The following is a 57,671-nucleotide window of genomic DNA, read 5'->3' on the forward strand; positions in this document are numbered from 1 at the left end:
TCAAACTCTCCATAAAAGTAAAGTTTGAAAGCTCATTAGCTTTGCTAGCGTATCATCTATAAGATGATATCTATTGTTTGTCCTTGTCACTAACATAAGTTAGTGATCAAAGTTTATTGATTAACGTCTTGCTTGTTCAGTTTTCAAGGTTCATATCTTGTCGTTGTTTTGACGACTTAAACATCTTATCATTTTATTTTTTCTTTGTCAATAACTTTTCTGAAAAAGTTTTTTGAAGAAAAAAAGATGAGATATTAGTTTTTCAATCACGTCTTAGCGACATGTATTACTATACCTCATCTATTTTAATAAATCAATAGTTTTTCTGAAATAATTTATTGATTTTTGATTCGTCGATCACAAAAAGTGTAATACCAACAATAACAATAACTCCTCCAATAACTTGGGTAGTAACTAAATGTTCGTTGAAAATGAAGTAAGCAAGAATCGATGCCCCTACAGGTTCAAATAAAATGGCTATTGAAATTACATTAGCTGAAACCCATTTAAGCGCCCAATTAAATAAATTATGTCCCAAAAGATTTGGTACAATCGCTAATAATAAAAACCATATCCAATCCATCCTAGGATATGGACCAAACGATTCTCCTTTGAAAAGGATATAAAAGAACAGTGTAATGGTGCTCGCTGTATAAACAATGATTGTATATGTAGTCAGAGATACCCTTTTTCTAACTTCTTGTCCAAATAACATATAACCTGTTACTAATGCACATGCGATTAGAGCTAGCATATCTCCATAGAATGCTAATCCCCCCACTTTAAAATCGCCCCAGCTAATTAATACACTACCAGCAATTGCAACGATTCCTGAGAAGACGGTTTTAAAAGCAATCGGTTCTTTAAAGAAAACAAATGTACCAATAATAGCGAATAACGGCTGCAATGTTACAAGAACTGTTGAACTAGCTACGGAAGTATAGCGTAAGGACTCAAACCATAATATAAAATGAAAGGCTAAGAATATCCCTGCAATAATAGAAAAAATCCAATCTTTCTTTTCAATATCAATAAGTTCTTTTCGATAATAAATTAAAAAAGTTGGTGCCATCAATAACACCGAAAACAACATTCTATAAAATGCAATCACGCCGGAATCTGCTTCTACTAATTTCACTAAAATAGCGGATGTCGAAACAGAAATGACCCCGATTAATATTGCAATTAACGGATGAATTTTTGGCTTATCCACCCTTTCACCTCCAAAATACGTGTAGCACATTTTCCCATGATAATTGTACAATAGGATCATGTTGTCTTTCATTTTGACACTTTAATTTTTTCGGCGCAAGCTGAATTTCGGGAGGAGGAGATTATCATCAATACTATAGTTGAAAATTCACTTACATATGAAACCATTTTTAAGCTTATTATTGCCGCACTTTTAAGTTTAGGTATTGGTATTGAACGGGAACTAAAAAGAAAGCCCGTCGGTTTAAAGACAAGTCTCGTCATTGCTACTTTTAGTTGTCTATTGACGATTATTTCAATCGAATCCGTTTTTCACGCAAAACCTGTTCCCGGCATTACCATATCCATGGATCCTCTGCGTCTAGCAGCTCAAATAGTCAGCGGCATCGGTTTTTTGGGAGCTGGTGTCATTCTTAGGAAAGGTAATGATAGTATAAGCGGACTAACGACTGCTGCAATGATTTGGGGAGCAGCAGGAATTGGAATTGCAGTCGGTGCCGGCTTTTATCTTCAGGCAATTACCACTGTTATCCTAGTACTTATTGGTGTAGAAGTAATTGCCCCTCTCTTTTTTAAAATGGGACCGAAACGCCTTCGGACAAAAGATGTTTCACTTATGCTCTACTTAAAAGATGCAAACGATATAAAAAATATATTAAAATATCTTAACAGTCACCATATGGAAGTGGATCATATTCGTATAAAGGATGTTCGATTGTCAAACAATGAAATACACCATCAAGTAAATCTTCGTTTTTCAGCAGTATCGAAACAACTAGATACAATTTCTTTATATAATGAGATAAAAAAACTTCCTTATACAGAAGAAGTGGAAATCGAAATATTGTCTTAAAGGGGTTAAATGATGAAAGATTTATGGAAACTTTTAAAGCACGGAAATAAACCTTCCCTGCTCGCAGCTTTTGTTAACTTATTTTTAGGAATCATTAAAGCTGTTGCATTCTTTTTTACAGGGAATGTCGCAATGTTCGCAGAAATGATGCACTCTTTGGGCGATGCAGCTAATCAGTTCTTTGTCTATGTTGGTTCTGCTCTATCAAAAAAAGCACCAACTCGCCAGTTCCCGAAAGGATTCGGACGTGTCGTTAACTTAGTATGTTTAGGTGCTGTCCTTATTGTTGGAATTTTATCTTACGAGACAATCGTAGAAGGATGGCATCAAATTCAACATCCAGTGGAATCCTCTAAAATGTGGATTAGTTTATCAGTATTAGCAGTCGGAATTATCATGGAAGGTTCTGTATTATTAAAAGCTGCCTTAGAAATTTCCCATGATGCAGGGTTGAAAGCAAATCCGATTACAGCCCTACCAATAGCATTTACACATTTAGGTAGTGCAAAACCAGCTACAAAATTAGTATTTATGGAAGACTTAGTTGCAACATCTGGTGGTGTTCTAGCTTTTTTAGCGGTTCTAATCTCTCATTTCACAGGATTTTTACAGGCTGAAGGTATCGCTTCCATTCTTATCGGAGTAATGATGTTCTATGTAGTAGGTGTTGTATTTTTAGAAAATGCGCGTGGTGTAATAGGTGAAACAGATGAAGAAATGCTTAATCACATTGCACATTTAATTATGGATGATCCGAATATCCATGATATAAAAAAATTGGTCGTTCTAAAAGAAGGAGAATACCTTCATGTTGAACTAATCGCTGAGGTTGATCCGACATTAAGTTTTGCCTATGTAGATGACATTCGTGATCATCTAGTCGAGTTAATATCTGCACAAAAAAATGTATCAACAGTTCATATATCATTTGATGAAGATAATGGAGTTCCGGAATGGAATCATGTTAGTGATCGACCTGATGAATTAGGATAATAATGGTAAAATGCGAAGAGATGTTTAAACTCTTCGCATTTTTATTTTCTATTATTGAATGATTTTCAGTATAAAACCACAAACTAGTTATGGAGGTGATTCAATGAGTGGATTACAGAGATTTGCTCTCTGCGTACTTGTTATCGGGGGACTCAATTGGGGACTATTAGGTATTTTTCAATTCGACGTTGTTGCTACACTATTCCGTGATGGACAAGCAAGTTTTGGAGCTCGAACATTATACACAATCATTGGGATTGCAGGCCTTATTAGTTTGAGTACATTATTTACTCCTTATAGAGTACCGCACCGTATAGTGAAAAAGGATAATGTTCGTCCTTTGAAAAGTGTATAATACCCTTCTTCAAAGACTAGCTTTTTTAAGTTTAACGAGAAAGTGCAACAATAAAAACCGGAGAACAAAATTTCAATTGTTCTCCGGTTTTTTTATTTGCTATACCCAACCTCTGAAACGAGATGCTTCAGCAGTTTTACGAACCCCAACCATATAAGCAGCTAAACGCATATCAATATTGCGAGTTGTTGCTACATTGTAGACATTGTCGAAGGCTTCTACCATTTTCTTCAACAATTTTTCATTTACTTCATCTTCTGACCAATAGTAACCTTGGTTATTTTGAACCCATTCGAAATAAGAAACTGTAACGCCACCAGCACTCGCTAGTACGTCTGGTACCAATAAGACACCGCGGTCATAAAGGATTTTAGTAGCTTCTGATGTAGTCGGACCATTAGCCGCTTCTACTACAATTTTCGCACGAATATTATGTGCGTTTTCTGCAGTGATTTGATTTTCAATCGCAGCTGGAACAAGAATATCACAATCTAGCTCAAGTAACTCTTGGTTTGAAATCGTATTTTCAAACAATGTTGTCACTGTGCCGAAGCTATCACGGCGATCTAGTAGATAATCGATATCCAAGCCATCTGGATCATGTAATGCGCCATAAGCGTCCGAAATACCGATTACTTTTGCACCTAAATCATTCATAAATTTAGCTAAGAAGCTTCCTGCATTACCGAAACCTTGGATAACAACACGTGCACCTTTAATATCAATATTGCGACGTTTAGCTGCTTCTTCTATAATAATTGTTACACCTTGAGCAGTTGCACGGTCACGACCTTGCGAACCACCAAGAACGATTGGTTTTCCTGTGATGAAACCTGGTGAGTTGAATTCGTCAATACGACTGTATTCATCCATCATCCAAGCCATAATTTGAGAGTTTGTGAAAACATCAGGAGCTGGAATATCTTTTGTTGGTCCAACAATTTGACTAGTTGCACGAACATATCCACGACTTAAACGTTCAACTTCTCCCATTGACATTTGACGTGGGTCACAAATGACACCGCCTTTACCGCCACCATACGGTAGATCAACGATACCTGCTTTTAAAGTCATCCACATAGATAAAGCTTTTACTTCTTCCTCTGAAACTTGAGGGTGGAAGCGAACGCCACCTTTAGTAGGTCCTACAGCATCATTATGTTGCGCACGGTAACCTGTAAATACTTTTACAGAACCATCATCCATTTTCACTGGAATACGTACTTCCAACATACGAAGCGGTTCTTTTAAAAGTTCATACATTGCTTCGTCATAGCCAAGTTTTTGAAGAGCTACCTTTATAACAGCTTGAGTAGATGTAAACAGGTTTAGATTTTCTGCCATTTGATTTTTTCGCCTCTTTTATTTTTAATAGTGGTTAAAAATAGTACTAAGTGCAAACATTGTAACATAGTTCAACGACTATGTTGACTATTTATATTTATTTTTTAAAGACTTCACGAATTTTATCCAATGCCCAGTCCAATTCTTCTTTTGAAATGATTAATGGAGGAGCAAATCGGATAACTGTATCATGTGTTTCTTTACATAATAAACCATATTCCATCAACTTTTCACAGAAAGGACGAGCTTCTGTATTTAGTTCCATTCCGATAAACAATCCACGACCTCGTACTTCTTTAATCGCTTCGTTCTCAATTTTATTTAATTCGTCTACGAAATATTGACCTAGTTCCAATGAACGTTCTGCAAGTTTTTCATCGCGTAATACATTTAATGATGCAATCGATACTGCACATGCCATCGGATTACCACCAAATGTTGAACCATGAGAACCAGGGTTGAAAACGCCAAGAATATCTCTACTTGATACAACACATGAAATTGGGAATACTCCACCACCTAGAGCTTTTCCTAAGATATACATATCAGGATCTACATCTTCCCATTCACAAGCAAACATTTTCCCAGTACGAGCAAGACCTGCTTGAATTTCATCAGCTATGAATAAGACATTATTTTCGCGACAAAGCTCACGAGCTGCTTTTAAATATCCAGCTGGTGGAATAACGATTCCCGCTTCTCCTTGAATTGGTTCAACGATGAATGCCGCTGTATTTGGTGTTATAGCAGCTTTTAATGCTTCTAAATCACCATAATCTACAAGTTTGATACCTGGCAGTAACGGTCCAAATCCACGACGGTATTCAGGGTCGGAAGTCAATGAAACCGCTAACATTGTACGACCATGAAAGTTTCCGTTACAAGCAATTACTTCAGCTTTACCATCTTCTACACCTTTAATATCATATGCCCAACGACGAGCAGCTTTAAAGGCTGTTTCAACGGCTTCAGCACCTGTATTCATAGGTAGAACCATTTCTTTTCCTGTAAATTCACTTACTAATTCATACCATGGTCCAAGTTGATCACTATGGAATGCACGCGAAGCCAACGTTACTCGATCAGCTTGATCTTTTAATGCTTGAATAATTTTAGGATGACGGTGACCTTGGTTTACAGCAGAATAGGCAGATAGCATATCCATATATTTATTTCCTTCTGGGTCTTTCACCCAAACGCCTTCAGCTTCAGAAATAACGATTGGAAGTGGCAAATAGTTTTTTGCACCATATTCATTTGTTTGAGCGATAATTTTTTCAGAACCTGTTAATACCATTTAAATTTCCCCCTTAAAATACCCTTCATTTATACAACTCTTCTATTCTTCGCAATTAATTTTCAATAGTAAGCAGACAAAAACAGTCCCCTCTTTGCCTGCTTATTGAAATAGTAATCTATTAAAGCGTTTCTGAAATTGATTTAGATTGCATGTGTAATGTTAAGAAGTCTGGGCCACCCGCTTTAGAACAAGTACCTGACATGTTGTATCCACCGAATGGTTGGTAGCCTACAATTGCACCTGTACAGCCACGGTTAAAGTAAAGATTTCCTACGAAGAATTCCTCGCGAGCTTTTTCGATATGATCTCGGTTTGTAGAGATGACTGCACCTGTTAAACCGTATTCTGTATTATTTGCTACCTCGATCGCTTCATCGAAATCTTTTGCTTTTGAAATCGCAACAATTGGGCCGAAGATTTCTTCTTGCATTAAACGAGCATCATGAGCAACATCCGCAACTACTGTTGGTTTTACAAAGTAACCCACTGAATCATCAGCAGTACCACCAGCTACGATACGTCCTTCCTTATTTGCAACTTCAAAGTAGCTTGTTACTTTATTGAATGCTGCTGCATCAATAACTGTTGCCATAAAGTTATTGAAATCGGCAGGATCACCAACTGTTAAAGCATTGGTCAGCTCAACTACACGATCAACAACTTGTTCATAAACATCTTCTACGATAACTGCACGTGAACATGCTGAACATTTTTGACCACTGAAACCAAATGCTGATTTAACAATAGATTGAGCTGCTAATTCAAGATCTGCTTCTTTATCTACAACAATTGTGTCTTTACCGCCCATTTCAGCGATAACACGTTTAATCCAAATTTGTCCTTCGTTTTGAACAGATGCACGTTGATTGATACGAAGACCTACATCACGTGAACCTGTGAAACTTACAAAGCGAGTACGATGATGATCGACTAAGTAATCACCAACTTCTGAACCTGAACCTGGTATGTAGTTCACAACACCAGCTGGAAGACCTGCTTCTTCAAGAATCTCCATAAATTTATAAGCAATAATTGGAGTTGTTGAAGCTGGTTTTAATAATACTGTGTTCCCTGTTACCACTGCAGCAACTGCAGTACCTGCCATGATGGCAAATGGGAAGTTCCATGGAGAGATGACAACACCTACACCTAATGGAATGTATCCAAATTTATTATATTCACCTGGACGACTTTGAACTGGTTTACCGTCTTTAAGTTCAAGCATTTGACGACCATAGTATTCCAAGAAATCAATAGCTTCTGCTGTATCTGCATCTGCCTCAATCCATGGTTTACCAGCTTCCAAAGTCATAAGAGCTGACATTTCATGACGACGACGTTTTGTAATAGCTGCCGCTTTGAATAGAATATCTGCTCGTACTTCAGGTTTTACTTTGCTCCAAGTTTTAAATGTTTCATCAGCGATCTTCATTGCTTTTTCAGCAAGCTCTTGATTCGCTTTTGAAACAGTACCTACTACCTCTGTTTTTTTTGCAGGATTGTAAGATACAATTTTGTCTTCAGTTGTAATTTTTTCCCCACCAATAATCAATGGATAATCTTGACCAAGCTCACTTTGTACCTTTTTTAAAGCCTCTTGATATGCTTGACGATTTTCCTCTTTCGAAAAATCTGTTAATGGTTCTGTTGTGTACGAAATCATTTCTTATCCTCCCTTGTGATCAAAGCGCAAAAAATATTTGCATTCATTTGTCGTTTACACTTATAATAATGCAAAATATAATTGCATTTTTCAAGTAAAAGTTTTAAAAAAAATCTAAAAATTTTTCAGGTGATAAAAATGGATATGCATAAAGAGGAATTATTGCCGTTTTATGAATTTGCAACAGAACATGTTTCAGTAGGCATACATGCAGTTGATACAAACGGTAAAACAATTATTTATAATGAGAAAATGAGAGAAATTGAGGGGCTTCATTTAGCGGATATTCGTGATCGCTCGATATTGGAACTTTTCCAATTCGAAAAAGAAGATAGTACATTGCTGAAAGTATTACAAACAGCAGAACCAGTCCATAATGTAAAACAAACATATTGGAACCAGAATGGGCAAGAGATTACTACGATTAACGATACCTATCCAATAATAGAAAATAATAAACTTCTAGGTGCTATTGAAATCGCTAGAGATATTACTACGTTAGAAAAGCTTGTCTACCAGCCGCTACGTCGTTACGGAGAGCAAATTACTTTTAATACCATTACAGCAGTATCTGAACCAATGCGTGAAGTGATTGAAACTGCCAAAAAGGCTGCAGCTGCAAGACTCCCTGTCTTACTTATCGGGGAATCTGGTACAGGAAAGGATTTAATAGCAGAAGCCATTCATAACGCATCAACACCTGCAAATGAAAATTTCATCACCTATTTCTGTAACCGTTCAGATACTTCGATGATTGAACGTTTAAAAAAACAATTACAAATTAGTGATAGCAGTACTATTTTCTGTGAACGCATTGAATATTTATCACTTGAGTTACAACAAGATTGTCTTACATTGCTCGAAGAACATAGGCAAGATTCGCATTTATTTATCGCTAGTATAGGTGGAGATCCAATTGATTTGATTGGCTCAGGTGAATTATTGAAGGAGCTATACTATTTCTTTGCATCAGTTTCAATAATCGTACCTCCCCTTCGTAATCGAAGGGAAGATATTAAACCATTTATAAATGATTATTTAAAACGTTATGATAAGTTGTTCGGTAAAAGACTGAAAGGTATGTCCAAGGAAGTTGAACAATTATTTATGCAATATGATTGGCCAGGGAATTTAAAAGAATTAGAAATTTTACTTGATGATATGATGTCCATGGTGACTAACGAAGATTTGATTAACTATGACTTGTTACCACTTCACTTTAAATGGAAAGCGCAAGAGATTAATTCTTCAGAAAAAACCCCAGATTATTTTGTCGTTCAAAATGATAAAGAGCTTTTACCACTCGATGATTATTTGCGTGAGGCAGAAGAATATTATTTAAATAAAGTACTTGATATGTATGACCATAATATTACCAAAGCATCAGAAGCACTTGGGATGAGTCGTCAAAATTTACAGTATCGTATTCGTAAAATGAAAAAGTAAAGTGAAACTTCACTCATTGGGTTTTCTTCATGCTCTACTTTATATCCCTTGTCTTCACTTTAGACTTGAAGTGGGATCTTATTGACCGTTAATGGTGGTAAAACAAAAAGCTATTTCGCTTATTTTATGCGAAATAGCTTTTTGTTTATTACTTAATACCCGATTCTTCAATCCAATCACGTAATTTCACTTTTAGTGAGTTGAAGCCGACCGAATCACTTTCATCAACACGATCTTGAAGCGATTTGCGAGGTGTTAAGTCTTTTCGTTTCATTGGCGGACGTTCTTGCAGTGCACGGATTGATAAACTTATTTTTTTTGCATCTGCGTCAACTTCAAGTACCTTCACTTGAACTTCTTGACCAATGTTAATGAAATCAGTGATGCTTTTTACAAACCCGTACGTAATTTCCGAAATATGGACGAGACCTTGAGTTGTTTCATCCAATGCAACAAATGCGCCATATGGCTGGATACCAGTTACATTTCCTGTAAGCACATCTCCTACTTCATATTTTTTTGCCATTTGTCCTTCCTACTTTCCGTGACTTCTATATACATTTTTTCACGTAAATTATAGCATAGTCCTTTGAACTCGAGCAAAAAATCATAATATTAAATGCGAATGGCGCGATTGATCAACATCAAACTCTGATATACAGCTCGGAAAAATTAAAAATAAAATATTGCGATGAGCACTTGCTGTAATTGTGATAAGTGTGATTTTTCATATTTGTTACACAATTCCCATACAACCAAGTCGAATATTGTTGTAAAATAGAACAATCCTTATATAAAAGGAGGACGTAAATAGTGTCAAACAGGGATCAATTCGCGTCAAAAATAGGCTTTATATTAGCCGCGGCAGGCAGCGCTATTGGATTAGGCGCTATCTGGAAGTTCCCATATATGGCGGGTACTAACGGTGGTAGTGTATTTATATTACTTTTTATTCTATGTACGTTAATCATTGGTCTGCCTATACTGGTAGCTGAATTTATGATTGGACGACGTGGACAAACAGATGCCGTAAACTCATTTAAAAAACAAGCACCTGGTACTGCATGGTTCTTAACAGGATGGGCAGGCTTCATCTTTTAATCGATTATCTTATCTTTTTACAGTGTTGTTGGTGGTTGGATTTTAAGCTATATTGTGCGAGCAATCACATTTAATCTAACAAGTAATAGTCAAGATTATTATGGTGAGCTTTTCACTTCGCTTACAAAAAGCCCTTGGGAAGTAGTTATTGCACAAGGAGCATTTATGTTTCTTACTGTGTGGATTGTCCAAGGGGGTGTAAAGAATGGTATTGAAAAAGCAAGTAAATGGATGATGCCTATACTTTTCGTCTTCTTTATCGTACTTGCTATTCGTTCTCTAACCTTAGATGGAGCGATGGAAGGTATTAAATTCATGTTCGTACCAGATTGGTCTTATTTGAATGGTAAAACATTCTTATTAGCAATGGGACAAGCATTCTTCTCATTAAGTATTGGTGTTGCTGCTATGATGACATATGCATCTTATTTATCAAAAGAAGAAAAAATTGTCGGTTCTGCATTTAATGTTGCTTGGTTGAATATCGGGATTTCACTTCTTGCAGGTCTTGTTATTTTCCCTGCCGTCTTTGCATTAGGTTTTACACCCAATCAAGGTCCAGGTCTTGTATTCATTGTCTTGCCAGCGGTTTTTCAACATATTCCATTCGGTTCATTCTTTATGATTATTTTCTTTATCTTATTGTTATTTGCAACTGTAACATCTGCAATTGCAATGTTAGAAATTGTTGTTGCTACAGCTATGGGTAACAAATACAACGAACGCAAGAAATACTCTTGGTTATGCGGTTTAGGCATTTTCATCATCGGAATCCCAAGTGCTTTATCATTCGGTGTACTCTCCAAAGTACAAATTCTAGGGAAATCCATTTTTGATTTTGCTGATTTTATCACAAGTAATGTAGGTATGCTACTTGGCGCAATTCTAGTTTCTATTTTTGCTAGCTACAAAATTTCAAAGGTTGATGCTTCAAATGAATTAGCAACAAAACCTTGGCTATTCATCACTTGGCGAATTCTCGTACGTTATATCGCGCCAATTGCTATCATTATTGTATTTATCCAAGGTATGTATGCGAACTTTTTCAAATAAATCAATTTCACAATGCAAAATTCATATAAAATATACGAACATTTAATGATATCCAATTTTGTTCAGTGTGGAGCGAAACATCCAAATCTGAATATATGGAATTAATTCAAAAAATAAAATTTTCTCACTTTTGTCACTGATACTTAATTTTTCTACTTTAAAACGTGTTATAATAGATTTCACATAAATACGAAAATTAAGAGGGGTGCTTTATTTATGATGAAAGAGAATCTTCATACACAATTAGGCTTGTTACGTAAAGAACGTAATCTTACATTAGATGAGTTATCATTAAAAACTCGAGTAGGTGTTGAAAAACTAGCACACTACGAATCTGGTGAAGAAATACCTTCTGAACAGACATTATTAAGGCTATCGAATGCCCTTGAAGTACCAGTCTCCAACTTATTGGATGGTTTAGAAAAGAAATAACAATTTACTTAATAGAAAAGCCTATCCTTAAAACTAGTAAAATGTTTTAAAGATAGGCTTTTCACTTTTATTCAATGATTATAGCAAGATCATATTTAATATAGATTTTTATAAAATGCATTTTGCTTCGAATTTTATGGCTAAAAGTTTATACGATATATTAATACATTCTTCAATTGGGATCCATTGTTCAAAGGATTGTTCATAAACCCCTTGAATTACTTTTCCTAATACTGAAGGATCATCAATATTTTGCAGTGCCGCAACTACATCTGCAGCTTCTGTATCATAAGTAAAATCATCCATCCCAAATGGATTCCAATCTTCTAAAGTGTGTATGGCTTTTCTATTCATTTCAATATTTTTCATCGAATTTCACCTAATTTACTTTTCTATGATACTGGTTATGATAACATAATTGTAAAAAAAGAAAAGAGGGATATGCTTGAACAGTTTAGATCGACTAGAAAATAGAACTCAAACAAACTCTATTAAATGGGATAAAATTGCCTCCATTTATCAATTAGAAGATGCATCAGATATACTTCCAATGTGGATTGCTGATATGGATTTTTCCGTACCTGACGTACTAATTAATGCGCTCAAAAAGCGCCTTGATCATCCTGTATTTGGCTATACTTTCGAAAGTGATGATTGTACGAAAGCATTTACTTCTTGGGTAGAAAGGCGCCATAGCCTGCATATCGAACCAAAATGGGTTCTTTATCATCAAGGTGTCGTGCCGGCCATTGCTTCAATCGTTGAAACATTCACATCAGAAAATGATGCTGTACTTGTCACACCTCCAGTTTATCCACCATTCTTTTATGTGCCAAAACAATTAAACCGTACAGTGAAAGAGTGCCCATTAGTTGAAAGAGATGGAATCTATACTTTTGACTTTGTAAAATTTGATGAAATATCTTCAGCTAAAGACGTCAAATTATTTATTTTATGCCATCCTCATAACCCTGGTGGTATTGAATGGTCTGAAGAAGATTTACTAAAAATCATTCGTATTTGCGTTAAAAACGATGTTCTTATATTATCCGATGAAATTCATGCAGACTTGATGTTAGATGGAAATAAACACACACCACTCGCAAAAATTGCTGGCGATTTACAAAATCATATTATTACATGTATGGCTCCTACAAAAACATTTAATATAGCAGGTATTCAAGCCGCTATGATGATTGTTCCAGATAATCAAAAGCGAAGCACATTAAAAAAGAATGCGGTTATGCATGCTCAAATGGGATTAAACATTTTCGCTACCACGGCTGTAGAGGCTGTCTATTCTACTGAAGGTGAGAAATGGCTAGATGAACTCTTACCATACATCTCGACAAATATGGACTTAGTCATTGAAAAGTTAACTGCTGCAATACCAGAAATCAAAATTCATAAATCTCAAGCTACCTACTTGTTATGGATTGATTACCGCAATACCGGACTTGAAGAGGATGAAGTGATGGAACGCTTACTTACACTTGGAAAATTAGCGTTAGAACCAGGAACGAAATTTGGCGAACAAGGAAGAGGCTTCTTACGTATGAACGTTAGTTGTCCAAGAGAAACAGTCCTAGATGGCATCCACCGTTTTATAAAAGCTTTTGAAAAGTAAAAAAATCCTGTACTAGTTTCTAATAGCTAGTACAGGATTTTTTCATTTAGTGTTGATTTGAAGAAGACTGTTTTTCTTTTAAGATTTTTTCTTCTAATTCTCTAGTCTTTTCTAAGTCTTTTCTTGCTTTTTTTCTAAATAAATTAAAAACAAGGATACATAAAATAAGAATAATTGCCATCTCGATTACTGCAGGAATATATTCTGATTTATTTTCAGGAAAATATAGGAACTCGTTTAAAATCCAAAGATTCATGATAAATCCGTCTCCTTATTATTTTTCGATAACTTTAATCGATTTAATCACAACGTCTTCTACTGGTTTGTCTTGGAAACCTTTTTCAACATTAGCGATTTCATCAACAATATTCATACCTTCTACTACATGACCGAATACAGTGTGTTTTCCATCTAACCATGGAGTACCACCATTTTCTTTATAAGCATTGATTACTTCTTCTGGGAAGCCAGCATCTTGCATTTGGCCAATCATATTGGCAGGAACTTCTGACATTTGTACGATAAAGAATTGGCTACCGTTTGTGTTAGGACCAGCATTTGCCATTGAAAGAGCACCACGAAGGTTCATAAGTTCAGGAGCAAATTCATCCTCGAATGAATGACCATAAATACTTTCGCCGCCCATACCTGTTCCAGTTGGGTCGCCACCTTGAATCATGAAGTCTTTGATAACACGGTGGAAGATAATTCCTTCGTAATATCCATTTTTAGCATGAGTTAAAAAGTTTTCTACTGTTTTTGGTGCTTGTTCAGGGAATAATTTAATTTTGATGGCACCTAAAGTTGTGTTCATTTCTACTAATACTTCGTTTTCTGCTACTTCAGTTGTAAATTGTGGGTACATAATTGCATCTCCTTTTAAAAAAAATATTTGGTTTATCCAGAATTCCAGAAAAGTGATCGTATCACTTCCAATAAATACTCCACACTCTTCGCATAAATTCTTTCTTTTTTACTATATCCTGTCCTAGTCTAACATAAATACAAGTATTTTTCAGTCTACAACATTGAACTTCATCTTTTAGACATTTTATTTCATAAACAGTCTTATCAAAATCTCACTTCTTTTGTCCATCTCTTATTAGAAATGTGCTATTCTGTTAAATGGTAATGTAAAAATTCCATTTCTATACATAGAATTAAAGAGGAGGATATTTTTGAGAAAAGTAGTAGGCAGTCTTATTATTATTTGCAGTCTTCCTCTGCTATTTTTTCTTTTTGAGAAAGTTTCAACTGAAATACAAACGGCGAAAGCCTTTGATAAACAGTTTACAGCGAATATTCAATTAGATGCACCTAATGCGCTCATCCCTACTATTCTCAAGGATCGTAATAATAAGGTCTTTTCAGAAGAGTACACAGAGTGGAGACAGCCACTAGGACTTGCCGATATCCCTGAATTTGTACAGCAACTATTTATCACTAGTGAAGACACGAACTTTTATCAACATATAGGCTTTGATTTGACTGGGATTGCTCGTGCCGTTATGGCAAATAGATCTAGCGGTGAAGCTTCACAAGGTGGTAGTACAATCACACAGCAGCTTGTTCGTATGCGTTATTTGTCTCAAGAAAAAACATATGAACGAAAAATGCTCGAAATTTTTTATGCTTACGAACTTGAACGGAAGACCACAAAAGATGAAATTTTGAACATGTATTTAAACGAAATGTATTTTGGTAATGGTGCTTATGGTGTCAATGGTGCTGCAACTTACTATTTCAATAAACCAGTCTACAAATTGTCTAAAGCACAAATGGCATTTATAGCAGCAATTCCAAATAACCCATCGCTATATGACCCATTAAGACATTTCAAAAATACAAAAAAAAGACAAGAGCGTCTACTAGATAAATTAGTAGAAAAAAATGTTTTGTCAAAAAATGAAGCTGAAAAAATAAAAAAAGAAAAAATAGTTATCACGTTGAAGGAGAAAAAGCAATTATACCCAGCTTATAGCACTTATGTGATGAATGAATTCCGTTCACTTATTGCTACAAAAGAAGGATATAAAGAACAGTTACAGGCTGCAAAAACGTCTCAACAAAGAAAAGCAATTAATACAAAACTTTCGAAACGTGTCAATAAGCTTTTAAATCAAGGCCTAACAATCGAAACAGCATTGTCACCTTCCAAGGAATTTGCTGATACAGAAAATATTAATCAGATTTTGGGAAATCACGGTGATTTACAAGCTTCTGCTGTTGTTATTGACAATACTAATCGTGAAATCATTAGTATTTATGCAGGTAAAGGATATAAAAAATATGATTTTAACAGAGCTTTCCAAGGCGCTCGCCAACCCGGTTCAGCCTTTAAACCGTTAATCGATTATGCTCCTTATTTTGAAGAGACAAATGCCACTCCAAATACATATGTCAGCGGTGCTCTTTTCTGTATAGGAAATTATTGTCCTCAAAACTACGGGGGGCAAGTGCTTGGAAATGTAACAATCCAACAGGGTTTCCGAAATAGTTATAATACAGTCGCTATGCGATTGTTCCATCAAATCGGTGTAAAAAAGGCTTTTTCTTACTTAAAACCCTTTCAATTTGATTCGTTGACGAAACAAGATCGCGTCTATTCTGCAGCAATTGGTGGGTTAACTCATGGAGTAACGACAGCAGAATTAGCAGACGCTTATACAAGTTTTATCGATGGCGAATATCAACCTGCACATACAATACGAAGTGTAAAAGATAGTAATGGCAATGTACTTTACAAATGGGATAACAAATCAAAACAAGTTTGGTCGCCAAGTACTGTGTCTGATATACGATTCTTAATGTCAGATGTTGTTCAACATGGTACGGGTGTAGGGATTCATGTGAATGCTCCTTATGTAGGTGCTAAAACAGGAACAACCAATGATTATCGAGATTTCTGGCTTGCAGGATTAACTAACCGATATACATCTGCTGTATGGGTCGGCTATGATCGACCTCAAAATATGGAAGCCCTTGAAAATGAGAAAATTCATCATCGTATTTTCTCAAGCATTATGAGTAACTAACAAAGAGCTATTCGAAATGATCTTCACTTCGAATAGCTCTTTTTCTAAACAACTACAAACGCTAACTTTGCTTTGCTCTGTTCTATTAAGAAAATGGTAAGCTAGAGACAATGCCGTTATAAAGTTTAAATACGACATAAATAATTAATGTAAAAAAGACAAACCATATTACAATTTCAAAAAGCATAACACCAACTGTAGCGTTAAATGTCATATAATTACTTAATTTATATATAACATATACAAAATAAATAAAAGTTGTAGCAATAAAAATAGCTAATAAAATCCAGAACGATTGAATTCCAATAGCTGAAGCTAGAGAACCGAAGAAGAAGATAACATTCCCTCCACGAGCTTCATGAACTGTTTTTCCATCTAAGTCTTTTGAGAAAAAGAGCATCGCAAGTTCATGAATCGTTTCTCCGATAAGTTTTAATGCTGAGAATAACATGAAATAGCATAATGCAAATACAACTAATAGAAATATCCGCATTTGTATTTCAGATAAAAATTCACGCATTCCCGTATAAACACCAACAGATTTGAATAATACAATGGATTCTGTCACAGTAAATAAACCGAATGTTAAACTAAATAAAATAATCGTGATTAATGGCAAATATCCGTAGACATATGGATTTTTCATACTTAAATTCCTCTTTTTTATTATTTATTTCCTATACAATAATAGCTAAAAACGCCTTACTCTATCAAGGGGAATCAAGTAATATAATACTTAATTAGAGAAGATTGGATTTATTATTACCAGATCTTTTCCTGCATGACTATGAGAAACCTCTCTGAATTAACATCGAACGAAGGAAAATGCAAATGCATTTTCGTGGAGTCACCTCTTTCGCTCCATTAAAAATACTCTAAAGATGGGGTAAAAAAGAGTTCAATCAAAAGTAAACTGTTTGAATTTAGAATGATGAAATTGATTCAAACTAAATGAGAAACCAAAAAAACTTTTACCTACTAATTTTATGTAGGCAAAAGCTTTTTTTATTACCAGTAAGGTTTATATGGTGGATAATATGGTGGATAATATGGTGGACAGCAAAATGACTGATACGGTGGATACGGTGGATAATTTGGACGAATTGATGATCCGACTAGTCCTCCTAAAAAGCCGCCAAAGAATGGTCCTCCTATTGTCCACAACCCACCACCAAATGGAAATGGTCTAAAATAAGGTCGCATTTTCATCCTCCTCTCGCTCTATCATATGTAGAGCATAAGAGAAAGAATAGGAACCAGCCTAATCTTGCTCAGCTATACGCTCGATGAATGTTGCAAGTGTTCGCACCATTACACCAGTACCACCTTTTGGGCCTAAATCATATGCACTCCTTGCATCTGATGTCCCTGCAATATCCAAATGAATCCACGGTGTATCTCCGACAAATTCTCCAATAAATCCTCCTCCAAAAATCATATGTCCGTCACTACCTGGAGAGTTGTTAAGATCAGCAACATCACTTTTTCGAATACGTTTTTTATCATTTTCTGTCAAAGGTAATTGCCAAACAAATTCTCCTGTTTCAGAAGATGCATCAAGGAAGGTTTCAAAGAATGCTTTATTATTCGTTAAAGCACCTGTTTTATCATAGCCAAGAGCTGTTATTACGCCACCAGTTAATGTTGCTATATCAATCAGATAATTGGCACCCTGTTGTTTTGCATAGGAAACGGCATCCGCAAGAACTAAACGACCTTCAGCATCAGTATTTAGAATTTCAACTGTTTTACCACTAAATGTTGTAATGACATCATCCGGTTTGAAAGCATTACCAGAAATCATATTGTCTGTTGAGCCGATTACGCCAATAACATTTTTGTTCGGTCGCAATTCACCAATGATGCGCATTGCACCAAGAACAGCTGCAGCTCCTCCCATATCTCCTTTCATACCAACTAAACCTGTTTTAGATTTAATGGAATAACCGCCTGTATCAAATGTTACACCCTTCCCCACAAATCCAACTACATCTTCCCATTTGTCGGTTGCTTGATATTTTATAGTAATCATACGTGGTTCTTCTTTTGAACCTTTATTGACTGCAAGAATAGCGCCCATTCCAAGCTCTTCAAGCTGTGCTTTATCTAGAATTTCAACTTCGAGATCATAATTCTTAGCAAGTTCTACAGCATAATCAGCAAGACTGGATGCTGTTAATATATTACCCGGCTTATTGATTAGCGTACGCGCTTCATTAACCGCAGTTGCATAGATTTCACCTACTTCATAACCTGCTACAAGTTCAGCTATATCAGTATTAGAGATAAAGCTTACTTGTTCCAGTCGAGCATCTGCTTCATTTGATGTTGTTTTGTAATTTTCGACAGTATAAGCACCCATACTCATACCTTCAGCAGCAAAAATGACTGCATCTGATGCTGGGATTTCATCTGTTTCAAACGAATCCATCCATAACGTAATTGAGGATGTTTTATGCTTACGAAGTGTTTTCCCTACTAAACCAAAAGCTTCACGTAAAATATCTGGTGTTAGATCTTTACGATTCCCTAAGCCAACAAATACAACCCTTTTTACTTTTGCTTCCGCTGAAAAAACAGGTATTTTTGTTATCGCTTTTGCATTAGTTTGGATATCCCCTTCCTTGATCCATTGCTCAATTGGGCCACCAAAGAATTCTACAAACTGTTCCCAATTTGCAACATTATTTTGATTTTTTGAAACTCCAACAACTAGAACATCTGTTGTTGCAGATTTGAAATTTTGGAGCTCTTTATTGATAAGCATCGCCATACCTCATTTCAATTTATTATTTAATTATAACAAATTCATCTAATATACGAAATGTTCAAAAACTAGAGTAGCTTAATGGATGAACCTGAATTGTTTCTTATGTTATATTTACTTTAACAAGTAAAGGCTGAAAGGTGCTGATCATAATAGAAATTCTACACAACCTCCCTTTGATTGCTGCGTTACTCGGTATTTTGGTAGCACAACTTGTGAAAATACCGATTCATTTTATCGCAACAAAAGAAATTGATTGGGGACTTTTTACTTCAACTGGTGGAATGCCGAGCTCTCATTCAGCAGCCGTTTCAGCTTTAACAACGGCAATTGCCTTTGAATCTGGACTATCCTCACCACTTTTTGCGATCTCAGCCATATTTTCAGTAGTAGTGATGTTCGATGCAACAGGTATTCGTTACCAAGCAGGACAACAAGCCATAGTGATTAATCAGATGCGTAAAGATTTTCAAACATTTATCGTTAAAGCGAAGACCTTACCTGAAAAAAATGGCGAGGAGAAAATTGAAGATCTAAAAACACTTCTCGGTCATCGCCCTATCGAAGTATTTTTTGGTTGCTTAACAGGTATTATTCTTTCAATACTGATCTGTACCTTATTCTAAAAAAAGCAGCGAGCTATTATGCTCGCTGCTTTTATTTTAAAACATTTGATAACCCATTTTACGCAAAATCTTCATTACAATTCCTGAGACAATAGCTCCTGCCAATCCACTAGCAAGAATAAGAATATCCGCAGGTTGTAACGATACCAGCTTATGTCCTAAAGCGGGAAATGCTGTTCCTGCTTTGAAGAAATAATCTAGGAAACTAACATCATCTACTATGAAAATCACGACAATTGGATAAAGAATTGCCATGAACCATGTAGAACGAAGTAACATATTCAATAAGAATCCAATTCCAAAGAACATAACTAAGAAAATTAGCATGGATAGGATTAATTGGATAATAGAAAATCCACCTGTCATATGTTTGAAACCTCCATATTCTCTCACATAAGTGTAACTGATTGGAACAATGCTTTCAATGACTAGGTATGATTTTCTACGTTTTGTCAAATTCCTGTAAATTAAAAGAACAATTTATACTCTGTATAGCCAAATATATTATCACGTTCTATCTCTTCTATCATTGCGGGTCTTGTTTTTAAAGGTAAATCTACTAATTCTAATAGTAGCATAGAAGTTCGTTTATCTTCTTTCAATGCTTGAGGTGTCATCCATCTAGCTTCATATAATTCATCTAGTTGTACTGTAATTTGCTGTTCTTGTGTATTCGCTGTTAAGTAAAAAATTGCCATATTATCACTAATATCATTTCTTAAAACGCCTGTCCGGATCCCTAGTAAACCTTGCATGGATGCTTTAATACCTGTCTCTTCTTGTAATTCACGATGACAAGCCTGGTCAATAGTTTCTCCCGGTTTGACAAATCCTGCTGGTAAAGACCACATACCATCTAGTCCTCCATAGCGCTTCATCACGACAAGCCATTCTCCACATTCATTTTCTACTAAGCCTGCTACACCAAGCCAGATTCTAGTACGCTCCTTGCTGTCCAATCACATTACCTCCTCAAGACTTCATCCAGCTCCACATCCAAGACTCTCGCTGGTTTACACACCTTAAAACCGTTAGCTGTTGTCACTGGAGATCTTCCTTTAAAAATGATGCTTCAATACTTAAATAAAATGCTCCCTACAGTTATCATAACCGAAGGGAGTATGGACGGTACAACTATTTAAATAGATTTAGCTTGCCTTTTTTCCATACTAAACGTGTACCACCAATTAAATATAATGCACGATTATCAATCACCTTTTTCAAAATTGAAGCGGATTTACCAATGATTTCTTTACCAAATAAATTACCAATTGCATCTGAATTACCTAATGAGCACACAGTACCTTTTAAATTAGGTACAAAAGGTTTTGTTTCTTCACCTTTTATCAGTGCAACTAAGTTTTCTGCAACTGTCACAGCTTGTTGCATAGCAATTTGAGCAGTCGTTGGATATGGACGTTCTGTTTCTTTGTTCATCAAAAATGCACAATCCCCTACCATGAAAATATCAGGATAACCAGGAACTCGTAAATCGTCCTCAACAGCTACTCTTGCACGTTTAGAAGGTAAATCTGATTCTTCTACTATTCGAGAGCCACGTACACCAGCAGCCCATACAACTGTACCAGCCTTGATGAACTCAAATTGATTTGGCCCCTTTTTAATTTTGACACCTTCTTCAGTAGCCTGCACAACAGGCGTACCTACTGAAAAATCAATTCCTTTTTTGGTTAGAACGCCAATCGCATAATCCACAAGTTTAGGTGAAAACATAGGTAAAACAGCTGGAGCTGCTTCTACACAAATGATACGTACTTTTTCTTTTGGAACATCATATTCTTTACATAGCTCCGGAATTTTATTGGCTAGCTCTCCTAAAAATTCGATACCTGTAAATCCTGCTCCCCCAACAACAATTGTTAGTAAAGCATCATCTTTTTCTGCGTTTTCTTGAAAAGCCCATTCAGCAAATTGAGTATTAATGTGATCACGAATTTTCCGAGCATCATTAACATTTGTAATACCAAAAGCAAATTTGTCTAACCCTTCAATACCAAATGTTTCTCCCTCAAAGCCAAGACCTACGACTAAATAGTCATAAGTTAGATCGCCTATATTTGTAACTACCTTTTTATTTTTAATATCAATTTTTTCAACAGACTCTTGTACAAAATGTACTTTTTTATTTAGTACATCTTTAATTTCATAGCGTACTTGTTCAGGCCTTAATGTTCCCGCAGATGCTTCATGTAGCCAAGTAGATTCATAATGGTAAGAGTTTTTGTTGACAAGCGTAATTTCAGCTTCATTAGAGGCCAATTTCTTTTGTAAATTAACGGCTGTTGTTAAGCCACCATACCCAGCACCTAATATCAATATATTTGGTCTTTTCAAGTAAACCCAACCGCCTTTTTAATAATTAAATATCCGCATAATAAATTGAACATTCATGTATAGCTGACCGAAATCCTTATGTATCATTTATTCTAAATTGCTTATCAAATAATCTATTTATCAGCAATATTATCTAATTACTATACTATCTTTTTTATACTTGTAATTCAAATTATTCTTTGATTTAAGACTTTTTCTAATCCTCAAAAAAAATCCCCTTAGTGCAAGTCAAATATGAATTGACTTTGCTAAGGAGATTTTATAACTGATCAATTTATTTAGTTTTTTTAAATCAGCATTCTTCCGGTGTTCCAGCAACTTTCGCTGTGCGGAAGGAAGAACCACATCCACATGAAGCAATTGCATTTGGATTGTCGATTGTAAATTAGAATGCACACTTCAAAGAATGAAAAATGTTGATTTATCAAGGTTTTTTAATGTTTTTAGGGATTATAAATTACAATCATGATTATAAATCACATACCTCTATGATTGTAAATGTCGTTAATTAATTATTACCATTATATTGAAGTTCATTGTATTTGTCCACTAATATTAGTCATTTCTATCGCAAGTAATAATCAATAATCCTCTTTGTGTTTTATCTACGTTCATTATCTTCCATTTATAGTCCATTGCTGAAAATGTACTATTCACTTTTAATTTATCACGATTAGTTTCGTTATCTTGCACAGTTATTAAAATATGATTTTCTACAATCATTAGTTGAGTTCCAATAACAGCCATCGATTCATTATCAGCAATTATAAAAATGTTAATTGGATCAGTTTCAACTGTAATATATTGCTCATCACCATAAATATCTAAAATAGGATTACCATTTTCATCAACTAATAAAACTTGTTCAGTTTTGCCAGGGTATACAATTGAATAGTTGCAGTGTCGCATTAAAGCTTTATATTTATTTGCACGTTTTGTTACAGTTTCATTTACAATTAAATACTTTTCATTATCATATGTAATTAAATCACCTTGCTTAATTTGCTTAAGTGTATGTATATAACGTTCCTCATGGTTAGTTACATTAGAATGCGTTACTAATGCTTTATGTTGAGCATCATTAATTGAAACAGTATCCCCCATAGTATCAATTAAAAATTCAATATCGTTATTCATTAATTTCACCCCTAATCTGCAAATAGCATAAAGAAACTTGAATCACTAGTTGTATTAGTATCTTCAACTTGCAAATTATCAATTTTATTTTGTAACTGATCAATACGTTTAATTAAGTTTTCATGGAACGATGATACGCTCATATCATCTATAACATAGTTCTTCATTAAATTTATATCGTTGCTAACACTTTCCAATACACTCAATGCTGTCATATATACTTTCTTCTTATTTAATGGAACATTAGGTTGATATACTTCTGTAGTAATCAATCCATTTTCACTTAGATATACTCCCCATTCATCATCAGTTAAAGTAATCCCCTTAACTTCCATTTTGACACGTTCAATATTTAACATTTAATCATTCCCTTTTTATTTAATTTAATTGCAAAATAAAAAGCACATCACATTAGTGACATGCCGTTATAATTATTAATCAACATTTGTACTATCAAAAGTTAAAATATATCCTTCTGTTTCTCCTTCACTGATTCTAGGAACTATTGAATGAAGAATATATCCATCTTCTGAGTGAACTCTGATAACTCTATCTATTTCATCTGAATCCCTTTTTAACCCTCTTGATTTAACTATACATGTTGAATAACTTTTATAATTATTATACTTTTCATCATCCAACTCTTCATTAACTTTTTCGCTCATTTTATCACCTCCTTTATATCTACTAATTCGACATAAAGGGAGATATTTCCTTTTCAATTAGACAATAATTTTTGCTTTTGTTGTGTAAACTCTTCTTCTGTTAAAATACCTTCTCGCTTTAATTCGGCAAGTTTCTTTAATTCATCAGATACAGAAATATTAGTAATATCAGTTTTAGAAACTTCATTATGATTAGATTTATTAATTATATAAGATAAAAGATTATGCCAATGATATATCTTTTCTTCTTCATCACCCTTAAGTGTAAGCCCTGTATCATGAGGTGCTAAGAAATATATCTTATATGAAGATTTTTCAGTATTATTAATAGCAACTTGAAGTTCTAACTTATTAGTAACTGAAGTAGATTCTGAAGAACCACCTAACCCACCAATTACCGCACCAACTCCTCCTGCAATAGCTCCACCAATAAGTGCTCCGCCTATTTGACTACCTCTATCAGTTTTATTTATTGTTACTCCATCTTTTATTATTTCAGATTGAATTATGTCATCAAATGAATAAACATAATGTTTATAATCAAATTTACTCAAAGTCTTGGATAATTCTTGACCATAGTTTCTATGTTTATTTTCAACAATGCAAAGTTTCCTTTTATTTTCATCAATTCCAATGTATGATTCTAAATTTGGTGAAAAAAATTCTTGAGTTGCATTAAAATCTTTAATTGATTTAACAGTATTGATTAATTTTTGAATTATATCATTAGCAAAATTGGATTTCCTTCGTTGATCGAGATATAAACCCATAATCCCGCATGCACCAATACCAATTATGCAGAACCATGCAAATCCTGTACTTAATTCCTCACTACTATTTGCTACAGAAAATAAAATAACAGCAAAAAAGATCATTCCTAAACAACCAATACCTCCACCCATTCTCCAACAACCCCCACATTATTACTCAGAACAATTATATGGAAATATGGTTATTATTGTATATCAACTTTTTGACTATTAATAATAAATAGCAATGTGAAACACATCTTCTTTATTTCCTAAAAAGATACAATCAACATTACTTATAGGACTGTACAATGAATCAACTGATTGTGGTTTCTCCCCTTCAAGATATTTATACTCAATTGCAAATGTTTTATCTCCCGTACTTCTTAAGAAAGGAAAATATCCTAATTTTCTATAATCAATATCTGGCTTACATCCCTTTCCTTTACCTAATTGAACCACTTGTGAAAAACGCTCTACTACATTAAACCATCCAATAATCAAAACCCTTTTACCTTTATTATTTGCTATTTCTCTCTTTAGCCAATGTAAATCATCTCTTAACTCTTTCCATGAAGAACTGTTAGAAGATGTTCTATTTTTACTACTACATCGGTAATTCCTTAATAGCTTTACCTCTGCTCGATAATCTAATGTAGGGTAATAAACATCATTAACCTTTCCTTTTTCATCCTCAACATTATATTTAGCCCCTTCAAAATAAGGAAACAATCGGACTTGAAAATCCATTTCTGAATATTCGTTGTCAGCAATTACTTTTAGCATTTCGTTATTTGACTTTTTAAGTTCCCCATACTGTTCATTAAAACTATTAATTATATATTGACACTTTGATAAAACATATTGATTGATTAACATGTCCTCTCCTCCTTACAAAAGGAATTGTATAACATGATAATAATCATGTAAAGATGTTATTTTTTTGATATTTAATAGTCTAAATCATAATATTATCATATTAATTTAGGTATATTAACATATAATATTTCAATATTAATTTAATTTTGATTCAAATAAACGAGTATAGTGTAAATACCCAAAATTTTACTGCGTGTGTGTAAGAGGACTTGCATAGGGTGAAAATAAAAAATTTGAGTGATTGATTATTACTATAAATAGCCTATATTTACTATGTTATAGCTCCTTTAATATCCATTAATAATAAGATGAAAGCAAAATTTTATATGTATATTACTGTATATGATATGCAATTTAACTTCCGATAATAAAAAATTATGTAAACCAAATATTTACATAAACGCTGTTATATCAACACTTTTAAGTAGTATATAATATAGGTTATACACTACTTTTTATACATTGTTGATTTATCAAGGTTTATAGCCTATGTATTATTAGTACACTCACATTAAAACTGCATAAAATCACCCCAATTGATCACATTGAATATTAACAATTTTGCACATATTATTTGACAATTATTATAAGGACTATTTACCTACCTTGAATTCAACGGTAATAATTGGTATTAAAATTAATCAAAATCAGATTAAAAAGTTGATGCAAAATTGACAAGGCGTTATTATGCTTCAAATTATCGCTATAACAGGAAACGTGTAGGATAGCATTATACTCAATTACACGAATCCCATCATATCAACACTTAAGCTTAATTATTTACCTGACAAGGTTACATTTTGTATATCTGTTCCATTCTTATCTATGTTCATATTAATATGCTTATCATCATTTGTTTTATGTAATCTTTCCATTTCCATTTGTGTATCATTTATGTATGGGCTTCTGTCTAGTAACGTTTCTAAACTTATTGATTTCATATCATATAACGTTTTAAGGTTATTAATAATCTCCTGATCGTTACTTGGCATATCATATGAGAACTGGATATCTAACGTTTCAAACTCATTATCCGTGAAGTTTTTACCTAAATAACCTAATAATACTCGATACTTATTCAATCGTTCTTCTAATCCATCTCTTAAATAGTTCTCATTAATTTTTGCTTTCACATTTGCAAGAGAATACAGGATTCTAATTGAAGTTTCAGATACATTTGCTATTTCTGCTTTGTTCATAGCCACATTAGGAGTTGAACTAATATCAAATAATGTTTGTATTAATTTATCATATAACGCATTAAACGCTTCAACATCTAATTGAATACTTGCAAATTTGAAGTCACTACCATCATCTAATTGAATACCCATTCCAACAATATTACTTGCTATGCCATTACCTTTTAACTCTTGACCAATTGCAATAGGAATAGGATTCATGTTCTTATAAACTGTATCAGTAAACTTAGACAGTAAGTTCTCAATCTCATCAAGAATATATATCCAATCATCGAGTTCTGACTTGCCCTTTGTATGTGATAATTCATTATCTGTCTTATAGATAACAGGTAGTCCACTTAGATTACTATACTCACCAATAAGATGTAACTCTCCACCCTCATTAGTATACTCACGTACAATATCCTTCTCATACACCACATAATAACTAATTCCATCATTAATATAATGTTGTACAAATGCCATTAACTCATTGTTATGATCGAATAATGGATAACCTTCCTCACTATCAATAACTCTACTTTTAATCTTCCCATCAGAAATATAGATGTATTCATATACCTCACCATAACTCAATAGATTGTGTAGGATTTTAACATTAATTCTATCCATTTTACCTTTTCGGTTTATCTCATTGATTGCTTTAACTACTCGTTCTTTACCTGTATAAACAACTGACTTACTTAATAAGAACGATTTCTGAAAGTTAAGTAACGTTTTAGCATAACTCACAACAAGTTTGCGTGGATTATATAGCTTATTATTGTAATGGAATGATGGACTATTCAAGATAACATGAGAGCCATCTAAGTATTCCTTTTTACTATGTATATCTTGCTTATTCATTTGATTGCTAGGTTCATTAACAAACTCAACAAACCAATCTGATTGACCATCATACTTAGCTTTTATGTATTCATTTAATTCCAATTGAAACTCTCCCTTCATTTATTAATTTACTTATTAATTTTCTCGATATTATCCACTCGACTTTCTAACTTAGATAGATTCTTATTAATTCCATCTAATGCGATTGCTGTTTTTTCTTGTGAGTCGTTACTTCTTTCTAAATGTTCCATCAATCTATTTTCACGCTGTTCTGACCTTTTCATTACATAAATAACTAATGCTATACACAGAATAGCCCAAACTGTTTGACTTGATGCTATTTCACTTATTGTTGATATGTCCACTCATTCACCTTCTTTCATTATTAATTTAATAAAAGCTACACATACCATTTTGAAACTTTTCTAGCTTGTACACTCATTGCAACCGATATTACTAAGTCATCGTGATTCCCACTACCTTTTTTATTTCCTGTACTACCATTTGAGTTTTCAATAAATAATTGCATTTGTTGAAGTGTTTCCTTACATTCAATAAGGATTAATCCTTTTTCGAATTGTTCTTTCATATCACTAATTAAAATATTTTTACTGGTTGAACTTGTTAAAAAACCTAGTTGAGTTTTGCGTTTTCCTGATTTTTGATCAAATAGTTTCTGTTTATATAAATTTAGATAGTTGTATTCTTTCCTCAAACGCTCTAAAACTGGAGTACCAAAGGAATTGCGTTCTACACATAAAAAGGCATAGTTATACCATCTTCCGATACAATCAATAATTTCTGCAAATTCGTAAACTGGAACTCGATTATTATAAAAGCTTAAAACTTGCTTACCTTCTTCATCAAATAGTGAAATTGTTGAGAAGTCATTCCCACTACCTGCAGCACTATCGACACCACCATAATATTTTATATTCTTCTTTGGTAATTGGAATATCTCTAATCCTTTGTTTATGTATTTATGTATTAATTCAGGTACATCATTTATTATGTTATTTTTCTTGTAAGGTGCTTGTACACCATTCATTCTTTGTAAAATTAATGCTTGATCAAATACACTTGTTCCAGTTGAAATAAATGATTCTAACATATTCGAAGGATATTCTTGTTGGAATTCTTGTAATGTCATATCTAATAACTTGTACCTTCTCCACATCAATTGACGTAAGTTTGCACCTTTTTCATATAAAACTAATTCATCAGGTTCTAAATCTTTTACAGAAAGTCGACTACCTTTATTGTCGCCACGATACCAAGCTTCCGCTTCGTCATATTCAAATTTAAATTGTTTCTTATATAATTCATGATAAAAAGGGATAAACATCAATTTATATTTTGAATTGTTTTTCATGGCACTCAGACAGATTTTATAGAAATTATTATTTGTACCATTTGAAGTTGTTTCAATGGTCAATTGTGATTTTGCACCTTTTGCAAGTGATTGTTCCGCTGAAAGTAATTGCATCTCTTGCTTATCATAGAATGCATATTCTGACATATGAATCCATGAGTATGTTGATCCACGACCAATTGATTTATTACTAGCTACCAAACAAGTTACCTTAGAACCGTTGTCAAAAACTAACTCCGCTCTATTATCCCTAACAACACTTGGAAATATGTCAGGATATTTATCTCTAGGCAACCAATCATTCATACTTTTAAGCTTTTCAAATAGTGCCTTTGATGAATCTGATTTATAGGATACAATCAGTATGTTTTCATTCTCATTAACACATGCTCTCCAAATTGCCTTTGCACAACAATAGGTACTTATACCTCCTTGACGAGCCTTACCAACACAAATAAAGCGATTATTCTCCATTAATTTTTCTAATTCTTCTTGTGCTGAATTGAGCTCGAATTTAACTTTTTCATTATTATTGTCAACTATGTATATGAAATTCTTTGCGAACAGTGGAAATGAATTAAGTATCTTATTTAACTTTTGTTTTTTAGTCAGCACATATTACACCTCCAACTCTAAGTCATCATCTTCAACCTCATCTTCTTCAACATGTTTAAAGTATTCTTTAGCTAATTTAGATTGAGATTGTAATTCCTTTTGTAATGCAATAAATAATTTGATACTTTTCTCATCTCCTAATTTGGCTTGTTCAGATACTATTTGATAAATTTGTTCATAATCTTTTATAACCTTCGAATTCAAATACAAAGTGAGAATGGCTTTATATTCGTTGGTACGCTCCCATCTATAAAATGAATTCATACTTTTGCGATTTACACTTTTCAAAAACTCATCTTCTGATTTAAGTGGCTCTGATTGATCGAATCGTAAATCGGGAAACTTATACTTAAAGTAGAGTGAATACTCAAATTTCACGTTTTTCAAAGCTTCTGTAATATTCATTATTCATCACCTAATTTCTTATCCAGTTTTATCTTTACTTCATCAAGTATTTGAATATTTTCCTCATTTAGTTTGATTAACTCTTGAATATTCTTTTGCATATCAACTACACAATCTTGCATATTATCAATAGTCTTAATTGAATCATCTACAATAGACTTAATATCATGGCATGATTCTATAATCGCTTGTCGTTTAGTTTTAAATAGATTTTTAATTTGCATATGTATCAATCTCCTTAGTTTTAATGTTGTGAAGCAATGAATTGCTGAACATTGTAGAGGGATGGTTTTTATCCCGATACAACAATCTTTTAACCTTTTTGAACAATAAAAAATAGTGCCCCATAATAGGACACTACTTCAACTTGTTATTAAGACCGTGGGAAGGCTACAGTTTTTTCAAAACTTTCGCTTGGCTTTCCCACACCCTTCCATATATAAATTTTATTATTAGAAAAAAGTTAGACATTTTAAACTATTTAGTATTAGGTTTTATATAAATACTTTAATTTGTCTAACTTTTTAATCAACTAAATAATTTTTCAAAAGCATTGGTATCAAATGCAATTTTCACCATATTCTTCTCCTCATACTTCTTCAATTCATCTACTGATTTATTAATAACAGTTCGACCATCTTCATTATCTTTAGTTAAGTAATCAATTATTAATATCATGTTGTTATAGTAATATTTATGCCAAAACTTTCTTCTACTTTTATTGTTAAATCTGTTAGCACGATTCTTAGACAATTCTAATAGTCTTGTGAAGTATGCTGATAACATTTCATCTTTAGATACTTCATGTGCTGTTTCGGGTTTCAATACAGTGACTTTGCATGTTTTATATGCGTAATAAATTTTAAATTCACTATGTAGCATTTCTTTAACTGCTTTAACTGCTTTACGAACAGAATCTTTATGTATTTTAATTTTTGATTGGGATGTTATGTATTCATAATAAGAAACATCATACTCTTTCAAAATATCTTGAGTAACTTCTTTTATTGCTTCGTAGTCAATTTCCGTCAATTCAATCAATGTATTATCATCAATACTAATTCCAGTATAAATGTATTCAATTTTAATACGATTTTCAGATTCTAAATGTTTAAATGCTAATTCTACTGTGTCAATTCGTCTTTTATCTAACGCATATTTTGCTTCACTAACTACTTCACTAGGGTTAAATTTTCCATAACCTAAATAGCGATTCTTAATCATGTCCGTTAATTCTTCACGCAACTCATTCTCATCAATGGAGGGGAATCCAAACACAATTCCCCAACCTTTATATGATAAGTTACGATAATCTGAACACTTCACAAGATTACTAAAAATATATTCTTTAATGACAATGTTTTCATGATTTTCTTTACCTTGATTACCATGAATACGTTTTGCTTGTTCAGTTTTTTCACCTTCAAGGATAAACTTCATCTTCTTTCCGCCACCTTCTACAGTGACAGTATCAAATAGAGTTTCTAATTTACTAATTAACCCTTTAAGTGAACGGTCTTTATTTAATCGACCTTTCTCTTTCCATACTTTTAAATTTAATTCTGAACCGTCAAAACCTTTATCAATAGTTAATTGTATTGCTTCATATGTATTTAGAATTAATTTATCCATGTTTTAATATCTCCTTGCTTGAATTAATATGTATGAATTTAATATATATGTAATTTATTGTATCAATACTTTACTTGAAAGGTAAATATTATTTATTATTCTTTTCTGCTAAGTATGCTTTTAAACGATCGTCTAAATAAAACATAGTAAATGGAGCATTACTTTTTAGGTTCCTAGCTCGTGTTATGTAATGGAAACCTTGTTCAATTAGTTCATCAACTGTTTTGCGATTATAACAAAAGAAAAATTGTGTTCTATCCATTCTTATTACCTCTTTCTATTTAAGTGTTATAAGGGGTAGATATTACACCCCTCAATGTTATGTATTAATTTTTATTTTTTATAAGTATGTAAATGAAGCCCTATCCTTACTCGTATAAGCTAAACTAATAACATTATCTGGTAAACGCTCTTTCTTAATATCATTTATGTATCCCAGTTTGCACTCTTTATATAATTCAAACTGTTGATCTGGAATATATAGTTTCCAATCCAAATATGGTTGTATAGCTTTAACATCAATATTTGTTTCTAAGTAACCATTTTCATTGATATGTATCTTTTCATTTAATAAAAATTCTTCTTGAAGTCCAGAAAAATAAGACTTTGACCGTTGCTCTAAAATATCGTACAACTCACTAAATCCCATCAATTCTAACCATTCTGTATGTATGTTTTTAAAAAAGCTATTACTTGCATAATGACCTTTAAAGCTAGAATCCACTGCAAGTATAATTTCCTTCCCTAGTTGAGTCTTAGGGAGTGGAATATCATAATAAGCCATAATCAGCATTAGAGTGCTAAATGGAAATTTCTTATGATAACTCTTATCAGCAGTGATTCCCTTGTATAGATTCAGATTAAAACAATTAGGATTATACTCACTATTATTGTATTGTTGGCTTAAATGATTATCAAAACAAGGGAAATTCTTTCGGAAAGCCATATCAACACCTATTGATTTATTCCCTGTATTTTCAATACCATATAAGTTTTCAAAGTCAAAATAATAATTAGGTTTCCATTTTCCACTTGTTATATCTTCTAGTAAATTGCATGATATTGAGTTATCACTATCAGTACCAAATATTAAATCACGTTTCTCATTAATTTCATTTGTCCATTTTGGAGCTTTATCTTTATAATATTGTTTCATTAATTAGTAAGAGAAAAACTCTCCTACTATCCTTCTTGTCTAAATATCTAAATAACTATATCCCACAATAATGTGAAATACTTTCTCCTTTTAATCCTCGTAAAATTTATTAATTATTATCAATTAATAATACGAAGTCAAAAGAAGGAAGTAGTTATATCGAATTTTGTATAACCTCTCACGTTTACACCTCTCGTTTCTATATTTTAGATTTAATAATTCTCAATGTAATTCTTGTAACTCGAAGACATTTTGTCGTTGAATTGACACTTTCCGTTTTCAACCATACTTATAAAGGCTTGAGTTACTTCTAAAATTGAAGCCACTTGACCTTGCGAAATATGCTTTCTTTTACGCAACATTATTAACTTTTCATTTTCCGTAAATTCGATTTCATCCATAATGTCCTCCTTGTAAATATCCTTTTAAATTAATAAAAAAGAGACAGCCGATTTCTCGACCGCCCCCTCTTAATTAGAGTTATGTATTATTTTTTTGTTACTGTTAACACTGCAACTGCTTTTTGTGAGCCAACTTTAAGTGAGTATTCACCAACAATTTGACCTTTTGTGCTATCACCTGACTTAGAAAGTGGTTCAAAGTGTGCTTCACGCAATGCAACTGGTTTTACATATGAATCATTGAAGAATACAATTTTATCCGCTGGGACGTGTTTAGAAAGTACAAATTTTGTGCTTCCATAATTCGTCAATACTTCGTCAACAAGTAGCCCGAATGATGTAGTAGTGTGTTGATATGAGTAACGATCTTTGTAGATTGCATCAACTTGTTCTTTTAAATCAGCATTTACAAAGGCATATACTTGACCTTCTGATAAATTTTGATTCCATAGGTTACGCATAGCCTTTTTAATATCATCTTCTGTTACAGTACCAGTTACTGCAACTGCATTAGTAGCATCTGCAAACTGAATGATACCGCTCATATGACGAATAAAATCACCTGTTGAACCGTCTGCACGTAATCCATTGATCAATTTCATTTCTAAATTTGATTTCATTTCAAGTAAACGGTCAGCCACTTCTTCGCTGAATTTTGTAGATTGCATTGCTTCCGCTGTACCTGAAATTGAAACGGCTTTTTTGAAAATTTCAAGAATATTTGTGATTTCACGTTTTGCAGATTGTTGGAATACTGTAGTATCTCCACCCTCAACTGCTGAAATATCTGCTGTATCATCTAAAGTTTTTTCCTTCCATGTATATACAGTTGATAAAGCTTTTTCTACACCTTTAGATAAAAGTAAAGAAGAAAAAGGCGTATTTTGAACTCCTAGTAATGCTAATTCATTGCTCAAAGAAATTTGTTCTGTTGCTGTAAAGTTTTGTGATGTAAACATAAATATCAATCTCCATTCTATTTTTATAATTTTATATATATTGAAAAAGGCATCTATATAATAGACACCCTTTAACAACCAAACTTATTTAACTGTGACATATTGTCACTACTTACCAAATAATTTACTAAATTTTGCACTGATCATACTTCCAACATCTTTTTTAGCTTGTGCTTCCTCATATTGAGTTGTAGAACTTGCTCCACTAGGCACATATGAGTTATTCATTTTGTCTTGCTTGTAAATCTCTTTTAATGTATCAATTACATTTGATAGCTCATCTTCATTTTGTACTTTGTTAATAAACAGCGGTACAAATTGACCGAATCCGTTATCTTTAAGTTCCCATTTTACGCTACTTGCAAAACTCTCTTTTCTAAGTTTTTGTAGCTCTTTCTGAGTTTCTGATTGTTCTTGCGGTAACTTACCTCGTAATTCCTCTAACTCAATTTTTAAAGCATCATAATCTGCTTTAGATACCGTTTCAGATACTTCTTGTTCAACTTGTTCAGTAGTTTCAATTTGTTCTACTTGTGTAATTTCTTCCATTTCATAACCTCCTAAAATGTATGTATTAATAAAACTATCCTAGCGTGTTCCGTAAGACATTCTAATATAAATACTATAAGCAACACCATACATATACTAAAACGTTTATATGAGACTCCTACACTTATTTAATTTGATGTAAGTAACTTTTTAACAATCACACTCCTTAAAAATATAAATAAAAAAGCCACTCTATATATGAGTGACAAATAACCTATTAAAAATATAAGTAAAAAGTGGAGGAAGGAGCATTAGCATAACACTAACACTCCACTAAATAATGAACTCATAGTTGGGGTAAGGTGGTGAACCCCATTACACTATTAAAAATATTAATAATATAATGCGAATCATCACTTTGTATTCATTCTGATAAATATCCATTCTCTGTCGTTGTATCCATTCTGAGAAATATCATAAACGTTCGCTATTTTTCTAATTGTAATAATTTATTTTGTCAGTTTTGCATGTGTATCCATTCTGATAAATAAACGAGAATTACTTCACATTCAACTTATATCCATTCTGATAAATATCATAAACTGTTTACATTCATTCTGTACTTTCTAACTTTTTCTTCCTATAGAAAACCATGAGAATGTTGTTATACCAATGCTCATAGCATGTTTTACTGACGTTTTTATGCAAAAATGACCATTTTTAATGATTTTTTATCATTTTAGAATATGTACCCTTCCTTTAGAGACTATTATAAAATTTGAAAATTAGCATACCCCTAACATCAATAATATCAAGGGTTTAGGTGATCGCAAAGTGTACTTTAGTAAACTAAATCATTTTTACAAAGTCAGTCGTACCAACGGTCATATCGTTTTCAGACGTTCTAGTGATTTTTTATACCCCTATTAGGTATTTTTACGTATCAAATTTATTTTACTTCCTTTATCACTATTATCTAAAAACTCTATAATGTACCGTCTTTATTGGATTTTGAAGGATATACAGTTAGTAAAATACTAAAATCATAGTTATCTAAGTGCCGATTAATACTAGGTTTTGAATCGTTTTAACTTTTTCTACCTCTTTAATTCGTAGGTTGGTGTTGCGTTCCTTAAGAGTGCTATTGTAAAATTCCTTGAAAACTTCAATGAAATCAACGTTTTTGACACTTTAGTAAACTAAATTATTTTAAAAAATCCTTATGTATCAACGGTTATATCGTTTTCAGAGTGATAACGCTCCTTTAACGTACATTATAGAGAAACCTTTAAAACTCAATAAATACGGTACTTTATAGTAATTTAGCACGTTAAAGTATTTCTACAATTATTGATCTAATAAGGTTTTATCGTTTTGACTACGCAATTTTACTGAGTGATATAAAATGCTTGTTTTATATTCCTTCCATATATATGATTTGTAATCAACTCTTGAAACCGTTGATATGACTGCGTTTATAGATGGTTTCTATTTTATAACATTTTATCTCTTCCATATATATGATTTGCAGTCAACTCTGAAACCCCTACTCCCCCAATGGATACGAGAGTTTTTTAAAAGCTATCTTTTGTTTGACTTTTATTTTGAACTTTGGCATGAACTGTTTTAGTAATCAAGGACAACGGTGCAAAAGTTTGTCTGCCAAGTCTTAGTAAACTTAAAAAATATTAATCTACTAAAACAGAGACAGACAACTACATGAACTTGCCCCAGTGTATCTAAGGTTATCCGTATGCTCTCATTCAGTTGCGTGTATTTCTACACAATATACCTACTCATGACACTTCTGCCCCACATGGTTCTTATATGCTCATATAAGCGATTGTACTTGTATAAGTTAATGTCTATCCTTCTACAGCGGAACTCAACAACATATAATCTACGGTATATCCTACGACTGCCTTAACAGTCCAGACCTTCCTCTCCGTACACTTTAAATTAATTGGTGGTACTCACCATTCACGTACTAAGCATGAACGAGAAAATGCTTGTATTGTACGCTAGACTTAATTATTGCATCGGCTAAGTCATAACCTATCAAGGTTAGATTATAGTCGTATTAGTTGGCAGTCCACGACTAACTAAACACTAAAATAAGCGTACTTAAACCGTACTTAAATAAACCTTTCACTTGTAATTTTTTGAAAAAGGCTTTAGAATTGCATTAAATACACTTAAGCTTGTCAGGCATTAGTGTTAGTTATATTCAGTTGTAGAAGGAAAGTGATTGCCGTCACTATCCTTCTTTTTATTTTGCTTAGAATTAGTGCTTCTTCTTATTTAGCAAAGTCATAGCAGGTGAAAAGCTATCATGAGATTTCCTTAAATCATCTGTATCCATTTGTATATATCTCCGCATTGTACGTATATCTGACCAACCGCCCATTTTTTGAAGTGTAAAAGCGTCACAGCCATTCAAAGTCATTCCCTTAGCCCAGGTATGCCTGTAGACGTGTGCTGTAACCTTCTTACCTTTAATTCCTGCTTTTTCCGCATAATACTTTAATCGTTTATTGAAATGATTTTGCCCTAGTGGCTCTCCCCATTGAGATAAGAAAATGCGATCAGTTGAAAAATGCTTTTTATTCTCCTCAATGAGTTGTAAAAGTAATTTAATTGAATGTACAGATAGCGGAACATATCTAGGCTTTCTATTTTTATTTTGTTCGCCTGATAACGTTATAAAGCGTGTTTGAAAGTCAATATCAGATATTCTTAGGCTAAGTAACTCTCCTGCTCTCACTCCACAATCCAGGAGTAATGTCATAGCAACGTAGTCACGAAATCCAACGTAATCACGCAAATTAGGTTGTTTGAATACTTCCTTTACTTCTTCATCAGTAAAGCAATTGGTAAGGTCTATATCTTGCTTTAATAGTCGGACATTGTGCATAGGATTAAATGCAATTAATTCTTCACGTTCAAGGAAATTGAACATTGCTCTATATACTCTTAATCGAATATTGATTGTTGTATCTGATAATCCTTTCCCTCTATCCCCTGTAATGTATTTGTGTCCATCATATTTAGGAGCGTCATACTTTAAATAATTAATGTAATCTCTAAAAATTTGTGGAGTTAACTCATCAACTGTTTCAATCTCATAGTTCTCATTTAACCATTTAACAAAATATCTCCAATCTTTACGGTAGTCCCTCAATGTTCTACTTCTTAAACCTTCTGCACTTTTTCCTGATACAACTAAGTCGATAGCTTGTTCAAATGTTAATTTTGGATATTCTTTTTGATTAGACATTTTCCCAATTGGTGTTCGTTTTCTCTTTTTTAAGACCATAAAAAAACCTCCTCAATTAGTAATGTTTCAACAAACATTTACTAATCAAAGAGGTAGAACACAATCCAATTTCACAACTTTTAGGGTTGTTAATAAACATTTTCAGGATTGTGTACATGTCATTTTTAGTTGTAATTTATAATCCCTTACTGCTTTTTAACATTACCCTAAAAATCAGCATTCTTCCGGTGTTCCAGCAACTTTCGCTGTGCGGAAGGAAGAACCACATCCACATGAAGCAATTGCATTTGGATTGTCGATTGTAAAGCCTCCACCCATTAAGGATTGTTTAAAATCGATTTTCGTTCCTTGAAGAATTAGGGCATCCTCACGGGATACAAGAATTCGTAAACCATGTTCTTCAAAAAGCTCGTCATTCTCTTGCTTTTCTTGTTCGAAGCCCATTGCATAAGAAAGACCACTACAACCGCCGCCTTTTACGGAAACGCGTAGATATGAACCCTCTTCCTCGTTGTTTCGCATCATTTCTTGAATATGAAACGCTGCAGCCTCTGTAATATCAACAACTTGTGTCATCCGTGTCACCTCTTTCCTATATTCATCATATCAATTTTCTATTGCTGAGTAAAATATCAACCTCTCACAAAAATATCAATTTTATCATTAAATTTTTGTGATATAATCCTCCTATATTAGAGCTAAGAAATGAGGCTATAGACATGGAACTCTCTCCTTATTATGAAAAACAAATTGAGTGCATTCATTGCAAAAATAAGTTTAAATCAATGAAGGTACGAACTAATTTTGTCAAAATAAAAGAAAGTGATAGTGATTTCCGTCCAATATACGAAAATGACGTAAACCCTTTACTTTATAATGTATTCGTTTGTGAGCATTGTGGCTTTTCATTCACTGAAGATTTTACAAAGTATTTTGCACCAGGTGTAAAAGAGGTAATTGATGAGAACATTACATCACATTGGATACCTCATAGTTTTTCAGGAGAACGTACAATCTCTGGAGCTCTACAAGCTTATAAACTAGCACTTGTTTGCGGAGATTTAAAAAAGGAAAAGCATATTGCATTGGCTGGACTTGCTCTTCGTACAGCATGGCTATATCGTGCAATCGGCAACGAAGAACAGGAAAAACGATTCATGAAGATTTCCCGAGAACAATATATCGATGCTTATTCTACTGAAGATTATGCGGATACATCCATGAGTGAAATACGTGTCATCTATTTAATCGCCGAACTATCTCGTCGACTTGGTGATCGAGAACAAGCAATTCGATACTTCTCTCGGGTTATTGAAAAGCAAGGATCTTCAAACGAAACAAAAATAATTGAAATGGCAAAAGATCAATGGCAAGAAATGCGTGCTGAAAAAGAGGCTACAGTAAATTAATCTCTTGTTGTTAATCCATTTCGAATTGGAGAATCGGAGTAATCCTACCGAAAATGTAAAAAAAATAGACTGCCCAAAATAATCGGTTTTCACCTAATTATGGGCAGCCTATAAATTATTTTAAAATACTTGTTCTACTTCTACAACGCCTGGTACTTCTTCTAGAAGTGCACGTTCAATCCCCGCTTTTAAAGTGATCGTTGAACTTGGGCAGCTACCACATGCACCTAATAAACGTAGTTTAACAACACCATCTTCTATATCTACTAATTCGCAATCTCCTCCGTCACGAAGAAGGAATGGTCTTAATTTATCTAATACTTCTTGTACTTGTGCTTGCATATCTGAAACATGTTCTGTCATTGCTATCGACTCCTTTCTCTAAAATTATTATAATGTCTATAAGATAAAAAATCCATTATAGAAATGCGAGGTTCCTTGTTATGGCAAATAAATCCGTTGTAATTGAAATTTACGGGGCTAATGTACAATGTGCAAGCTGTGTAAATGCACCATCCGCAAAAGATACTTATGAGTGGCTACAAGCCGCAATTGATCGCAAGTATTCAAAACCTGAATATACTATCACTTACATCGATATTGAGAGTCCAATTGAGAATGAGCACCATGCTAATTGGGCACAGCGCGTCATAAATGACGAGTTTTTTTATCCACTAGTCCTAATTAATGATGAAGTAATTGGAGAAGGCTACATACAGTTAAAACCTGTTTTTCAAGCACTCGAACGTCATGGTTTTCAAGCACACACATAAACGAAAAAGCTATCCTATAGTTTGTAGGGTAGCTTCTTTTATTCCACAAATAGGTAGTTAGTTTTACTCTACTTAAGGGAGTGACTCCTGAGAAATAACAATCCAGACGGCCCCCGCAAGTGAACGAAACTAATCGATATCAACAGGATTGTTATGCAAAGCCTTCAAAAGTGCAGAGAGTGTCCGTTAATGATATACATTCCTTTCGTCATAAAAAAGGCCAGAAACGTTATTTCTTCAACGTTTCTGGCTTACTATTAACCGTTATGACGTTTGTACATCCATAATAAACCCGATTTCATCAAACGAGCAATACGACCTGTTACTGTCTTATCAGCAAGATAAACAAAACCTTGTTTTTTACCAAGAGCTCCCATAAAGCCTTTTAATTTTATCTCAGGCATTTTTTCTGGTAGCGGTTGATTGTTCCAACGTAATTTTAATACTTTTACAATATGTTCTGCTTGTTCTTCCGCTAGTTGTGCACTAGGGCCAAACTGTGAAGCTGCACAGTCACCAACAACATAGACATGTTCATCGTTTGGTACATGCATATATTGAGTAACTGCAACACGTCCACGATCTAATTCAAGACCAGTATCACGTACAACTTTTACTGGTTGAATACCTGCAGTCCACACAACTGCATCTACTTCAATTTTTTCTTCATGATTATAAAGAACTTTATCTGCTACTTTTGTAATGTTCGATTGTGCGATTACTTCTACATCGTGATTATCAAACCATTTTTTCACGTATTTACTTAGACGTTCTGGGAAGTCTTTTAAAATACGCGGACCACGGTCAAATAATTTAATTTTAAGATCTGCACGACTTTCACGTAATTCACTAGCTAATTCAATACCACTTAATCCTGCTCCTACAATCCCCACAGACGAACCTGATGGTAGTTCAGCTAGGGTATTATAAGTAATACGGGATTTTGCCATTGTTTGGATACTATACGTAAATTCATCCGCTCCTGGTACACCGTGGTACGTATCCTCACAGCCTAGTCCAATAACTAAATCATCATATTCAACTTTTGTTCCATTATCAAGAAGTACCATTTTATTTTCTAGATCGATGCTTTCGACTTCTCCGTAAACAGCTGAAAGTCTTTCGTGTTCAGGGAATTTAACACGGATATCTTTTTCAGGTGTTGTTCCCGCAGCCAATGCATAAAATTCAGTTTTTAAACTATGGAATGGTGCACGATCAACTAGAGTAATTTGTACATCCTCAGGTAAATTGTTTGGTAATAAGCGAAGTAATACGCGCATATTGCCGTAGCCGCCGCCTAATAATACTAAGTTTCTCATAGTAATCTCCTTATTTAACAAATTCGTCACATTTACTGTCCTTAACGAGTATAGCTGATTGTGATAAGTTTCACAATATGTTTGTGATAGATTTCACAAATAAAAGTAGATAATTGTTTTAAGTAGAAAAATTGACGTAGAAAAAAAATAATAGTAGGATTCGAAGGGTGAGGTGACGTGTGATGAATCCACTTGTTGAATTTTGCGTCAGCAATTTGGCAAATGGCTCCCAAGAAACATTTGAAGTGCTAGAAAAAGATCCAAATATAGATGTACTAGAATATGGCTGCTTAAGCTACTGTACTAGATGCTCTGATACATTATATGCACTTGTTAATGGAGAAATGGTTGAAGCTGAAACGCCAGAAGAGTTAACCAAAAAAATTTATCAGTTCATTGAAGAAAATCCTTTATTTTAAGGAAAAAAGGGATCTAATAAGTCTGTTTTTACTTATTAGGTCCCTAATTTTATAGATAAAGCAAAACGCTCTGCTTCCGCATTTATTTCATCATTTCAAGTAGGGTATCAACTGTATAAGTTGCAGGTTGCTCTTTTTCTTTGACGTCTTTTGTACACGTAACACCTGTATTTACATGCAGTGTATCGATGCCATAATTGATTCCAGCAAGGATATCCGTATCGTAGTTGTCTCCAATCATCAACATATCTTCTTTTTGTAAATTAAATTCCTGACGAATGATTTCTAACATATGCGGAGCTGGCTTACCAATGTATATTGGTGCAACATCCGTTACATTGTGAATCAATTCAGCAAGAGCACCGTTACCTGGTGCAAATCCAAATTCACTTGGATATTTTATGTCGCCATTTGTTGCCACAAATACTGCACCATTTTGAACATCGTAACATGCATCCGCCAACATTTGATATGTTAGTTCAGGATTCATTCCCTGGACAAATACATCAGGATTTTTATTTACAATCTTCATGCCCGCATCAACAAGTGCTTGACGAAGTCCATCTCCACCTAAAACTTTTACTGATTTATTTGGAAAATGATTAGCAATATATTTTGCAGTTGCCATTGCAGAAGTCATGATATGATTAGTTTTTGCTTCAATCCCCATTTTATACAATTTTTTTTGAACTTGAGCACCTGTCATTTTTGCGTTATTCGTCGCAAAAAAAGGTTCTATTCCCTGCTGTTGCAAGTAATGAATAAATTCTTTTGCTTCCACAATCGGATCTAGTCCTCTATATACTGTACCATCGAGATCAAAACAATAGGCTTTATACTTTTTCATCATTGTTCCTCTGGGATAAATGCAGAAACGGGTCCTAACTCATTGATTAAATAATCATTCACGCGTGGAGAAAATTCTTTAATTGCAGCTAAATTTCCAGATAGAACTTGAACTACTTCTTCATCATTCACTTCTAAAATATCACGAACAAGACCACGACGTAGTCCGATTAATGTTTTCAATGGTTGATCCATATCTGTTGTAATGACTTTTTCATCCACTAAAATATCAATGATGTCTTCGTAACTTCCAGGATCACGCATAATAAAACCATCAATCATAGAGTTACCTACATCGATAATTGCTTCAATAAGAATATTTGCTATGCGTTCAGCGGCCAATTTATGTACATCATCAACTAGCCAATTATCTGTTTGTTCAAACTTATTGATAAGAAAATCCATATATTCAAGGTTATTTGTAATTTTTTTTCGGTCAACAAAATACATTGTATTTCCTCCATTCAAATAGTAAAGGTTGATACCTTATTCTCTTCTATAGTACCATAATTTTAGTATCGGAAGGGGCTACGAAAAAATGGAAAGATTTTTCTTATATGATGATATAGAAGAAAACAAGACGAGATTCGTCAGTTTTATGGGTGAAAACCAACGTTATGATTTAGCAATTTTACAAAGTGTTCGTTTCTATGGCAAAATCCTTGTTTTAGACATGCAGCACAATCGATTTGCCATTTTAGGATCAGATGATTTAGATGAGCCTGGCTATTTGGAAAAAGTCTACAATCGGCCACCTGAAGAAGCACAGGAAATTCGTGAATATTTATACGAATTAGTCGGATAAAGTGAAACTCCCATCAGTGGGGGTTCTTCTTCCCCACTAAAAAAGAACTCAGTTTAATTTCGCCACGTCCTGTGGCAACAACTGAGTGTCCAACATCCTGTTGGACCGAACCAATCGGGCTTTTACGGGCAGTTATCTCCCACCTATCTTCTTTGCTTCTATCTCAATTTTGAAGTGGAGGTATTACTGCCCGTTAATGCGGGATAAAGTGAAACTTTCATCAGTTGGGGTTCTTCTTCCCCACATAAAAAGAACTCAGTTTAATTTCGCCACGTCCTGTGGCAACAACTGAGTGTCCAACATCCTGTTGGACCGAACCAATCGAAATTTTGCAACAAAAAAACATCGAAAGAGCTTAATAAAGCTCTTGTTCGATGTTTTTTTGTTGTTCTGATTGACCTAGGGTATTCGAATCTTCGAATGTGGCAATGGCAGTTTCTGTTTCCTCAACTAATAGTGGATCTTCACTGTCTACTTCCGGTTCCTCTACAACTTCTAAAGTTGATTCAACCACTTTTGGTGCTTTCCCAATCTTCTTTAATACGAAGTAAGAACATCCGAAATTACAATACTCATATAGATAATCCTGTAATGTGCTAATTCTTGTGTCAAACGAAGCTTTTTGGTTTTTGTCTTCATAAAAACCTTTTAAACGAAGCTGGCCATACCCCCAGTCCCCCACGATATAATCATATTTCGATAATATATCGCTAAAACGTAGGATAAAATCCTCTTGTTTAAATCCCTCTTTGACTTCATCTATTAGTTCATACATGAACTGATCTGCAATGATCATTTTATCACCATCCATTTGTTATTGGTGATTACGCATTTTCTCCGAGTGCTTGTTTTTGCTTTGTTGCTGCATTTACTTGTTCATCAGCATGGTAACTACTACGTACTAGTGGACCTGCTTCACAATGCTTGAATCCTTTAGACATCGCAATCTTACGAAGCTTACCAAATTCTAATGGTGAATAGTATTTCTTCACTGGTAAATGTTTTTTCGTCGGTTGTAGGTATTGACCGATTGTCATGATATCTACGTTATTTGCGCGTAAATCATCCATTACTTCAATAATTTCTTCTTCCGTTTCACCAAGTCCTATCATCAACGATGATTTTGTTGGAATATCTGGTTGCATTTCTTTTGCGAGACGTAGAAATTCTAGAGAACGATCATATGTTGCACGCGCACGAACTCTTGGTGACAAACGACGTACTGTCTCGATATTATGATTCAAAATATCTGGTTTAGCATCCATTAAAATTTGTAAGTTTTCTTTTACCCCACCCATATCTGAAGGTAAAACTTCAATTGATGTAAATGGATTTTTGCGGCGAATTGCACGGACAGTTTCTGCAAGTACACTTGCTCCCCCATCTTTTAAATCATCACGTGCTACAACTGTAATAACGACATGCTTTAAATTCATAAGTTGTACTGAATCCGCTACTCGTTCAGGTTCTGCTAGATCAAGTTCGTTAGGAAGACCTGTTTTGACTGCACAAAAGCGACACGCACGTGTACATACATCACCTAGAATCATAAAAGTGGCTGTACGACGTTCACCCCAGCATTCGTGAATGTTCGGACACTTTGCTTCCTCACAAACCGTATGTAAATTCTTTTCTCGCATTAGTTTTTTTAGGCCTTTATATTCTTCACTCGTGTTTAGTTTTATTTTAAGCCAATCCGGTTTTCTAATATACTCTTCTTTTTTTGTTGGTTTACATGATGTCACAATCAGTCCGCTCCCATCAATTAAGCAAATTATTAATTCTATTACTGATGTCAATTTAACATATTCAAGGTTTTCTCACAACCTTGGATTCCTCTTACATAAAATATCTACTGATTGTTCCCAGCTGGTGGTGGTGAATTCGTTGATGATGAGGGCGGTCCTGTTGGTAATGGAACTTCAATCGCCGGTTGCGTTGATGAATCACCTTTTGAATAAATATAAGGGACATTTCCTTTTAGAAAACTGATGGCTACAGGAATTTTTTGTTCAATCGTTGTTGATTTACTTGCAAAAGGAACGATTACTTGTACGTTAACTGTAGTTCGCACACTAACCTGTACATAGGCATTATTAATACCGAATTCTACAATCTCTTTTTCTGCATTAACTTGTACATTCCCAATAACATGAAAGCGAATTGGGATTTTGGGGCCTAAATTCCCGAGCAATGGCATACCTGTCGATAATCCTATAGGTACATAAAATACAATTCCTCCATCTTGTTCCATGGCATCAGAATCATACTCTATCTCTTCATATTTTGGTAAATGGTTCAAATTCCCCTTTTCTGCTTCTTCTAAATGTGATTGTACTAAAGTCTGCGTTTCAGACATAATACGGTTAATTACTTCCGCATTCAATTTAGTATCTACCATTCCTTGATTATCTCCACCATTTTCGATCACTTCATTACTTTCTAAAACATTAGTTGTTCTTGAATTTATTGCTTTACTAATGACATATGAAGCGATTTTATTTGTCTCAACTTCAGCATATTCCATAAGTGTAGGCATCAGTTGGACATTGATGTAATAAAACAATAATACAATACATCCCACTATACTAATTAACACTACTGGTAAAAGCCGAGAGCGTTTCCGAGCAAACAGATGTTTTCTTTTTTTCATTAGTCGCAAAAAGATACCTCCTAACCATTAATATGATTAGGAGGCAGCCATTATTCGACTTGCTCTAGATATTCAACTTCGACTTTTTCAACTGAAATATCCAATTGTTCAGCAAGTAAGACTTCATATGTAGCTTTTAGCATTTCTCCATTTTCTTCAAAAATCCGAACCCACGGGAGTTCTGCATGTTCCTTATTTTGCTTACAAACAATCCCTCTACGTCCATCTGATAGTAGCAGGCATGTACCATTCGGATAATACGCTATGCAGCGTCTAAATGCATTTACAACCTTCTCATCGTATAAGGTACCACTACCCTCATTAATAATGTCCATACCTCGTGATGGGAGCATCTTTTTTCGATATACACGATTTGAAGTCACCGCATCAAATACATCTGCCACAGCGATAATCTTCGCATATGGATGAATTTCAAAATCAAGTAACCCTCTTGGATAGCCACTACCATCTAATCGCTCATGATGTTGAAAAGCACAATGTGCTGATAATAGTGAAATTGTATGTAAGTTCCGCAGTAAATCAAAGCCATATTTCGTATGCAATTTCATTAATTCATATTCTTCATTCGTAAATCGACCTGGTTTTTTTAGAGTTTCTTGCGGAATCATTATTTTTCCTACATCATGCAATATGGCACCAATTCCTATTTGTCGGATTTCTGTAGCATTGTAATGCATCTCTTTTGCAATCGCAATGGAATAAACTGCAACTTGTAGTGAATGCGTATAGATATAATTATCATAAAGAAAGGCATCACTTAATACAGTCAAAATCTCTTTGTTATTCATAATATTGTCAAACAAATCATCAATTATTGCAGAAAAGTGCTTTGTTTGTTGATCCAAACAATATGTGACATCCTTTCCCTTTAGATTTTTTAACTTGTTAAAAGATGATGTAATTTGATCTATTGCGTGTTGACGTAAAACTCTAGGTATAGCTTCTTTAATTTCAATATTTGCGGAAATTTTATCATCAATATATACATATTGAATATTTAACTGTTGTAATCGCTGGATAATATGATCCGATACTTTTACACCCTTTTGCAACAATGGTCTCTCAGCTTCATTCCAAATGGTTCTACCTATAACCATGCCCGTTTGTAAAACTTTTGTTGATATCAACCGCATGTCTTTTTCCCCAATCATCTAAAGAATCAAAATGCCTATATAAATGTATTATTCTTTACTTTTGTTATAAATTTGTCCATATGAACTCAGAATATCACGTAAAAATTGTGGTAACAAGTACGTTTTTGACAAATTTTTAAATTGGGGGAAGAAATATCCGAACGTGAACATATCTAATGTTACTAACTTGTAAACCTTAGATTTATTTCCTTTTTTGCCATTTACCATTAGTTCTCCTTCTAAATTAATGGAGCAACCATAGGTCAAAATTTTACCAAGTACTACACCTCTAAATCCTAATCCTTTCAATTCAGTTCTAGGCCAATCCAAAGATTGTTGTGCAATTTCTAATACTTCCTTTAGCTCTTGACCTGTCAATGAAATCACACAGGCATTAATTGGATGTGGTAAGCATTGATGCACATCAAATGCTGTGACCGTTCCCTTGGGTAAATCTCTCATAAAAATCCCAGCATTAAACAGTGCACAATCCGCTTTTGAAAATTGTAATAAACCTTTGGCAAAGAATCGGGATAATGTAGAATGATGATACCATTCTTTATTTAAATAATAATCTGCCTCAAAAACCGGATGATCTAATAGCGCTTTTCCTTTTTCTATAAGTGCACGATCAAATTGTTCTTCATCTCTAACAATTGGCAATTCAGAAGTTCTATAAAGTTCAGTTTGTTTATCAACAACGCTCTTATTATTCACATCAAAATGAATTTCGGTATGCCCAACGAAAAAGCCAAATTTCCCTCCACCTGTTAACAAGGTGTTTCCCACTAATTTACCTTCATGTAGCACATGATGCGTATGAGAGCCAAAAATCACGTCAATTTCAGGGCAAAGCACAGCTAACTGTTCATCCATATGAATCCCTAAATGGGACATACATAAAAGAATATCGACAAATGGATGAATTTCAGTTGCGATTTCTTGTAATACAGGTAGTGGATCCTCTATTGTCCAACCTAATGGCTCATAATATGTTCGAAATTCTGCGGTAGCAGCAATAACTCCAATTTTCGTTCCTTGTACTGTTTTATAAATTCGAAATGGTTTCGCCCAATCAGGAATTTTGTTTTCAGTTTTCAAATTTCCTACAATGACATCAAATTTGGCATCATTATACAACTCATTTAAATCTGCTTTTGATAATGTAATCCCTTCGTTATTACCAATAGTGACTGCATCATATAACCCATCATTTAACAATTGAATATTCCCTTTACCCACTGTTGCTTCTGTATAAATATGTGAACGGTCTATAAAATCGCCAATATCGAAAATATAACAACTATCACCTGCTTCTTCATGCCACTTTTTACGTTCGGTCAATAATTTCTGTATTCTTGGCCAATAAGCGAAATGACTATGAAGATCATTTGTATGATATAAATGAATTGTTTCTAACATGAAAACACCTCTCTAGGCTCAGAATAATCCCTCATATATGGAGCGTATTCCGAGTAGCAATAATATAATTCGTAATATAAATACTAACGTATTTGATTTAAGTTTCTTATTCAATGCAGATCCTAATTTTGCACCAATATAAGCTCCTGGTATAACCGGAATTGTATATAACCAAGGTACATGACCAAGATAAATATGGCTCGCTGAATTTACGATCGACGATAAAAACAACATGTACATTGATGTTGCGATAGCCACATGAGGCGGAAATAAAAATAAAATGATCATTGCTGGTACAATCATCGATCCTCCACCAATCCCAAATAAACCAGAGGCACAACCAATTACAAAATTTAATAATAAAGCGAACCAAATTGGGTAGCCATATACATAACTTTTACCATCCTTTGGATCAATAAAAGTTTGTTTCTTACCATGTTTTACAAACCACTGCAATGGTTTAATATGATCACGAATAAGTAATATGATTGCTAAAATAATAAGTAATATACCAAAGTATAAGTTAAAAGATGGCAAATCTATTCCTTTACTAATATAAGCACCTAAAATTGTACCTGGTGCACTTCCTATAAAGAAGATAAATCCACTCTTATAATCGACCGTTTTCGATTTCATATACGATAGTGTAGAAGCTAAACCTGTTGCAATCATCATGACTACTGATAATCCTACAACTTTTTGCGGAGTTAAGTCAGGTATCATACCAAGAGTTAGTCCAATAAACAAAGTTGCAGGGACTAAAATAACTCCTCCGCCTAGTCCAATAAGTGCACCAATTAATCCTGAGCATACACCGATTATAGCTAATAAAATATATTCCATCGTTATTCTGCTCCTTCAAAAAAGTCTAATTGTTTTGGAGATAAGTTGTGGTATTCAATACCAAGCATTTTCTGTAATGTCTTTGCATTCCCTGCTGCATGATAACCAGAGTTATTATTAAATAAAACGTAGACTTCTTTTGCAGCATTTTGTAATCCTTCGACTGTTTCTTTCAAGCCTGCTAGCTCTTCTCTTGAATAATCATATAGAAAGCGAACCTTTCTCCATTGCTCGTTATTACCTGGATTACGCCAGCCATATACATTTCGCCCATGTATACGCAATAATACCTTTTCACCAGTTGAAATTGGCACAAGAGGTACAGACCCTTCTCCTGCTTGTGGTTCATCACAAACCGTATGGAAAAGCTCTTGCTGTTTCAAAAAATTTAGTGTTCCATCCATAAATTGTTCACTATACCAAGTGCGATTGCGAAATTCGATTGCGATAGGAAATTCAGCAAGCTGTTGCTTAATATATCGGATATATTGAACGTTTTTTTGTTGACAATCAAACCAAGGTGGAAATTGAACAAGAACCAGTGCTAATTTACCCGCCTTCTTAAATATATGTATTGATTCTTTAAAAGTATCGAACATTTCTTGCATATTACCGTAAGGATTTTCATCACGCAAATGCCCGGTCATTCCTTGATAAGCTTTAACCACAAACTGAAAGTGCTTTGGCGTTTCCGTAATCCATTTTTGCACATTGGCTATAGATGGTATGGAATAGAAAGACGTATCTAATTCAACAACTGGAAAATAGCTACTATAATCAAACAATTTATCTCTTGACGTAGAAGTTTGACTATATAAACTCGGATGATCTCCCCATCCTGTTAAGCCGATATGTATCATTTCTCTTCCCCCTATTCTCTATTTGCTAAGTATATCCATCATATCATAGCTACTAGTAGGAACTATATTAATTGTATCAAGGAATTATTTAGTACGTAAAAAAGAGATATAACTGCAAATAATACATTGCTGTTTATATCTCCTTCATCTTATGGATTAATGATTGTACCAAAACCGATTAAATAGCCATCTAAATCACGAATTGCAAATTCTCTTAACCTTTCTCCTTCAACCACACTTTCTTTTGGATAATAGGCAAAAAGAGCCCCATGTAACTTTGCTTCCTTAAATAAACTATCTAATCTCTCTGCATTTTCCACATAACTAAAAACATTCCACAAATTCCGATTCGGCTTTACATCTTCAATTTTTTCCGCTTGCACTAACTTTATGGCTAATCCACAATCTTCACGAAAAAGAATGCCATCATGATCTTCACAACTTAATACAGTATGATAGAAGAGTCTTGATAATTCAATATCTGAAACAAGTAGTACACTAACGGATGACATTAAATGCATAGGAAACACTACACCTCATTATATATAATTCGCATCATAGTTCTGAATTATCAGAACACTATAACTAGTTTAGATTACCATGATTCTGCTATTTTTTGTACGTTTATTATTTAATTTTTTAAAAAAACTCGGAAATCATTCTTCACGATTTCCGAGTTTTAGAGAAATGTGGTTCTAAGGTGGTTAACCGATAGAGCCTTCCATTTCAAATTTGATCAATCTGTTCATTTCTACCGCATATTCCATTGGAAGTTCTTTTGTGAATGGTTCGATGAAGCCCATTACGATCATTTCTGTTGCTTCTTGTTCAGAAACACCACGGCTCATCAAGTAGAATAATTGTTCTTCAGACACTTTAGAAACTTTTGCTTCGTGTTCAAGAGAAATTTGATCATTCATCACTTCATTGTATGGAATTGTATCAGAAGTAGATTGGTTATCCATGATTAACGTATCACATTCAATATTTGCACGTGCATTAATTGCTTTTTTACCAAATTTCACTTGACCGCGGTATGTTACGTTACCACCGTGTTTTGAAATTGATTTAGACACGATTGTTGAAGATGTGTTTGGAGCTAAGTGAATCATTTTTGCTCCTGTATCTTGGTTTTGACCTCGGCCAGCAATAGCGATTGTTAAAGTCATACCACGTGCGCCTTCGCCTTTTAAGATACATGCAGGGTATTTCATTGTAAGTTTAGAACCAATATTACCATCAATCCATTCCATTGTAGCACGTTCTTCACATGTAGCACGTTTTGTAACTAAGTTATAAACGTTATTAGCCCAGTTTTGGATTGTTGTGTAACGGCAAGAAGCATCTTTTTTGATGATGATTTCTACAACAGCACTGTGTAGTGAGCTTGTTGTATAAACTGGTGCAGTACATCCTTCAACGTAATGTACACTTGCGCCTTCATCAACAATGATCAATGTACGTTCAAATTGACCCATGTTTTCTGAGTTAATACGGAAGTAAGCTTGAAGTGGAGTTTCAAGTTTCACACCTTTTGGAACATAGATAAATGAACCACCAGACCATACAGCTGAGTTTAATGCTGCAAATTTGTTGTCTTGTGGAGGAATCGATTTACCAAAGTATTCTTTGAATAAATCTTCATTTTCACGAAGAGCAGAATCAGTATCTTTAAACACAACACCTTGTGCTTCAAGTTCTTCTTTCATGTTATGGTAAACAACTTCTGATTCGTATTGCGCTGAAACACCAGCAAGGTATTTTTGTTCTGCTTCAGGAATACCTAGTTTATCGAATGTTGCTTTGATTTCTTCTGGTACTTCATCCCAAGATTTTTGAGTTGCTTCAGATGGTTTTACATAGTAAGTAATTTCATCGAAGTTAAGTGCAGTTAAATCGCCACCCCATTGTGGCATTGGTTTTGAATAGAAAATGTCCAATGATTTTAGACGGAAATCTAACATCCATTGTGGCTCATTTTTCATTTTAGAAATTTCTTTAACGATTTCAGGAGTTAGCCCACGTTCTGTACGGAAAATGGATACGTCTTTATCATGGAAGCCGTACTCGTAATCGCCAATTTCAGGCATTTTTTTAGCCATTTTTTCTCCTCCGTTCTAGAGTGTTTAATCTATTATAAGTTCGATTCTTTAATACCTTTTTCCATTGCTTTCCAAGAAAGTGTTGCACATTTAATACGTGCAGGGAATTGAGAAACACCTGAAAGTGCCTCTACATCTCCAAGGTCTAGTGAATCATCATGTTCGCGACCCAGCATCATTTCTGAGAAGACATGTGCTAATTCAACAGCTTCTTTTGTTGTTTTACCTTTAATCTCTTGTGTCATCATAGAAGCAGATGACATGGAGATTGAGCAGCCTTCACCTTCAAATTTTGCATCTACTACAACACCGTCTACTACCTGTAATGACAAGTGTATGCGATCCCCACACGTAGGGTTATTCATATCGATTGAAACATTAGAATCATCAATAACACCTTTGTTACGTGGTTTTTTATAATGATCCATAATGACAGAACGATATAGTTGATCTAGTTTATTCATTGACATTAGCAAAATACTCCTTCGCAGTGCGCAACCCTTCAACAAGTCGATCAATATCAGCTTCAGTATTATATACGTAGAAGCTAGCACGAGCTGTCGCTGTACATTCAAGCCATTTCATCAATGGCTGAGCACAGTGGTGTCCTGCACGAACAGCAATACCTTCCATATCTAGTATTGTTGCAACATCATGAGGATGAACGCCATCTATATTAAATGTCACAAGTCCAGAACGTTTCGTTGGATCGTGTGGACCATAGATAGATACTCCATCTATTGCGCTTAATTTCTCAATCGCGTAACGAGATAAATTATGCTCATGTTCGATGATATTGTCCATACCAATTTCTTCTAAGAAATCAATAGCTGCACCTAAACCAATTGCTCCAGCAATATTAGGTGTGCCACCTTCAAATTTATAAGGAAGGTCAGCCCATGTTGATTCATATAAGCCGACAATACTAATCATTTCACCACCAAAATCAAGTGGTTCCATGTTTTCTAGGTGCTCTTTTTTACCATATAATACACCAATACCAGTTGGTCCACACATTTTATGTCCAGAGAAAGCTAAGAAGTCACAATCTAAATCTTGAACATCTGTTTTAAAATGTGGTACACCTTGCGCTCCATCAACTACTATAACTGCACCATGTGCATGTGCAACAGCAGCAATTTCTTTAATTGGATTCACAGTTCCTAGAACGTTAGAAGCAAATGCAATTGAAACAATTTTTGTTTGATCTGTAATTGCTTCTTTTACTTTGTCCATCGATAATGTGCCATCTGGATTCATATCAATATATTTAAGTGTTGCATTTTTTTCCTTCGCTAATTGTTGCCACGGAATTAAGTTAGAGTGATGTTCCATGTAAGTGATGACGATTTCGTCGCCTTCGCCTACATTTGCACGACCGAAACTTGCAGCAACCATATTTAAACTATCAGTAGTACCTCTAGTAAAAATAATTTCTTCCGTTGACTTAGCATTAATAAATTTACGAACTTTTTCACGTGCTCCTTCATAAGAATCTGTTGCACGGTTTCCTAATGTATGCACACCTCGGTGAACATTAGAGTTTTCATTTTCATAGTAATGTTTAATAGCTTCTATAACTTGTATTGGCTTTTGCGTTGTAGCGGCACTATCAAGATACACTAGTGGATGACCATTTATTTCTTGATCTAAAATTGGGAAATAGCTTCTAATATCTGTTTTTATCATTAGCGAACTTTCCTTTCAATGACCTCCGTCAGTTGTTTTCTAACACCTTCGATAGGTAATTTAGTAACAACTGGTGCAAGGAATCCATGGATTACTAAACGTTCTGCTTCTGCTTTAGAAATACCGCGACTCATTAAATAATACAATTGAACTGAATCAACGCGTCCTACAGAAGCAGCATGTCCTGCTGTTACATCATCTTCATCAATTAATAGAATTGGGTTGGCATCACCACGAGCATCTTTGCTTAACATAAGAACACGTGATTCTTGTACAGCATCAGCTTTTGTAGCACCGTGTTCAATTTTACCAATACCATTGAAAATAGCACGAGAGGAATCTTTCATAACAGCATGAGTTAGAATATACCCATTTGAAGCTTTACCCCAGTGTCTAACTTCAGTTGTGAAGTTTTGACTTTGTTCTCCACGACCTACTACCACAGATTTTGCATCTGCATAAGAGCCATCGCCTTTTAAGTATGTGATATTTTCTGAAATTGTATCGCTATCATTCATCAAACCAAGAGCCCACTCAACTTTTGCATCACGGTGTAAAATACCACGACGATTTACATAAGTAGTGAAACCTTTTGCAAGAACATCAACAGCTCCAAATGTGACTTGAGCATTATCATTAACGATTACTTCTGCAATAATATTAGCTTGTCCTTTTGCTTCTTCAACAGTAGAAAGATAGTTTTCTACGTATGTGACTGAACTGTTTGTATCTGCAACAACTAATACGTGGTTGTATAATGAAGCATCTGCATTGTCATGTAAGAAGACAGCTTGAATTGGTTCTTCTACAATAACGTTTTTAGGAATGTATACAAACACACCGCCATTTACTAATGCTGCATGTAAAGCTGTTAGTTTATGTTGGTCTATTTTTACGCCTTCAGTCATAAAATATTTCTGAACTAGTTCGCTATGTTCACGTGCTGCAGTTAAAATATCAGTCATGATGACACCTTGTGAAGCTAATTCTTCAGAAAGTTGTAAAAAAGCTGGGGTGTTGTTGTGTTGAATATAAACATTTTGTTGACCTTCAGTATTGACAATCGCTTTTACTTCTTCTGGAAGTTCTTCTAGAGAAGCGAATGTTGTACTTTCAACTGAGTGTGTAGGAAATTCTGTGAAATTCCATTTATCAACATTTGTTTTATCTGGTTTTACCATTGGTAGCGTTTCTACGTCCGCTAATGCACGTTCACGAAGCTCAGTCAACCAGCTAGGTTCATTGTTAGCTTCAGAGAAAGAGCGTACATCCTGAGCGGTTACTGATAATTTTGTTTCAACCGTCATGTTTGCTCGTCCTCCTTATTATGCTTCTTGTCCTGTTGTTTCTTCGTCTTCGATACCTAATTCTTTTTTAATCCAATCGTAGCCTTCAGCTTCAAGTTTTTCTGCCAATTCGGCACCACCAGAACGAACGACTTTACCTTGCATCATAATATGAATATGATCAGGAGTGATGTAGTTTAGTAAACGTTGGTAGTGAGTGATCATTAGGCAACCAAAGCCTTCACCACGCATAGCATTGATCCCTTTTGATACGACTTTAAGTGCATCGATATCAAGACCAGAGTCAATTTCATCTAAGATCGCAAATTTAGGTTTTAACATCATTAATTGAAGTATTTCGTTACGTTTCTTTTCACCACCAGAAAATCCTTCGTTTAAGTAACGTTGACCCATTTCTTCTGGCATTTCCAAGAAATCCATTTTTTGATCTAATTCACGGATGAATTTCATAAGAGAAACCTCGTTACCTTCTCCGCGACGAGCATTAATAGCTGAACGTAAGAAATCTGCATTTGTAACACCAGTAATTTCTGATGGATACTGCATTGCTAGGAATAATCCAGCTTTAGCACGTTCATCTACTTCCATTTCAAGTACATCTTCACCATCTAAAGTGATAGAACCTGAAGTAACTTCATATTTTGGGTGACCCATGATAGCTGAAGCTAAAGTAGATTTACCAGTACCATTTGGTCCCATGATTGCATGAATTTCGTTTGTATTGAGTGATAAGTTAACACCCTTTAAAATCTCTTTTCCGTCGATAGCGACGTGAAGATCTTTAATGACTAATGTTGACATTCTATTACCTCCATTTAATTTCAATGAAATGAATGCTTACCCATTTCTAATTTAATATCATTCTAATTTTAGCTCAAAAAAAAGTCCTTTGCAAATCATTTGAAAATGTTTCTCAATTTAATCTTAGAATGTTGGTATATATCTATTCTGAAACCTATTAGACTCGCTATTTCCAATGTTAATTGAAAATGGATTGATTTTCAATAAAAGGCTCGTAATTGAGAATGGATTTCACTACGGCTGACGTAATAACTAAATTTCTTTGTAAATTAACATATCTTTATTATCAATACGATGTAATATTCTTATTTAGTCTTTAGACAAAGGGATCGCTAAGAATCAAAATTATACATAGTGTTTCATATTTCATCGTTTAGAACCTAGATATTAATAGATTTCTTCAAAAAGCGAAAAAGCTTTTTGAAAGATTTCGTTTATAAATGGGGTTAGGTGGAACCGTTCTCACCTGAGGACAGCAAGAAAGCCTTCTTACTCACTTCGTTCGAGGGCACTGAAAAATGATTTTACCCGTAATTTTTATAGTACACATCCGCTAAACATGAAGTGGAATCAGCTCCGCTTTCCGCGGGCGAACCGACGAGCCTCCTCGCTACGCTGCGGGGTCTCTCTGGCTCGCTTTCCCGCAGGAGTCTTCGCTGATTCCACTTCAACAAAAATTGCATCACAAGGAGTCTCGCGGTTTTTACCCACTTCTTTTCAAAAATCAACAATCCTATTTTATAGCGCCTTGCAAAAGAAAAAGCTATCTCCATTCTATTTAAAATATCCTTATTAAAGGATGAATTTTAAACAGGAGATAGCTTTTCTTCCTATATAATACTATTGTGCTATTGCTTGTGTAAGAAGATAAGCGTTCACGCTTTCTGCTACATTTCTACCTTCGTTAATAGCCCATACAATTAAACTTTGACCACGTCTCGCGTCACCTGCTGCAAAAACACCTTCTACATTTGTTGAATATGTTTTTCCATTGGCTTTAATTTTATTATTTGTGATTTGAACTCCAAATTGTTCAGCAACTCCATGCTCTGTACCTTCAAAACCAATTGCGACAAAGACATAATCTGCTGGCCAAACTTTTTCAGTGCCAGGTAGTTCATTAAAGTATACATAGCCTTCATCGCTAATGATTTTTTCCATTTGAATTGTGTGCAATTCTTTCACTTTTCCATAGCTATCTGCAACGATTTTCTTTGTTTGAATACAATATTCACGCGGATCACGGCCATATTTTGCATCAGCTTCTGCATAAGCATAATCCAATTTATAAACATTTGGGTTTGTTGGCCAAGGATTATCAGTTGCACGATTTTCAGGCAG

At 34.1% G+C, this 57,671-nt stretch carries 61 protein-coding genes and 3 pseudogenes (1 of these 64 running past the window's edge); 13 read left to right on the top strand and 51 right to left on the bottom strand.

All coding sequences use genetic code 11. The features are described 5' to 3' along the window. Positions 1–313: 313 nt before the first annotated feature. Entirely contained in the window at positions 314–1,213 is a 900-nt protein-coding gene (locus ACIQ4I_RS15215; protein ID WP_403097448.1) for a DMT family transporter, read from the bottom strand. 126 nt (positions 1,214–1,339) lie between these two features. Here ACIQ4I_RS15215 and ACIQ4I_RS15220 point away from each other — a divergent pair, with 126 nt between their 5' ends. The 3 genes from ACIQ4I_RS15220 to ACIQ4I_RS15230 all read left to right on the top strand — a co-directional run bounded on the left by ACIQ4I_RS15220 (position 1,340) and on the right by ACIQ4I_RS15230 (position 3,413). Further along, on the top strand, positions 1,340–2,065 hold the full coding sequence (locus ACIQ4I_RS15220; RefSeq protein ID WP_403097990.1) for an MgtC/SapB family protein: 726 nt from the start codon (positions 1,340–1,342) through the stop codon (positions 2,063–2,065). Between the two features lie 12 nt (positions 2,066–2,077). Next, the gene (locus tag ACIQ4I_RS15225) at positions 2,078–3,058 is read left to right on the top strand and encodes a cation diffusion facilitator family transporter (RefSeq protein WP_403097451.1); all 981 of its coding nucleotides are present in this window, start codon (positions 2,078–2,080) and stop codon (positions 3,056–3,058) included. A 103-nt stretch (positions 3,059–3,161) separates the two neighbouring features. Continuing rightward, positions 3,162–3,413 (top strand): DUF378 domain-containing protein, encoded by a 252-nt coding sequence (locus ACIQ4I_RS15230; protein WP_403097454.1) that lies wholly within the window; start codon positions 3,162–3,164, stop codon positions 3,411–3,413. A gap of 99 nt (positions 3,414–3,512) precedes the next feature. On the opposite strand, the gene ACIQ4I_RS15235 is transcribed toward ACIQ4I_RS15230, so the two are convergent. The 3 genes from ACIQ4I_RS15235 to pruA form a co-directional block, all read right to left on the bottom strand. Then, a complete protein-coding gene (locus tag ACIQ4I_RS15235; RefSeq protein WP_403097455.1) occupies positions 3,513–4,757 on the bottom strand; it encodes a Glu/Leu/Phe/Val family dehydrogenase in 1,245 nt (414 codons plus the stop codon). A 97-nt stretch (positions 4,758–4,854) separates the two neighbouring features. Continuing rightward, the gene (locus tag ACIQ4I_RS15240; protein ID WP_403097458.1) at positions 4,855–6,054 is read right to left on the bottom strand and encodes an ornithine--oxo-acid transaminase; all 1,200 of its coding nucleotides are present in this window, start codon (positions 6,052–6,054) and stop codon (positions 4,855–4,857) included. Between the two features lie 121 nt (positions 6,055–6,175). After that, positions 6,176–7,720, bottom strand: coding sequence for an L-glutamate gamma-semialdehyde dehydrogenase (pruA, locus tag ACIQ4I_RS15245; RefSeq protein ID WP_403097460.1), 1,545 nt, complete (start codon positions 7,718–7,720; stop codon positions 6,176–6,178). Positions 7,721–7,858: 138 nt separating this feature from the next. Between pruA and ACIQ4I_RS15250 the strand changes: the two genes are divergently transcribed. After that, complete coding sequence (locus ACIQ4I_RS15250; protein ID WP_403097463.1) at positions 7,859–9,166, top strand: AAA-type ATPase lid domain-containing protein; 1,308 nt, start codon at positions 7,859–7,861, stop codon at positions 9,164–9,166. A 148-nt stretch (positions 9,167–9,314) separates the two neighbouring features. Here the strand turns inward: ACIQ4I_RS15250 and yugI are convergent, their stop codons facing one another. Further along, entirely contained in the window at positions 9,315–9,692 is a 378-nt protein-coding gene (yugI, locus tag ACIQ4I_RS15255) for a S1 domain-containing post-transcriptional regulator GSP13 (protein WP_397539743.1), read from the bottom strand. Positions 9,693–9,979: 287 nt separating this feature from the next. On the opposite strand from yugI, the pseudogene ACIQ4I_RS15260 reads away from it, so the two are divergent. Continuing rightward, positions 9,980–11,320 (top strand): annotated as a pseudogene (locus ACIQ4I_RS15260) (sodium-dependent transporter). A 216-nt stretch (positions 11,321–11,536) separates the two neighbouring features. Beyond that, positions 11,537–11,752, top strand: coding sequence for a helix-turn-helix domain-containing protein (locus ACIQ4I_RS15265; protein ID WP_403097466.1), 216 nt, complete (start codon positions 11,537–11,539; stop codon positions 11,750–11,752). Positions 11,753–11,860: 108 nt separating this feature from the next. Here the strand turns inward: ACIQ4I_RS15265 and ACIQ4I_RS15270 are convergent, their stop codons facing one another. Beyond that, positions 11,861–12,121 carry a DUF1871 family protein gene (locus tag ACIQ4I_RS15270; protein ID WP_403097469.1) on the bottom strand — a complete coding sequence of 87 codons (261 nt, stop codon included), beginning with the start codon at positions 12,119–12,121 and terminating at the stop codon, positions 11,861–11,863. Between the two features lie 76 nt (positions 12,122–12,197). Here ACIQ4I_RS15270 and ACIQ4I_RS15275 point away from each other — a divergent pair, with 76 nt between their 5' ends. Beyond that, positions 12,198–13,379: a MalY/PatB family protein gene (locus ACIQ4I_RS15275; protein WP_403097472.1), complete on the top strand. Its 1,182-nt coding sequence runs from the start codon at positions 12,198–12,200 to the stop codon at positions 13,377–13,379. A gap of 46 nt (positions 13,380–13,425) precedes the next feature. Here ACIQ4I_RS15275 and ACIQ4I_RS15280 read toward each other — a convergent pair whose 3' ends face one another. Continuing rightward, on the bottom strand, positions 13,426–13,635 hold the full coding sequence (locus ACIQ4I_RS15280; protein ID WP_397539748.1) for a hypothetical protein: 210 nt from the start codon (positions 13,633–13,635) through the stop codon (positions 13,426–13,428). Positions 13,636–13,653: 18 nt separating this feature from the next. Beyond that, positions 13,654–14,244 carry a peptidylprolyl isomerase gene (locus ACIQ4I_RS15285; protein WP_403097475.1) on the bottom strand — a complete coding sequence of 197 codons (591 nt, stop codon included), beginning with the start codon at positions 14,242–14,244 and terminating at the stop codon, positions 13,654–13,656. Positions 14,245–14,557: 313 nt separating this feature from the next. On the opposite strand from ACIQ4I_RS15285, the gene ACIQ4I_RS15290 reads away from it, so the two are divergent. Further along, on the top strand, positions 14,558–16,414 hold the full coding sequence (locus ACIQ4I_RS15290) for a transglycosylase domain-containing protein (RefSeq protein ID WP_403097478.1): 1,857 nt from the start codon (positions 14,558–14,560) through the stop codon (positions 16,412–16,414). 85 nt (positions 16,415–16,499) lie between these two features. On the opposite strand, the gene ACIQ4I_RS15295 is transcribed toward ACIQ4I_RS15290, so the two are convergent. The 3 genes from ACIQ4I_RS15295 to ACIQ4I_RS15305 all read right to left on the bottom strand — a co-directional run bounded on the left by ACIQ4I_RS15295 (position 16,500) and on the right by ACIQ4I_RS15305 (position 19,181). Then, positions 16,500–17,060 (bottom strand): DUF5366 family protein, encoded by a 561-nt coding sequence (locus tag ACIQ4I_RS15295; RefSeq protein WP_403097481.1) that lies wholly within the window; start codon positions 17,058–17,060, stop codon positions 16,500–16,502. A 362-nt stretch (positions 17,061–17,422) separates the two neighbouring features. Beyond that, positions 17,423–17,617: a hypothetical protein gene (locus ACIQ4I_RS15300; protein WP_403097484.1), complete on the bottom strand. Its 195-nt coding sequence runs from the start codon at positions 17,615–17,617 to the stop codon at positions 17,423–17,425. A gap of 58 nt (positions 17,618–17,675) precedes the next feature. Beyond that, a complete protein-coding gene (locus ACIQ4I_RS15305; RefSeq protein WP_403097487.1) occupies positions 17,676–19,181 on the bottom strand; it encodes a leucyl aminopeptidase in 1,506 nt (501 codons plus the stop codon). 146 nt (positions 19,182–19,327) lie between these two features. On the opposite strand from ACIQ4I_RS15305, the gene ACIQ4I_RS15310 reads away from it, so the two are divergent. Next, complete coding sequence (locus ACIQ4I_RS15310; RefSeq protein WP_403097991.1) at positions 19,328–19,807, top strand: divergent PAP2 family protein; 480 nt, start codon at positions 19,328–19,330, stop codon at positions 19,805–19,807. A gap of 36 nt (positions 19,808–19,843) precedes the next feature. Here ACIQ4I_RS15310 and ACIQ4I_RS15315 read toward each other — a convergent pair whose 3' ends face one another. From ACIQ4I_RS15315 to ACIQ4I_RS15420, 22 genes and pseudogenes are all read right to left on the bottom strand, one after another. Continuing rightward, positions 19,844–20,173 carry a YuiB family protein gene (locus ACIQ4I_RS15315; protein ID WP_403097490.1) on the bottom strand — a complete coding sequence of 110 codons (330 nt, stop codon included), beginning with the start codon at positions 20,171–20,173 and terminating at the stop codon, positions 19,844–19,846. Between the two features lie 101 nt (positions 20,174–20,274). Beyond that, on the bottom strand, positions 20,275–20,766 hold the full coding sequence (locus ACIQ4I_RS15320) for an NUDIX domain-containing protein (RefSeq protein WP_403097493.1): 492 nt from the start codon (positions 20,764–20,766) through the stop codon (positions 20,275–20,277). A 175-nt stretch (positions 20,767–20,941) separates the two neighbouring features. Then, complete coding sequence (locus ACIQ4I_RS15325; protein ID WP_403097495.1) at positions 20,942–22,162, bottom strand: NAD(P)/FAD-dependent oxidoreductase; 1,221 nt, start codon at positions 22,160–22,162, stop codon at positions 20,942–20,944. 292 nt (positions 22,163–22,454) lie between these two features. Continuing rightward, positions 22,455–22,547: pseudogene (locus ACIQ4I_RS15330) on the bottom strand (iron-sulfur cluster assembly accessory protein); the annotation flags it as partial. A 170-nt stretch (positions 22,548–22,717) separates the two neighbouring features. Beyond that, positions 22,718–23,299: a hypothetical protein gene (locus ACIQ4I_RS15335; protein ID WP_403097498.1), complete on the bottom strand. Its 582-nt coding sequence runs from the start codon at positions 23,297–23,299 to the stop codon at positions 22,718–22,720. A gap of 11 nt (positions 23,300–23,310) precedes the next feature. Next, on the bottom strand, positions 23,311–23,634 hold the full coding sequence (locus ACIQ4I_RS15340) for a hypothetical protein (RefSeq protein WP_403097500.1): 324 nt from the start codon (positions 23,632–23,634) through the stop codon (positions 23,311–23,313). Positions 23,635–23,733: 99 nt separating this feature from the next. Then, positions 23,734–23,964 carry a hypothetical protein gene (locus ACIQ4I_RS15345; protein WP_403097503.1) on the bottom strand — a complete coding sequence of 77 codons (231 nt, stop codon included), beginning with the start codon at positions 23,962–23,964 and terminating at the stop codon, positions 23,734–23,736. A gap of 53 nt (positions 23,965–24,017) precedes the next feature. After that, complete coding sequence (locus ACIQ4I_RS15350; protein ID WP_403097505.1) at positions 24,018–24,866, bottom strand: SHOCT domain-containing protein; 849 nt, start codon at positions 24,864–24,866, stop codon at positions 24,018–24,020. A 78-nt stretch (positions 24,867–24,944) separates the two neighbouring features. Beyond that, entirely contained in the window at positions 24,945–25,592 is a 648-nt protein-coding gene (locus tag ACIQ4I_RS15355; RefSeq protein WP_403097508.1) for a hypothetical protein, read from the bottom strand. A 776-nt stretch (positions 25,593–26,368) separates the two neighbouring features. Continuing rightward, complete coding sequence (locus ACIQ4I_RS15360; RefSeq protein WP_403097511.1) at positions 26,369–27,739, bottom strand: phage portal protein; 1,371 nt, start codon at positions 27,737–27,739, stop codon at positions 26,369–26,371. A gap of 8 nt (positions 27,740–27,747) precedes the next feature. Continuing rightward, positions 27,748–27,984 (bottom strand): BhlA/UviB family holin-like peptide, encoded by a 237-nt coding sequence (locus tag ACIQ4I_RS15365; RefSeq protein ID WP_403097513.1) that lies wholly within the window; start codon positions 27,982–27,984, stop codon positions 27,748–27,750. 35 nt (positions 27,985–28,019) lie between these two features. Further along, positions 28,020–29,606: a phage terminase large subunit family protein gene (locus tag ACIQ4I_RS15370; RefSeq protein ID WP_403097515.1), complete on the bottom strand. Its 1,587-nt coding sequence runs from the start codon at positions 29,604–29,606 to the stop codon at positions 28,020–28,022. A 3-nt stretch (positions 29,607–29,609) separates the two neighbouring features. Continuing rightward, complete coding sequence (locus tag ACIQ4I_RS15375) at positions 29,610–30,011, bottom strand: hypothetical protein (protein ID WP_403097518.1); 402 nt, start codon at positions 30,009–30,011, stop codon at positions 29,610–29,612. Beyond that, entirely contained in the window at positions 30,011–30,235 is a 225-nt protein-coding gene (locus tag ACIQ4I_RS15380) for a hypothetical protein (RefSeq protein WP_403097521.1), read from the bottom strand. Before ACIQ4I_RS15380 ends, ACIQ4I_RS15375 begins: the two co-directional genes overlap by 1 nt. Positions 30,236–30,539: 304 nt before the next feature. Further along, positions 30,540–31,643: a hypothetical protein gene (locus tag ACIQ4I_RS15385; protein WP_403097524.1), complete on the bottom strand. Its 1,104-nt coding sequence runs from the start codon at positions 31,641–31,643 to the stop codon at positions 30,540–30,542. An 88-nt stretch (positions 31,644–31,731) separates the two neighbouring features. Beyond that, positions 31,732–31,905 carry a hypothetical protein gene (locus ACIQ4I_RS15390; protein ID WP_403097527.1) on the bottom strand — a complete coding sequence of 58 codons (174 nt, stop codon included), beginning with the start codon at positions 31,903–31,905 and terminating at the stop codon, positions 31,732–31,734. Positions 31,906–31,983: 78 nt separating this feature from the next. Continuing rightward, positions 31,984–32,799 (bottom strand): hypothetical protein, encoded by an 816-nt coding sequence (locus tag ACIQ4I_RS15395; RefSeq protein ID WP_403097529.1) that lies wholly within the window; start codon positions 32,797–32,799, stop codon positions 31,984–31,986. Positions 32,800–33,011: 212 nt separating this feature from the next. After that, positions 33,012–33,200, bottom strand: coding sequence for a helix-turn-helix transcriptional regulator (locus ACIQ4I_RS15400; RefSeq protein WP_403097532.1), 189 nt, complete (start codon positions 33,198–33,200; stop codon positions 33,012–33,014). An 86-nt stretch (positions 33,201–33,286) separates the two neighbouring features. Beyond that, a complete protein-coding gene (locus ACIQ4I_RS15405; protein ID WP_403097534.1) occupies positions 33,287–34,159 on the bottom strand; it encodes an SU10 major capsid protein in 873 nt (290 codons plus the stop codon). Between the two features lie 108 nt (positions 34,160–34,267). Continuing rightward, on the bottom strand, positions 34,268–34,708 hold the full coding sequence (locus tag ACIQ4I_RS15410) for a hypothetical protein (RefSeq protein WP_403097536.1): 441 nt from the start codon (positions 34,706–34,708) through the stop codon (positions 34,268–34,270). Positions 34,709–36,932: 2,224 nt separating this feature from the next. Further along, the gene (locus ACIQ4I_RS15415) at positions 36,933–37,964 is read right to left on the bottom strand and encodes a tyrosine-type recombinase/integrase (RefSeq protein ID WP_403097539.1); all 1,032 of its coding nucleotides are present in this window, start codon (positions 37,962–37,964) and stop codon (positions 36,933–36,935) included. A 174-nt stretch (positions 37,965–38,138) separates the two neighbouring features. Continuing rightward, positions 38,139–38,501 carry a HesB/IscA family protein gene (locus tag ACIQ4I_RS15420; RefSeq protein WP_403097541.1) on the bottom strand — a complete coding sequence of 121 codons (363 nt, stop codon included), beginning with the start codon at positions 38,499–38,501 and terminating at the stop codon, positions 38,139–38,141. A 143-nt stretch (positions 38,502–38,644) separates the two neighbouring features. Here ACIQ4I_RS15420 and ACIQ4I_RS15425 point away from each other — a divergent pair, with 143 nt between their 5' ends. Continuing rightward, positions 38,645–39,334, top strand: coding sequence for a DUF2225 domain-containing protein (locus ACIQ4I_RS15425; protein WP_403097544.1), 690 nt, complete (start codon positions 38,645–38,647; stop codon positions 39,332–39,334). Between the two features lie 120 nt (positions 39,335–39,454). Here ACIQ4I_RS15425 and ACIQ4I_RS15430 read toward each other — a convergent pair whose 3' ends face one another. After that, positions 39,455–39,697 carry a NifU family protein gene (locus ACIQ4I_RS15430; protein ID WP_403097547.1) on the bottom strand — a complete coding sequence of 81 codons (243 nt, stop codon included), beginning with the start codon at positions 39,695–39,697 and terminating at the stop codon, positions 39,455–39,457. Between the two features lie 80 nt (positions 39,698–39,777). On the opposite strand from ACIQ4I_RS15430, the gene ACIQ4I_RS15435 reads away from it, so the two are divergent. Beyond that, on the top strand, positions 39,778–40,107 hold the full coding sequence (locus ACIQ4I_RS15435; protein ID WP_403097549.1) for a YuzD family protein: 330 nt from the start codon (positions 39,778–39,780) through the stop codon (positions 40,105–40,107). Positions 40,108–40,364: 257 nt separating this feature from the next. Here the strand turns inward: ACIQ4I_RS15435 and ACIQ4I_RS15440 are convergent, their stop codons facing one another. Next, positions 40,365–41,429, bottom strand: a complete 1,065-nt coding sequence (locus ACIQ4I_RS15440; protein WP_403097552.1) for an NAD(P)/FAD-dependent oxidoreductase — start codon at positions 41,427–41,429, stop codon at positions 40,365–40,367. A 182-nt stretch (positions 41,430–41,611) separates the two neighbouring features. On the opposite strand from ACIQ4I_RS15440, the gene ACIQ4I_RS15445 reads away from it, so the two are divergent. Beyond that, entirely contained in the window at positions 41,612–41,848 is a 237-nt protein-coding gene (locus tag ACIQ4I_RS15445) for a YuzB family protein (protein ID WP_403097555.1), read from the top strand. An 82-nt stretch (positions 41,849–41,930) separates the two neighbouring features. Here the strand turns inward: ACIQ4I_RS15445 and ACIQ4I_RS15450 are convergent, their stop codons facing one another. Then, a complete protein-coding gene (locus tag ACIQ4I_RS15450; protein WP_403097558.1) occupies positions 41,931–42,695 on the bottom strand; it encodes a TIGR01457 family HAD-type hydrolase in 765 nt (254 codons plus the stop codon). Beyond that, on the bottom strand, positions 42,695–43,144 hold the full coding sequence (locus ACIQ4I_RS15455; protein WP_403097560.1) for a DUF86 domain-containing protein: 450 nt from the start codon (positions 43,142–43,144) through the stop codon (positions 42,695–42,697). Before ACIQ4I_RS15455 ends, ACIQ4I_RS15450 begins: the two co-directional genes overlap by 1 nt. Positions 43,145–43,232: 88 nt before the next feature. On the opposite strand from ACIQ4I_RS15455, the gene ACIQ4I_RS15460 reads away from it, so the two are divergent. Beyond that, a complete protein-coding gene (locus ACIQ4I_RS15460) occupies positions 43,233–43,499 on the top strand; it encodes a DUF3055 domain-containing protein (protein WP_403097563.1) in 267 nt (88 codons plus the stop codon). A gap of 460 nt (positions 43,500–43,959) precedes the next feature. Here the strand turns inward: ACIQ4I_RS15460 and ACIQ4I_RS15465 are convergent. From ACIQ4I_RS15465 to ACIQ4I_RS15530, 14 genes and pseudogenes are all read right to left on the bottom strand, one after another. Beyond that, positions 43,960–44,295, bottom strand: a pseudogene (locus ACIQ4I_RS15465) (YutD family protein); the annotation flags it as partial. Between the two features lie 28 nt (positions 44,296–44,323). Next, positions 44,324–45,244, bottom strand: a complete 921-nt coding sequence (gene lipA / locus ACIQ4I_RS15470) for a lipoyl synthase (RefSeq protein ID WP_403097565.1) — start codon at positions 45,242–45,244, stop codon at positions 44,324–44,326. Between the two features lie 107 nt (positions 45,245–45,351). Continuing rightward, the gene (gene yunB / locus ACIQ4I_RS15475) at positions 45,352–46,152 is read right to left on the bottom strand and encodes a sporulation protein YunB (protein ID WP_403097993.1); all 801 of its coding nucleotides are present in this window, start codon (positions 46,150–46,152) and stop codon (positions 45,352–45,354) included. 50 nt (positions 46,153–46,202) lie between these two features. Next, on the bottom strand, positions 46,203–47,306 hold the full coding sequence (locus tag ACIQ4I_RS15480; protein ID WP_403097568.1) for a cyclic di-GMP phosphodiesterase: 1,104 nt from the start codon (positions 47,304–47,306) through the stop codon (positions 46,203–46,205). A gap of 48 nt (positions 47,307–47,354) precedes the next feature. Further along, positions 47,355–48,728, bottom strand: coding sequence for a bifunctional metallophosphatase/5'-nucleotidase (locus tag ACIQ4I_RS15485; protein ID WP_403097570.1), 1,374 nt, complete (start codon positions 48,726–48,728; stop codon positions 47,355–47,357). A gap of 18 nt (positions 48,729–48,746) precedes the next feature. Continuing rightward, the gene (locus ACIQ4I_RS15490) at positions 48,747–49,571 is read right to left on the bottom strand and encodes a sulfite exporter TauE/SafE family protein (RefSeq protein WP_403097572.1); all 825 of its coding nucleotides are present in this window, start codon (positions 49,569–49,571) and stop codon (positions 48,747–48,749) included. Positions 49,572–49,573: 2 nt separating this feature from the next. Further along, positions 49,574–50,431, bottom strand: a complete 858-nt coding sequence (locus tag ACIQ4I_RS15495; RefSeq protein ID WP_403097574.1) for a DUF72 domain-containing protein — start codon at positions 50,429–50,431, stop codon at positions 49,574–49,576. Between the two features lie 149 nt (positions 50,432–50,580). Then, positions 50,581–50,952, bottom strand: a complete 372-nt coding sequence (locus tag ACIQ4I_RS15500) for a VOC family protein (protein ID WP_403097577.1) — start codon at positions 50,950–50,952, stop codon at positions 50,581–50,583. Between the two features lie 183 nt (positions 50,953–51,135). After that, positions 51,136–52,533 carry a Fe-S cluster assembly protein SufB gene (sufB, locus tag ACIQ4I_RS15505; RefSeq protein ID WP_403097580.1) on the bottom strand — a complete coding sequence of 466 codons (1,398 nt, stop codon included), beginning with the start codon at positions 52,531–52,533 and terminating at the stop codon, positions 51,136–51,138. 32 nt (positions 52,534–52,565) lie between these two features. Then, positions 52,566–53,003 (bottom strand): Fe-S cluster assembly sulfur transfer protein SufU, encoded by a 438-nt coding sequence (gene sufU, locus ACIQ4I_RS15510; RefSeq protein WP_403097582.1) that lies wholly within the window; start codon positions 53,001–53,003, stop codon positions 52,566–52,568. Next, the gene (locus ACIQ4I_RS15515) at positions 52,990–54,222 is read right to left on the bottom strand and encodes a cysteine desulfurase (RefSeq protein WP_403097584.1); all 1,233 of its coding nucleotides are present in this window, start codon (positions 54,220–54,222) and stop codon (positions 52,990–52,992) included. The genes sufU and ACIQ4I_RS15515 overlap by 14 nt, the downstream gene beginning before the upstream one ends. After that, a complete protein-coding gene (gene sufD / locus ACIQ4I_RS15520) occupies positions 54,222–55,529 on the bottom strand; it encodes a Fe-S cluster assembly protein SufD (protein WP_403097587.1) in 1,308 nt (435 codons plus the stop codon). Before sufD ends, ACIQ4I_RS15515 begins: the two co-directional genes overlap by 1 nt. Positions 55,530–55,547: 18 nt before the next feature. Next, positions 55,548–56,330: a Fe-S cluster assembly ATPase SufC gene (sufC, locus tag ACIQ4I_RS15525; protein WP_403097590.1), complete on the bottom strand. Its 783-nt coding sequence runs from the start codon at positions 56,328–56,330 to the stop codon at positions 55,548–55,550. 840 nt (positions 56,331–57,170) lie between these two features. Further along, a protein-coding gene (locus tag ACIQ4I_RS15530) for a glutamate synthase subunit beta (RefSeq protein WP_403097592.1) crosses the window boundary here: on the bottom strand, positions 57,171–57,671 show its 3' portion. Its footprint extends 981 nt past the window's final position; the window shows 501 of its 1,482 coding nt (coding positions 982–1,482); its start codon lies beyond the right edge, outside the window; it ends in the stop codon at positions 57,171–57,173.

The sequence above is a fragment of the Rummeliibacillus sp. NPDC094406 genome, from assembly GCF_044763875.1.
In the GTDB taxonomy this organism is placed as follows: Bacteria; Bacillota; Bacilli; order Bacillales_A; family Planococcaceae; genus Rummeliibacillus.

Bases quoted from the DNA above. Each gene is read 5' to 3' on its own strand.
- yugI (WP_397539743.1), bottom strand. From the start codon at position 9,692: ATGGCAAAAAAATATGAAGTAGGAGATGTGCTTACAGGAAATGTAACT.
- ACIQ4I_RS15335 (WP_403097498.1), bottom strand. From the start codon at position 23,299: ATGAATAACGATATTGAATTTTTAATTGATACTATGGGGGATACTGTT.
- ACIQ4I_RS15485 (WP_403097570.1), bottom strand. From the start codon at position 48,728: ATGTTAGAAACAATTCATTTATATCATACAAATGATCTTCATAGTCAT.
- ACIQ4I_RS15360 (WP_403097511.1), bottom strand. From the start codon at position 27,739: ATGAAGGGAGAGTTTCAATTGGAATTAAATGAATACATAAAAGCTAAG.
- pruA (WP_403097460.1), bottom strand. From the start codon at position 7,720: ATGATTTCGTACACAACAGAACCATTAACAGATTTTTCGAAAGAGGAA.
- ACIQ4I_RS15230 (WP_403097454.1), top strand. From the start codon at position 3,162: ATGAGTGGATTACAGAGATTTGCTCTCTGCGTACTTGTTATCGGGGGA.
- ACIQ4I_RS15400 (WP_403097532.1), bottom strand. From the start codon at position 33,200: ATGGATGAAATCGAATTTACGGAAAATGAAAAGTTAATAATGTTGCGT.
- ACIQ4I_RS15345 (WP_403097503.1), bottom strand. From the start codon at position 23,964: ATGAGCGAAAAAGTTAATGAAGAGTTGGATGATGAAAAGTATAATAAT.
- ACIQ4I_RS15480 (WP_403097568.1), bottom strand. From the start codon at position 47,306: ATGCGGTTGATATCAACAAAAGTTTTACAAACGGGCATGGTTATAGGT.
- ACIQ4I_RS15490 (WP_403097572.1), bottom strand. From the start codon at position 49,571: ATGGAATATATTTTATTAGCTATAATCGGTGTATGCTCAGGATTAATT.
- ACIQ4I_RS15425 (WP_403097544.1), top strand. From the start codon at position 38,645: ATGGAACTCTCTCCTTATTATGAAAAACAAATTGAGTGCATTCATTGC.
- ACIQ4I_RS15450 (WP_403097558.1), bottom strand. From the start codon at position 42,695: ATGAAAAAGTATAAAGCCTATTGTTTTGATCTCGATGGTACAGTATAT.
- ACIQ4I_RS15295 (WP_403097481.1), bottom strand. From the start codon at position 17,060: ATGAAAAATCCATATGTCTACGGATATTTGCCATTAATCACGATTATT.
- ACIQ4I_RS15515 (WP_403097584.1), bottom strand. From the start codon at position 54,222: ATGATAAAAACAGATATTAGAAGCTATTTCCCAATTTTAGATCAAGAA.
- ACIQ4I_RS15265 (WP_403097466.1), top strand. From the start codon at position 11,537: ATGATGAAAGAGAATCTTCATACACAATTAGGCTTGTTACGTAAAGAA.
- sufD (WP_403097587.1), bottom strand. From the start codon at position 55,529: ATGACGGTTGAAACAAAATTATCAGTAACCGCTCAGGATGTACGCTCT.
- ACIQ4I_RS15270 (WP_403097469.1), bottom strand. From the start codon at position 12,121: ATGAAAAATATTGAAATGAATAGAAAAGCCATACACACTTTAGAAGAT.
- ACIQ4I_RS15430 (WP_403097547.1), bottom strand. From the start codon at position 39,697: ATGACAGAACATGTTTCAGATATGCAAGCACAAGTACAAGAAGTATTA.
- ACIQ4I_RS15305 (WP_403097487.1), bottom strand. From the start codon at position 19,181: ATGCTTATCAATAAAGAGCTCCAAAATTTCAAATCTGCAACAACAGAT.
- ACIQ4I_RS15355 (WP_403097508.1), bottom strand. From the start codon at position 25,592: ATGTTAATCAATCAATATGTTTTATCAAAGTGTCAATATATAATTAAT.
- ACIQ4I_RS15460 (WP_403097563.1), top strand. From the start codon at position 43,233: ATGGAAAGATTTTTCTTATATGATGATATAGAAGAAAACAAGACGAGA.
- ACIQ4I_RS15280 (WP_397539748.1), bottom strand. From the start codon at position 13,635: ATGAATCTTTGGATTTTAAACGAGTTCCTATATTTTCCTGAAAATAAA.
- sufU (WP_403097582.1), bottom strand. From the start codon at position 53,003: ATGTCAATGAATAAACTAGATCAACTATATCGTTCTGTCATTATGGAT.
- ACIQ4I_RS15495 (WP_403097574.1), bottom strand. From the start codon at position 50,431: ATGATACATATCGGCTTAACAGGATGGGGAGATCATCCGAGTTTATAT.
- ACIQ4I_RS15500 (WP_403097577.1), bottom strand. From the start codon at position 50,952: ATGCATTTAATGTCATCCGTTAGTGTACTACTTGTTTCAGATATTGAA.
- ACIQ4I_RS15410 (WP_403097536.1), bottom strand. From the start codon at position 34,708: ATGGAAGAAATTACACAAGTAGAACAAATTGAAACTACTGAACAAGTT.
- ACIQ4I_RS15250 (WP_403097463.1), top strand. From the start codon at position 7,859: ATGGATATGCATAAAGAGGAATTATTGCCGTTTTATGAATTTGCAACA.
- ACIQ4I_RS15435 (WP_403097549.1), top strand. From the start codon at position 39,778: ATGGCAAATAAATCCGTTGTAATTGAAATTTACGGGGCTAATGTACAA.
- ACIQ4I_RS15405 (WP_403097534.1), bottom strand. From the start codon at position 34,159: ATGTTTACATCACAAAACTTTACAGCAACAGAACAAATTTCTTTGAGC.
- ACIQ4I_RS15415 (WP_403097539.1), bottom strand. From the start codon at position 37,964: ATGGTCTTAAAAAAGAGAAAACGAACACCAATTGGGAAAATGTCTAAT.
- ACIQ4I_RS15375 (WP_403097518.1), bottom strand. From the start codon at position 30,011: ATGAATATTACAGAAGCTTTGAAAAACGTGAAATTTGAGTATTCACTC.
- ACIQ4I_RS15240 (WP_403097458.1), bottom strand. From the start codon at position 6,054: ATGGTATTAACAGGTTCTGAAAAAATTATCGCTCAAACAAATGAATAT.
- ACIQ4I_RS15420 (WP_403097541.1), bottom strand. From the start codon at position 38,501: ATGACACAAGTTGTTGATATTACAGAGGCTGCAGCGTTTCATATTCAA.
- ACIQ4I_RS15440 (WP_403097552.1), bottom strand. From the start codon at position 41,429: ATGAGAAACTTAGTATTATTAGGCGGCGGCTACGGCAATATGCGCGTA.
- ACIQ4I_RS15300 (WP_403097484.1), bottom strand. From the start codon at position 17,617: ATGCGACCTTATTTTAGACCATTTCCATTTGGTGGTGGGTTGTGGACA.
- ACIQ4I_RS15315 (WP_403097490.1), bottom strand. From the start codon at position 20,173: ATGACAGGTGGATTTTCTATTATCCAATTAATCCTATCCATGCTAATT.
- ACIQ4I_RS15235 (WP_403097455.1), bottom strand. From the start codon at position 4,757: ATGGCAGAAAATCTAAACCTGTTTACATCTACTCAAGCTGTTATAAAG.
- ACIQ4I_RS15225 (WP_403097451.1), top strand. From the start codon at position 2,078: ATGAAAGATTTATGGAAACTTTTAAAGCACGGAAATAAACCTTCCCTG.
- sufC (WP_403097590.1), bottom strand. From the start codon at position 56,330: ATGTCAACATTAGTCATTAAAGATCTTCACGTCGCTATCGACGGAAAA.
- sufB (WP_403097580.1), bottom strand. From the start codon at position 52,533: ATGGCTAAAAAAATGCCTGAAATTGGCGATTACGAGTACGGCTTCCAT.
- ACIQ4I_RS15390 (WP_403097527.1), bottom strand. From the start codon at position 31,905: ATGGATAGAACACAATTTTTCTTTTGTTATAATCGCAAAACAGTTGAT.
- ACIQ4I_RS15350 (WP_403097505.1), bottom strand. From the start codon at position 24,866: ATGGGTGGAGGTATTGGTTGTTTAGGAATGATCTTTTTTGCTGTTATT.
- ACIQ4I_RS15340 (WP_403097500.1), bottom strand. From the start codon at position 23,634: ATGGAAGTTAAGGGGATTACTTTAACTGATGATGAATGGGGAGTATAT.
- ACIQ4I_RS15455 (WP_403097560.1), bottom strand. From the start codon at position 43,144: ATGTATTTTGTTGACCGAAAAAAAATTACAAATAACCTTGAATATATG.
- ACIQ4I_RS15395 (WP_403097529.1), bottom strand. From the start codon at position 32,799: ATGAAACAATATTATAAAGATAAAGCTCCAAAATGGACAAATGAAATT.
- ACIQ4I_RS15380 (WP_403097521.1), bottom strand. From the start codon at position 30,235: ATGCAAATTAAAAATCTATTTAAAACTAAACGACAAGCGATTATAGAA.
- yunB (WP_403097993.1), bottom strand. From the start codon at position 46,152: ATGAAAAAAAGAAAACATCTGTTTGCTCGGAAACGCTCTCGGCTTTTA.
- ACIQ4I_RS15445 (WP_403097555.1), top strand. From the start codon at position 41,612: ATGAATCCACTTGTTGAATTTTGCGTCAGCAATTTGGCAAATGGCTCC.
- ACIQ4I_RS15385 (WP_403097524.1), bottom strand. From the start codon at position 31,643: ATGGATAAATTAATTCTAAATACATATGAAGCAATACAATTAACTATT.
- ACIQ4I_RS15285 (WP_403097475.1), bottom strand. From the start codon at position 14,244: ATGTACCCACAATTTACAACTGAAGTAGCAGAAAACGAAGTATTAGTA.